This is a genomic window from Chryseobacterium tructae, from assembly GCF_030409875.1.
Lineage (GTDB): Bacteria > Bacteroidota > Bacteroidia > Flavobacteriales > Weeksellaceae > Chryseobacterium > Chryseobacterium tructae.
Map to the genome: position 1 here is coordinate 2,710,559 of NZ_JAUFQR010000001.1, position 57,671 is coordinate 2,768,229.

The following is a 57,671-nucleotide window of genomic DNA, read 5'->3' on the forward strand; positions in this document are numbered from 1 at the left end:
TTCCTTATTTTGAAAAAGAAATAGCTCCCTTGTTGAAGAAAGGTGAGAATGTATTGATTGTTGCCCATGGAAATAGCCTCCGTGCTCTCATTATGTATCTGGAACACTTATCTCCGGAAGAAATTCTGGAAAGAGAAATTGCAACAGGAATCCCTATTATTTATATTTTTGATGAGCACTTTCATGTAAGCCGAAGAGAAGAATAATGCCAACAAAATGGAATAAAAAATCTTATATACAGTACCTTAAATTTTAAAATCAACATATTGAATTCTTACTTGTGTTTATAGCGACTAAAGAAATTACCATTCAAAATGAAGCTTTTACGTTGACCAATCAGCGTGCCCTATTTCTGAAAAAGGAAAAGGCTTTAATCCTTTCTGATCTTCATGTTGGAAAAACAGCTCACTTTCGTAAGAATGGGATTGCACTGGCCAACCATATTATGAAAAGTGATCTGGAAAGACTATCTGCATTAATTGAATATTTTCAGCCAGAAAAATTTATTGTAGTTGGTGACTTACTCCATGCTGGCGACAATTCTGATGTGGACGAATTTTGTAAATGGAGGAATCAATATCCCAGTTTACAATTTTATCTCATCGAAGGCAATCATGACCGAATTTCAGAAACGTTAGAGAAAAAACTTTGTCTGGATTTTAAAGCTTCTATATTGGAAATAGGAGAATTTACTTTCATTCATGATTTTGATAAGGCTAAAGGCGGTTTTCAGATTACCGGACATATTCATCCCGGTATTGTATTAAATTCTGCCGTGAAAAGGATCAGGCTTCCCTGTTTTGCTTTAAGTGACGATCAATTATTGTTACCCGCTTTTAGTGAGTTTACAGGATTGGATACTAAAAACCTCCCCGTAAAAAGTAAGTTTTTTATATTTACAGACGCTGAGATTTATGAGGTTTAATTTACAACACCAGCTCCAAAACCTTTTTTAGTACTTAGAGGAAAGAGTCATATTCGGGGAAAAATAATCAAGAATAAATACTTTTTTAACGTTGAAAATTTCGCAACAATTATGAGAATGAAAATTAGACTATTATAGAATATGATAGTAAGCATTGGATTTACATGGAGAAAATAAATAACTATACAGAATTTTTGTGATTTCTTTTTTGCTTACACAGGCACCTCTTTATTAATCTAAAAAATCAGAAATTCATAAAAATTTGAAATATATAGTAAAATATTACCTGTTAAGTCGTATTTTTAGCCCTTAATGTAAAAAAATTACCATGAAAAAACTAGTTATTTTAGCGGCAAGTACGGCTCTCCTATTTACACTTAGCTCATGCTCTTCTGAACGAGATGAAAATGTTACTCCGAAAGATACCGCCATGAAAATTGATGCGAATTTAAGTAGACAAGAGCTAAAAATAGATTCCACTAAAATAGAATCATCCACTTCTAAACCTACACCACCCATTCAAGGTGACAATCCAGACGAGACCATTGATCCAACAAAACCAGACAGACCAAGATAGTAAAGTTATATCATTAGCTTAGTCAAATCAACTTGTTGCTTCCTTAAAAATAAAGCAGCATAATCATAAAACTTTGCGTCAAATTAAAAAATAAAAGGGCAGATCAATAATCTGCCTTTATATTTTTAATAATTGTCCTGCTAGTATATAAATTATCAACGTATAATTATAGGCTAATTGTCTTCCTCATTCAACCACACCACTTTCTGTACAGACGAATGTTCCTGGCCTATAATCTCACGGTAAAGTTCCGGTCTTCTTGCTTTTAGATATCGGTATCCGCCAGCCTGAGTAAGCTTCTCTGGAGTAATAACAGCTGATTCAAAACGATCTTCAAACGAATGGCATTCTGCAATAATATCTCCGAAAGGATCAATAATCATAGAGCATCCATTTTTAAGCTGATCATCATCCATTCCGATGGGATTTGCAAAAACAATATAAGCACCATTATCATAAGCCCTTGCCGGAAGCCATTTCATCAGCCAGTCTCTACCTTTCATTCCATTAAATTCCAGGCGTAAAGAAGTAGGATCTTCTACCCTTTTTTCCCATAGTTGAGAATCTACAAAACCAGCTCCAGGTCTTGTTGAAGGCGTACACATAGTAACATGAGGCATGAAAATAATATCAGCACCCAGAAGTTTGGTTGCTCTCACATTTTCAATAATATTGTTGTCATAGCAGATCAGAATTCCACATTTCCATCCCAGAATTTCAAATACACAGTATTCATTACCAGGCAGAAGATGAGGGTTGATAAAAGGATGCAGTTTTCTGTATTTAGCTTTTAAACCCGTGTGATCTACACATACATAAGCTTTGAATAGATTATTATTTTCATCTTTTTCAAAAAGGCCAGCCAAAATTACAATATCATGTTGTTTTGCAATGTTTTGTAGTCTTTTAATACTTTCGCCCTCGGGAATACGTTCTGCAATGTCCAGAAGTTGATCCTTAGACAGATTTCGGGCAAAAGTATATCCTGTAATGGAGCATTCGTGAAAAGCGATAACATCAGAGCCTTGTGAAGAAGCCTGCTGAGCAAGCTTTTCTATTACAGAGAGATTATACTCTTTATCTCCACTTTTGTTTTCAAATTGTGCGGTTGAAATTTTAATATTCATTGTTTTTTTCAGCAAATCTATGACAGCCTGCTAAAGAAAAATTGTATAAAACCGACATGAAAATTACAGTTCAATAAAGTTAACGGCCATTTTATTTTCTGTTTTTGCATATTGTCCAGGAGTAAGCCCTACATTTTTTTTGAATTCCCTGATCAGATGCGATTGATCGGAAAACCCTGCATGATAAGAAAGTAGAGTCATATTATCCTCCATGATCCCTTTATTAATAAGGCTTAAAAAGTAATGAAGACGGATGATATTGCTATATTTTTTAGGAGAAATACCCATATAGTTTTCAAACTTCCTTTCCAGATGCCTTTCAGAATATCCCGTAAACTTTTCCAGGTCTCTTGAAAGTACCGTTCCTTTATTTTGAAGAATATATTGCTGAACCGCTGCTATGAATTGATAATCAGAACCAATTTCTTCAGAAAGAAACTGAGTGAAGAAAATATTCAAATCTTTAATTATGGTATGCGGATCTGATTGGTAAAAAAGTTTGTCCTGGAATGGAGTAAGCTTCTCTTTTAAGATATCTTCAGCAGAAATAATCTGATTTTTAGCCTCTTTCGCAGAAGTTTTCAGAAGAATATTTAAAAAGTAAGGCTGAAAAACCACTGCTATAAAGGAAAACCTTCCCTTTGTATAAAAGTCTTTATAACTATTCAAAGTCCCATAAAAAAAAGAAGTTGGCATATTTGCCTCAGAAACATGAGAATGTAAACTCATACTTGCAGATAAAATCAATCCGGTACTGCCATCAGTAAATAATCTGACATTCTTGATCTCTTCTGTATTGTTTTCCAAAAAGATATAATGCCGGATAAAAGGTGTCAGATGTTTAGGTGGTGAAATCTGCATATTCAAATGTACGGAATTTTTCCCCACAGATACCTCAGATTTTCACAGTTTTTCATCTGTTTCTTATTGGCCACGGATGCACGAATAAAAAATCATTTGTGCATCCGTGGTGATTAAAATAAGTGTAGACTTTAATAAATAGTTTCAGTAGTTTTTCATTATTCTTATTCTCTTAAAAATCTTAATGGTTCAAAACAGCATTCAATTTCATCTCTGATGAAATCCTTGCGCCTTACTAAGCATCATGCAGGAAAAAGACTTGCGCCTTTGCGTTTTCCAACAAATTACATAAAAACTTAACGGAGGTACCACGTTTTCCGCCTATTTGGTCAGGTATTTGAATATTTTATTACAATTCATTCTATTTCTGTAGAATTTTTTACTATTCAACCAACCACTTAAAATATAATAATATGTCAACACAAAACCTTACCCACCTGGAAGCGATCAAAAAGATCAAAGAATTATCTGAAAATGCCAAAATATGTATGTTCTGTACAGAATTGGAAACCGTTCCGGTCAATTCAAGACCGATGACTTTACAGGAAACTGACGATAGCGGAAACCTTTGGTTTATCAGTAGTGGAACCAGCAACAAGAATTTTGAAATAAAAGAAGACCGAAGAGTACAGTTGTTTTTTATGAATAATAAAGAGGCTCAATATCTTTCAGTATATGGAAAAGCTTCTGTCTATAAAGATAAAGCCACTATAGAAGAAAAATGGTCTCCCCTTGCAAAAGCATGGTTCGATGGAAAAGATGATCCCAATGTTACAATTATCCGTGTAGAACCAAAAGAAACTTATTACTGGGATACCAAAGCGGGAAAACTAGTGAGTCTCTTTAGCTTTGTTGCATCAGCAATAACCGGCCATAAAACTAATAATGCTGACGGTGTAGAAGGAAATGCTATCATTTAAAAATTAAAAAAACGGCTCAAGAAATTGAGCCGTTGATACAAAATTTATAGTACTAATTTTTCACATCTTCTATAGATGCTCCAAAGTTAATATGAAGAACGTTACCGTTAGGGGTTACTAAAGCAGGGACAGATTTTACACCTGCTTCTTCTGCGTCTTTAATTTTACTTTTTTCATTACCCAGATGGATGATTTCAACATTTTCCAACCCTATAAGGCTGACGATATCATGTTCTGCACTGATGCATACAGGACATCCTGCATGATAAAAAATGGATTTTTTCATAAGATGGTATTAATTAATAAGGGTTTGAATAATATTTTTTAATTCTTCAGTTTCTTTTTCATGCAAAGGTTTTAAAGGACTTCTCAGATTTCCGCCATCTTCGCCCAGAATATTCAGACCTGATTTCACGGCTCTTGGTAATCCTTTGTTGACAATGAATTTTAAAAGATCAAACTGCTGATAGAAGATAGTTTTTGCTTTCTCTAAATTCCCTTCTTCAACTGCATTGTAAAGACTGATTGTAAGTTCAGGAATAAGATTGGGAGCTGCGGTACACCAGCCCCTTGCTCCGGCAGAAAATGCAGCCAAAGCCAAAGGGTTTGAACCATTATAAAAAGCTACCTCTTCTCCCAATTCTCTTCTCAGATAATGCATTCTCTGAATATCTCCTGTACTTTCTTTAATCATGGTTACATTAGGAATTTCAAGCAGCCTTTTCAAGAGAGATGGTGACATATCTACTCCACTCGTTGCCGGATTATTGTAAGCCATAATCGGAATGGAAATTTTACGTGCTACAGCATCATAATGGGCCACAATTTCGTCATCGGTAAGCTTCCAATAGCTCATAGGAATGATCATCACAGCATCTGCTCCTGCTTTCTCTGCAAATTGGGCATGATGAATCGTTTTCTCTGTGGTAAGATTGGAAACCCCTACAAGAGTTGGGATTCTTCCTTTTACTTGTTGTAATGTAGCTTCAGTAACCTCTTCTTTTTCTTCATCAGACAGATAAGGCATTACCCCTGTACTTCCCAAAGGAGCAATACCGTGGCTTCCAGAAGTGATCAGCCTCTCTACCAAATGTTTGAAAAGAGGAATGTCTACTTTTTCATTCTCATCAAAAGGGGTTATGGGATAGGATATAATTCCTTTAAATGGTACATTTTTCATGTTTTGTTGGTTTAAAAATTTATAATAATTTTCAGCAAAATTGTAAACCATTAAGTGCGATTTAAATTGAAGTACAATTTCACTTTGAAAAAACAATCATATCCATGATCAATAAATCGTCAGAAATGGTCTCTTAATGGTTTACATTATTAGTATTAAAGGTCTCTACCCTCTTCTTCTCTCAAGGCAACCCCTAAATTCTGTAACTGAGGAGCATTTTCACAGGCGATATATTTAGCGGATTCCGTATCACTTAGATTTTGGTGTTTATGCCATGCCCATGATGGAATATAAACAGCATCTCCGGCTTCCCAATGCACTTTTTCTCCTTCTACTTCTGTCCATCCTTTTCCTTCAATGACGAATAAGACTGTTTCGTAGGTATGACGGTGTTTATTGGTTTGTTGGCCTGGCAGCAATCCGCCAATCGTCATGCTTACATTCTTGCTGGGAAGATCTACAAAGAAAACCGGATGCTTTCTCTCTGTTGAGAATTGATTGTGCTCACCCGCATTTTCTACATTTTTATGAAGCAAATGGCTTGGTCTTACATACTTTGGTCTTGCATACGTTTCGTGAAAGTCTTTTGAACTGAACTGTGTTTTGTCCATGATTTCTAAAATTTAATAGTTCTGTGCTTAATTGCATGACAAAATTATTTTATATTTGGACTGTTTAAATGATTCAGTTTTTATATAAATAGATAGTCCAGATGCTAAGACCTTGGAAATTAGAATTCGAAATTGACAAAAAGCTTGATAAGGCAGTGTATTTACAAATAGCAGATACTATTATTACAGATGTCCGTTCAGGGAGATTAAAGCCTGGTGATGCCCTTCCCGGAAGCCGAAACCTGGCAGCTATGCTGAAAATCAATAGAAATACGGTAGTAGAAGCTTATCAGGTACTTCTTAACGAAGAATGGGTAATTTCTAAGGAAAGAAAAGGGATTTTCGTATCGGATCAGCTTCCTACTTTGCACAAAAACAGAACGGATAAGATGTCAGATACTTTGAATCTCCCCGTGATGACTCGCGGTACTCTGATTAATTTTGATGATGGCCATCCAGACAGTAAAATAGCTCCTGTTAATGAGCTGGCAAGAGCCTACCGACAAATTTTCGGGATAAAAGCAAAGTGGCAAATGATGGGATATGGTGATGAGCATGGAGATATAGAATTCCGAAAAATGATTTCTCAGATGCTAAACCACCAAAGAGGCATGCAGATCCATGAAAATGAAATTTCCATTACAAGAGGAAGTCAGATGGCTATGTTTTTAACAGCTCAGAGTCTTTTAACCTCAGGAGATTGCATTATTGTTGAAGATCCCGGCTACCAACCAGCATGGCAGGCTTTTGAATATGCTGGAGCTCAGCTTCTCCCTGTTGCTGTGGATGAAGAAGGAATCAATATACAGGCTATTGAAGTACTTTTATCTGAACATACAAATATCAAAGCGATTTACATTACTCCTCACAGGCAGTATCCAACGATGGTTACCTTAAGCTTATCAAGACGGTTAAGATTGATTGAGCTTGCGAATCAACATGATATAACCATTATTGAAGATGATTATGATAATGAATTTCATTTGGTTACCGTCCTATTCTGCCCATTTCCAGCTTTCCGGAGCTTAACAATTATGTATACATCGGAACACTGAGTAAAGTGGTTGCGCCAGCATTAAGAATTGGATATTTGGCCACTAAAAATCAGGATTTGTTACAAAAGATCGGCAGTTTAAGAAAGATTATTGATGTACATGGTGACGTTATCATGGAACAGGCCGTGTTGCAGCTTATTAAAGAAGGAGCGGTGAAAAAACATATCAGAAAAGCGACAGCTCATTATAAAAACAAAAGAGATTTTGTCTACAACCTTTTGAATCAATACATGAAAGAAATTGCTCATTTTACCTTACCTGAAGGAGGGTTAGCTTTTTGGATTGTTCCAAAAGTGACATTAGATTGGGATAAGGTAGCCTTAGCATTATTGGAGAAAAACATTAAGATCATTCACCCAAAGCAATACAGTCGGAAACATGTCAACGGTTTTAGGCTAAGCTATGGTTCAGTCTCAGAAGAACAACTGGAACAAAGCATACAAATCATTGCTGCAGTTTTTCATCAACTTTCCGAATAAAGTTCTCGCAGATTCCGCAAATAACGCAGATCTTACTGCTCCCTATCAGCAATAACCTGTTGAGAAGAATCTGCTAAATCAGCAAGATCTGCGAGACAAAAAAAATAGCGCAACATAATCTGTTTGCGCTATAATTTATCTGCTAATTATCCACATAGTATGTGAAGTCCGTGAGATCTGTGGCAAAATAACTACTCCACTTCAAAAACAGCCTGAATTTCAACCGAAGAATTTACCGGAATAGAAGAAGCTCCAAATGTTGCTCTTGCATGTTTTCCTTTATCTCCAAAAACCTCAGCGGTAAGATCAGAAGCTATATTCATCAGAGCTGCATGTTGGGTATAATCATCTTTTGTATTGAAAATCCCAGTAAGCTGCACACATTGTTTCACTTTCCCCAGATCACCACCTACAGCTTCATTAAGTACAGATAAAACATTCAGCATGGTCACTTTGGTAGCATCCTTTACCTGTTGCTCATTAACATCTACTCCTAATTTTCCGGGATTAAATATTTTCCCATCCTTTAAAGCAACCTGATTAATGAAAACAAGATTTCCGGAACGTACAAAAGGCTGATAATTTCCGGCTGGTTTAGGGACTTGCGGAAGGACAATATTCTTTTGTTTTAAAATTTCATTAAAATTCTGGCGATTTTCAACGACGGAAACTGTTTTTTTCGGACGGGTATCTTTCAATGCTAATGATACTTTAGCAAAATTTCTTCCCTGAAGTTCAGCCAAAGATCTTTCCCCTTTTGTGGGACGTTCAACATCCTTTAGAGAAGCCATAGTGGTAATTCCCAGTACAGTATTGCCCTGCGGAATCGCTTTGTTAAGTTCTTCAGTTCCGCGAATACCATTAGATACCAGAATCATCCCATGTACGGCAAGGCTATTCCAGAAAGCCTGAAGAGCCAATTCTTTTCCTGCGCCACTTCCTGCAGACATGAAAACCGTTGCAGGAACTCCTTCTAAACCATGATTCGTCCAAAGTTGAACCGTTTTAGATAAAAATTCACTCATCCCTGTACTAATATTTCCGAAGTAAACAGGAGACCCGAAAGCAATCCCATCATAATTCGTAAGTTCATCTACTGTCGCAACAGGCAGGTTTTTAAGGTTAGGATTTTGCGATGATTTAACTAATTTAATATAAGAAGTAGCATTGTTTTCACTCTCAATGCCTTTAGCAATTTCCTTGGCCAGTTCATAAGTTCCTCCATTATCTGAATGGATAAGAACCAGTATTTTAACTTTATTCTGTGCCATAATCTGTGTGGTGTTAAATAGTAAAATTAAAATAAAAAAAGAACATATTTTTTTCATTCTGAACAGGATATAAATTAATAGTACAAAATTAATATTGGCGTTTTTATTAAATTTGCCAAAAAATATATTTAAAACGACAATATGAAATGTGGACTGATAGAAAAAACACAAAGCCAATTTGTAGACTCCATTGAAAAAGAAGCCTATGTATGGTGTGAAAAAGACTGGAAGCATGATGATTATGAGCATGTTCATAACCGGGCTCAACTTACTTTTGTGGAAGACGGTTATCAGTATTTTCATATTGATCAGAAAACTTATCTTGTCCCCCAGCATCATGTCATTTGGATTCCTTCCGGAAAAGCACATAAAATTACCTCTGAAGCGAAAACAGTTAATCTGATGGTATTTTTATTTAAATCAGTATTCGAGGAAGACTTTTATCAGAATGTTCATGTATTTGCCGTCCCTTCAGTTTTAAAAGAAATGCTCCTTTACGCTTCAAAATGGAATCAGTCTCTGGATGAGAATGAAGAACAGGATATTTTCTTTAAAGCGATTCTGAAGAGTCTTCCCAACTTCTGTAAAGAGAGTAATGGCCTGGAGATTCCTATTCCTAAAGATATAAGACTAATTCCTGTCTGCAATGATATCAATTCCAATTTTAAATATAATCTGGATATTGATTCTTTAGCTGCTAAAGCACAGATGTCTGTACGCAGCCTTCAACGGAATTTTAAAAATGAAACAGGAATTACACTCCAAAAGTATTTACAGCTGACCAGAATCTTAAAAAGTATTGAGCTTATCGATATGAAGCAGTATACTTTGAGCGAAGTTGCTTACAAAGTTGGTTACCAGAGTTTATCCGCATTTACTTCGTCGTATTTTGCCGTGATGAAAGCAAAACCTAAAGTGTATAAAAATTAAAGAATGATTGCTATTTTAAGATTAAAAACTGGTTCAGCTCGCTTTTAAAACATCCTAAAATAAATTCTGTATAATAAAGTTGAGCATTTAAAGCTTGAGTTTTGGGGTGCAATTCCAATTTTTTGGTAAGAACAATTTCTCCTTTATATGAAAATGAAAAATAAGCAAATATTTTATAGGAAGAATTACGGATTGGGGTACAATAGCCTGTTGTGGAAATAGACCAGTCAGATTCAAAAAGATGAGCTACATGTAATGCCATGGTTTCTGCAATATTCTCTGAAACACTGTCATACTCCTCTGCTTCATGTATATTTACCTTTAATAATCTTACTTTTTCAGGTAAAGCATAGGTGGTTATTCCTCCTTTATAAAATAAAGAAGCATTGGGCATCTGTGAAAAAGCCAGTTGTAAGCATCCTGAGGTAACACTTTCGGCAACTGAAATTGTTTCACCTGTTGTTATCAGAGACTGGCTTATATACTCAAGAAGGTTTTGTTGAAATTCCATAACATTTTATTTTGAAGAAAATTAATTGATCATCCGTTATTCGGATAGTTTACAATGGTCAACATAAGCTTTCTCTATTTGTCTTTTATAAAATCGACTAGCAAAAATTTATAATTTCAAATTAACCAAAAGCCAAAGCATACTTTTATTCTTTATTTAATACTGTAGGGTTGACAGGTTAAATATACACTCAAATAACTCACTTTCTTATGAGTTGAATCATATTTTAAGATTAATATAAAATTTTTCGATCTTTAAAACTCACAGAACCTTCCTTCTCCATCTTTTTTAAGGTACGAATTACTGTTTCTACACGTAATCCCGTAAGATTGGCAAGCTGTTGCCTTGTAAATTCTACCGTAAAGCATTGAGAGCAATCGCCATCATGATAGCTTTTAAGATAATTTAGCAGTCCTTTCAGACGCAGTATTGGATTTTGAGCAGATAAACTTTGCATCATGATCAATTTATAATAAACCTGTTGAGAAAAGCAGGCATTCATTTCCAGGGAAAGATCCGGATGTTTCTTAATCATTTCTATAAAATTACCTTTAGGCAGTCTTATAATTTCAGAAACCTCCAGACATACTGCATTCATCGGATAAGGATAATTATGATCCAAAAAAAGAAGCGGATCTCCGAAGCTTTGATTTTTACCCAAGATATTATGAATAAATTCTTTTCCGTCTTCATTATAATTATTAAGCTTTACTTTTCCTTTAATGATTTGAAAATAATATTGTGCGTGATCTCCTTCTTTAAAAATCATCTCCCGTTTTTTATACATTTTAACTTCTCCTCCAAACGAGCGAAGAAGATGTTCATCAATATTCATACAGCTTATTGTTCTCATTTTCATCTAATTTTAATAAAAAAATATAACTCTTTTTTTAATACAAAATTTTACGATTTTCAATTTTTAGGATCTTATCTCTTTCCATATGTTTAATGGTTCTTATGGCAGTTTCTACACAAAGCCCTGTAAGACTGGCCATCTGCTGCCTGGTCAATGGAATCATAAAAGAATATGGACTTTCATCATCCTGAAAACTTTTAAGATAGTCCATCAAGCCTTTTAATCTGATTGAAGGGTTTTGAGAGGAAATATTAAGCATCATAACAAATTTATAATAAAGACGTTGTGATAAAAAGCTAGTTACTTCCATACATAACTTGGGAGACTGATTTAACAATTTGAAAAAAGCAGACTTATGAAGCCGTAAAATACTGCAATCAGTAATGGCTTCTGCATTCATAGGGTATGGCTTCTCTATAAAAAGAATAGATTCTCCACAGCTCTGCCCTTTTGATAAAAAATTTTGAATAAATTCTTTTCCCTCTTCATTATAATTATTCAACTTTACTTCTCCTGAAATGATCTGATAATAATAATTAGGAGTATCGCCCTCACAGAAAATATTTTCTGTAGGTTTATAGTCTCTTATTTCGGCTCCCGCTGATTGTAAAATATTTTCGTCAATAACCATAATAACTCTTTTTTAGATATTGTTTTTCTTCTTCTTAAGCCTTAGTAAAAAATAATTATTGGGAAAGCTGTAAACATATGCAAATACTAAGCCTTTGATATTGGATAAAATGTTAAATAAGGTTAATAATATTATTTAATATTTAAAACATTTATATTATTACTAAATATTTCTTATTTATTTAAATACTTTTTAATATAACGAAATTAAAATATGTTAAATCGTATAAAGACAATAAAACCCGTTTTCTTATTTATGAAAACGGGTTTTTAAATCTATTATGAGAAGTTTGATTTTTGACTATTTTGCAAACTTTTTAGTTCCTACGACACACAGAATGACTCCAACAGTTATTCCTAACATGCCCATACTTACCTGCTCGTGAAGAAGGTATGCTGCCAGAGCAAGTCCGAAAAACGGTTGCAACAGCTGAAGTTGTCCTACAGTGGTAATTCCGCCCTGCGCTAATCCTTTATACCAGAAAATAAATCCGATAAACATACTAAACAAAGAAATATACCCTAACCCAAACCAGCCTTTAAAGCTTATCGCTTCCAAATTGGATGGGAAATAGACAAAAAATAGGGGAAGCATAACCGGTAAAGATAAAACAAGAGCCCATGAGATCACCTGCCATCCACCTAATGTTTTAGAAAGTTTTGCTCCCTCTGCATATCCCATTCCACACAGTATAATAGCCACAAGCATCAGAACATCACCAATTGGAGAAGCAGAAATTCCCTGGGAAAAAGCATAGCCAATCACTAAGAGACTTCCAATCACTGAAAATATCCAGAATACAGGATGTGGCCTTTCTCCCCCACGAAATACTCCAAAAATAGCTGTAGCTAAAGGGAGCATTCCCAAAAATACAATAGAATGAGCAGAGGTAATATATTGCAATGCTAATGATGAAAGTAAAGGGAAACCTATAACACAGCCTATAGCAACAAGAGCTAATGGAAATAACTGATTTTTAGCAGGTCGTTTTTCTTTATATATTAATAGAACTGAAAGAGCAAGAATTCCGGCAATTACAGCACGTGCAATGGTTGCAAATATGGGGTTCATTTCCATAACAGCAAGTTTGGTAGCAGGCATAGAACCACTAAAAAGCAATACTCCTATGAAACCGTTGATCCAGCCATTTAGAGCCTGGTCTTTAGATATTGTTTCTGTCATCATTTTGATAAGCTTTAATTATTATAGCAAATTTAAAAAGGATAATTCGACAAACACAGTATCAGTTTTGTATATTTGCATGAGCACAGTTTAAGAAAATGAGTAAAGAATTTTTATATACAGAAATAGCAGACGGTATTGCCACCCAGATCAAAAATGGAGTGTTAAAAGCAGGAGATAAACTGCCTTCCGTAAGAATGTTATGTAGTGAACATCAGGTGAGCATGAATACTGCAAAGCGTGTTTTTCTTGAGTTAGAATCACAATCACTTGTAGAATCGAAGCCACAGTCCGGATATTTTGTAAGCCAGTTACTATCTGTAAAACTTCCGTTGCCTGAGGTAAGCCGTCCTTCTTTGATTGCCAATAATGATGAACCTGATGAACTGATCAGTAAGGTGTATGAAAATATGGGAAAAAAAGATATTACTTTTTTCTCAATTGGAATTCCATCCGGAGACCTTCTTCCACAGGCTAAACTGAAAAAAGAGATTGTAAATGCCATCAGAGAACTCAAAGAAGGAGGAACAGAATATGAAGAGCTGCAGGGAAACCTTAAGTTGAGAAGAATGATCGCGGTTCGTTCATTACAATGGGGCGGAAACCTTCACGAAAATGATGTAATTACGACAAACGGAGGTATGAACGCCTTATCTTTCTGTTTAATGGCTTTAGGAAAACCCGGGGATACCATTGCCATTGAAAGCCCTTGTTATCCGGGAATTCTTCAGCTTGCCAACGGACTGGGACTAAAAGTCTTGGAACTTCCTACCCATCCTACTACCGGAATAGAGATTGATGCTCTCAAAAAATCAATTCCAAAGATCGATATATGCCTGTTGATTCCTAATTTCAATTCACCTCTGGGAAGCTGTATGCCTGATGAGAATAAGAAAGAAATTGTACGAATCCTTTCAGAAAATAATATTCCTTTGATTGAAGATGATGTATATGGAGATCTTTATTTTGGTTCCGTTCGCCCAAAGTGTTGCAAGTCTTTTGATAAAGACGGAAGTGTACTGTATTGTAATTCTATTTCAAAAACACTGGCTCCCGGATATCGTGTAGGCTGGATTGCGCCTGGAAAATATAAAGATAAGATATTAAAACTTAAACTTTTACATTCAACCTCTTCTATTTCAATTGTGAATGAAGCTGTTGCTAATTTTCTAAAGTCAGGAAGGTATGAAAAACATCTTCAGCAGCTTAGAAAAACATTACAAAGCAATTATCAGAATTATGTACAAACCATCGCGGAATATTTTCCGGAAGGAACTAAAACCAGCCGTCCACAGGGTGGGTTATCATTATGGGTAGAATTTGATAAGAAAATCCGTACAACAGAACTTTATGATCTTGCGATTAAGCAGAATATAAGTATTGCCCCCGGAAGAATGTTTACTTTTCAAGAACAGTTTGAAAACTGTATGAGGCTTTGCTTTGGACTTCCATGGTCTGAAGATACACAGGCAAAACTTAGACAAGTAGGACAAATGGCCAAAAGAATTTATGTAAAGTAAGGAAGCGAGAAGCTGGAAGTTATTGAAGCGTGAAGGATATCTAAGTATATTCTCATTGATAATTATAATGAAAATACTACAACAATAGCTGTTAAGGTCATTTTATACTCAATATAACTTCCAGCCTCCGTCTTCCAGCTTCCAGCCCTCTATTTATTTATTTATTTATTATCCGGAACAAAGTTTTTTCTTGCCAGTTCTTTTCTTACACGGCTTAAACTTTCAGGAGTAATACCAAGATATGAAGCAATCATCCATTGAGGAACTCTGAGAAGCAAATCCGGATACATTTTAATAAACTTCATGTATCTTTCTTCTGCGGTCTCTCCTAATAAAGAATTGATCCTGTTTTGAAGACTTCTGATATGTTTCTGAAGAAGAAAATCACTACGCTCAATACTATTCGGAAACTGTTCTACCAGTTTATTGAAAAAATCAGGATGCAGAAACAGCACTTCGGAATCTTCTACCGCTTCTATGTAATAATTGGATTTTTCATTGAAATAAAGACTGCTTCGGTCGGAAATCAACCAGCTTTCAGGAGCAAACTGTATAATATGCTCTTTTCCATTCTTATCAATGGAATACATTTTCAAAAGTCCTTTCTCTACAAAGAATATATGTCTGCATATTTCACCATATTGAAGAAGAAACTGGTTTTTGGGAATCTTTTTTACTTCATAATGCAGGCTGCAGGTGTTTACACTTTGAAGGGGAACGTTTAAAACTTTGGCTAAATAATTATTAATATTCTTCATTATACGATCTGGCTTAAAGAAATGTCCTGGTGCGAAGCACTGTTAACGGGCTTTCCGTTTTCTATAACAATCAGCTGCGGACTTTCATGTCTTATCCCAAAATCCTCAGCAATTTTATTTGAAAGAGGGCGGTGAGCCAACAGGTCAAGGTAATATACTTCTACCTCTTTATCTGCGCCTTCCACTTCCTTTTCAAAGTTTCTCAATACAGTCTTGCTGATAAAACAGCTCGTTGAATGCTTGAATATCGCTATTCTATGCTGATAAGAAGCCTCAATGGCCTTTGCCAGGTCTTCCTCAGATGTTATTTTCTTCCAGAAAGGTTTTTGGTCAGAGGATTGATTACTTCCGCCGAATATTTTTTCAAAAAAACTCATACATTAAATTGTTTTAAATGATGATCAAGATGTTTGTATTCTAAAAATCCCCAATCTTTTTCAGTCATATTTCCGAATAATCTGTGGCTTTCCGGAAGTTTTTTGTTTGTACAAGCTTCCCGGAATTCAGCCAATGTTTTCAGAAGATTGGTTTTAGATTCATCAAAATCACAATCAAAATTAACGATTAGTTTTTGAAAAGTAGGCATGTTTCTCGGAATTCCGTTATTGAAAACATACATTTCCAATTTTGTAATGGTTCCAATAGCCTCAAAAATAAAATTAATACGGGGAAGTTCTATTTTTCGCAAGGCAACCTGAAGAACTAGATCACAATGCGTTAGCATCTGGCAAACGTCCATTTTTCCCCATTTTCTTTGGCTGTTTGCAGATAATCCGGAAATTCTGTCTATAATTTCCTGATAATATATTGAATTATTAAGGTGCTTTTTTACCAACCTTTTTCTTTCTTCAGGTTCTCAATATGGGCAAAATGATGATTACAATGCCAGGCGTATAAGGCAAGACTATCCCTTAAATTATAATCCTTATTGTGCTCAGGATGATGAAAAGTTCTTTCAAATTGTTTATTTGTAAGACTTTTCAGCAGTGTAGTCCAACGCTGGTGTGTTCCTTTAATCATTCTCATAGCTGGTTTTATAGGCATATGAATGCTATCCTGAAGCTCAGCCCATTTGGCTTCATCATAAGGTTTAATCGTTGGGGTATCTTCAGTAAGTGTTAGTTTAAAACGAATAAAACTGTTGACATGGCTGTCTGCAAGATGATTAACGAGCTGTCTAACCGTCCATCCCCCATCCCTGTAAAGGGTATCAAGCTGTTCATCCGTAAAATGTTCAATGAGGTTCTTAAGCCTACCAGGAAAGTCTTTAATCACTTTGATATAGGTATCCAAAGTTATATCACAGATATTCTCTGGTGCTTCAAACTGTCCTATCGGAAATTTTTATTCTCAAGATCAATCATTGTTCAGGGTTTTAACTTTTAATTATTGTCGATTTGTCCGGTTATTGATTTTTTGGGCAAACCTTTATCTAGTTCTGTAAATTTATCAAAAATCAAGAAATGTAAACATGAAAAAAATGTTAATTGTAATAATGATTAAGATGAAAAATAAAAACGCTTCAATTCTATACGATTGAAGCGTTTCTTTATTTAGATGTATATTCTAGTAACCATGCAGATCAATGCCTTCTGTTCTTTCTAAAGTTACTTTTTTACCCATTTTCTTTTGAATCACTCTGAAATGCTGCAGTTCATCATCCGTCAGAATGTTAATAGCAATCCCCTTTTCGTTGGCACGGCCTGTTCTACCAATACGGTGAATGTAATCTAAAGGAGAACGCGGCAATTCGTAATTAATCACACAAGGTAAATAATCGATATGAATTCCACGGCCAATTAAATCTGTAGCCACCAAAATCTGAGCTCCATTGGATTTAAATTCTTCTAAATTATTTCTTCGGGCACCTTGGGATTTTTGACTGTGAATAGCAACCGCTTTGATTTTATTCTTTTTAAGTTTTTCAACTAAATTATCTGCAGCTCTCGTAGACGAAACAAATATCAATGCTTTTTCAACCTTCTTTTCTTTAATTAAATATCTTAAAAAGGGTCCTTTATCTTCCGGAGCAACGTGATACGCAAACTGTTCGATATTATCAATTTCAACTTCTTCTTTTTTAATTTCAACAATCGTAGGATTAATCGAAAGACGTTCTTTCATTTCAGCAACTTTATCATTCAGAGTCGCTGAGAATAAAATGGTTTGCTTTACTACAGGCATGAGAGCAAAAAGCTTATTCATTTCTTCGCCAAAGCCTAACTGAAACATCTTATCTGCTTCATCGATGACCAAATGTTGAATTTCTGAAATACTCAGTGCATTATGATCAATCAAATCTAATAAACGTCCGGGAGTTGCTATAAGAACTTCTACTCCAAACATTCCTTTCATCTGGGGATTGATAGAAACCCCTCCATAAACAGCCATTGTACGAATTTCACGTTTAGATTTTCAGTAAAAGCTCTGAAAACTTCATCAATTTGAATGGCTAATTCACGCGTAGGAACCAATATTAAAACCTGAATATTACGACCTTTCTTAGCTTCTGTATTTTGTAATTTTTCTAAAATTGGCATTACAAAACAAGCTGTTTTTCCGGAACCTGTCTGTGCAATTCCCATCAGGTCTTTCCCTTGTAAAATAACAGGTACAGCCTGTTCCTGAATCGGAAAAGGTTTTAAATACCCTAATTTCTTAACAGAACGAATAATATTGTGTGATAATCCTAGTGATTCAAATGACATAAAAACTATTTATTTGCTGCAAAGATACGCTAAAAGGCTGGATGATGGGAGTCATAATACTCCTTTTAAAGGTGACAGTTAGTAGTTGTAGCACTAAAAGTAACTTCCCGCCTTCTTCTTCCAGATCCCTCCTTCAACTTTTTATTGCCGATTTGTCCGAAAATTTGTTTTTGGAAAAGTTTTTGCCAATTAGTTTTTATAAATTTATCAAAAATTCGAGAAATCAAAATATGAAAAAAGCATTAATAATAGTCGATGTACAGAATGATTTTTGTGAAGGCGGAGCATTGGCAGTACCGGGAGCTAATGAAATTATTCCTTATATCAACATTCTGATGGAGGAAAATGAATATGATCAAATCGTTTTAACACAAGACTGGCATCCGGCAGGACATAAAAGCTTTGCAAGCAGCAATGGACGTGAAGTGGGAGAAAGCATCATTCTAAATGGCGTTCCTCAATTCATGTGGCCAGATCACTGTGTACAAGGAACTTTCGGTGCTGAATTCCATAAAGACTTAAATCAAAGTAAAGTAACCCACATTATACAAAAAGGTAAAAATATTGAAATCGATAGCTATAGCGGCTTCCAAGACAACAACCATTTTATGAAAACTGGTTTAGACGATTTCTTGAAATACCATGATATTCAATTGGTAGAGATTGTAGGATTGGCAATGGATTATTGTGTAAAATTCACAGCTCAGGATGCTGTAGCTAATGGATATATTACCTGTCTTCATTTCAACGGAACCCGCGCTGTAAATGTAAAACCGAATAATGGAAAGGATGCCATCTATGAGATGCTTGAAAAAGGAGTAACTGTATTGGGATAACATAATAATGATATACTAAAATGTATCAAAAATAAAACAGTATCATCATTGGTACTGTTTTATTTTTTTAATATTACTTTCCACTCAGTATAGTTAATTCTGATAGAAAATCTTTAGGTTCAATATTTCCAATAGCAAATTCATGTTCCAACAATTTGATATTTTCTGTCTTGGTATAAGGTCGATTATAGATGGTTGTTAATATACTTTCTTCATCATTATCGGGTTCAGGAAGATGCCTTAAATCCCGAAAGGTCTTATAATATCTAATCCCTAATACTCTTTGTGACAGCGCATTGAAATGTATGTTATCAGCATTAGCCGTCAGTCCTTTGGCAGTAACGAAATAACAATTTGAGTGAGTTTTGGCAAAGTCTTCCAATGCTTGATTCATTAAAGGAAATGAGGTGAAATATTGTCCAAAGATCCCTTTGGAGAGAAAATCTCCTAGACCTCCTATAATAAGAGGAACTTTGGGAATATTTAATTCCTGGTGTAATGTTTCTATGATTACAGAAAATTTTTCACCGTATCTCTCGGCTTTCTCCGGTGAACAGTCGTTTTCCCCTTGATGCCATAAAATACCTGAAAGCTGGCTGGTTCGTTGTGCAAGTTTGGCTTGTGATACAGCATTTTCAAATAAAGCGCCTCCTACAGCCCAATCATCAAGGCTGGTTCCTCCATCAGCACATGGAATTAATCCTATCTCTTCTTCTGGGTTGTCGAGTCTCCAGGAGGCTGCAAATGAAGCTGCAAGGCCTACACCAGCACTGGGACGATCAAAATTAATAGGCTCGGACATGATTTTGCCATAATCCGTTTCTTTGCATTTTTAATATGTTCATCATAGATAGGCGGAACTTCTGTACGATAACCGCGACCAGCCATATTTGACTGACCTATCATTAAAAAAAAGGAATGTATCATTTCTTATTGATTTGTATGCCAATACTTCTACTGAATGAAGACCAGGCTAATTTTTTTCACTTCATTTTTGAGCAATGTCTCCAGATCTGAACGCAGTAATTGTCGCTGTGATCACACTGGTAAAAAAAGAATTCTTATCCACGGTATTGGAAACTGACGATCTATCACCTGCTGTTTTTTTGTAATTCAATAATGGCATCAAATAATTGATCTCTTCTTTCCAAATAGGCTGCACTTTGTCTACTCTCATAAGTTGTTGAAGATTTACCACTGTCATTTAGCTTAATGAGGAAAGCATATTTTGTTCCGCTGTCAATTCCTGCATATAATAAATGCTCGAGTTGTACTAAAGGATCTTCTGAGCTGTTACAAGCTTTAATAGCTGCCAATTCCCATGCCTCCATCATATTCTTATTGCATACTTCCAATAATTCATTTCGGCTTTTAAAATATCGATGAATTGTTCTTCTATTAATACCACAACTTACCGCAATGTCCTCGAATGTAGCTGAAAAATTCTCGTTTAATACGGATATTGCCGCATCAATAATTTTTTGTTGAGTGCTCATAATTCTTATATCGACTCAAAATTACGACAAATGTCTCATTTTTGAGACATTTGTTTTAAAATTATATAAAATTTCAAATAAATGGAAGGTCTGCTTGTACCATGAAATACAATTTTCACTCAATTACATATACGAAAAAGCGCAGGAATTAATTCCTGCGCTTCTATTCTTTAAGCTTAAAATTGATGATTTAAATAAGAAGCCAGAATCTAAATTAAATTCATAGCTTATCCTTATTTTAAAGCATTTTAAGGTTGTTTACTTCCAGTTCTGAAAGAATTCTCCAGTGTCCTCTTTTGATGTTCTTCTTCGTTAATCCGGCAAACATTACTCTGTCTAAAGATTCTACCTCGTATCCTAATCTTTGGAAAATTCTTCTGATAACACGGTTCCAACCGATGTGGATCTCAATTCCAATTTCATTTTTCGGTTTTCCTTCAATGTATGAAATCTGATCAACTACTGCTACTCCTTCATCAAGACGGATTCCTTCTGCAATAAGACGTAAATCTTCACCTGTTAATTTCTTGTCTAATGTTACATGATAGATTTTCTTAGCATCAAAAGATGGATGCGTCAGCTTTTTAGTCATGTGTCCGTCATTAGTCAATAAGATAACTCCTGTAGTGGAACGGTCTAATCTTCCAACCGGGAACAATCTATAAGGCGAAGCATTTGCTACAAGATCCATTACTGTTTTTCTTGCTTTATCATCCTTCGTTGTAGAAATATACCCTTTTGGTTTGTTCAGAAGTACATATACAGGTTTTTCCGGTGTAATACTTTGTCCATCAAAAACAACTCTGTCAGTTTTCTGTACCTGGTACCCCATTTCAGTGATTGCTTTTCCGTTTACCTCTACAAGCCCTTGAGTGATAAGTTCATCAGCCTCTCTTCTGCTGCAGATTCCGGAATTAGCAATATACTTATTAAGACGGATGCTGTCTTTATGAATGTCTTTATCAATCTTGTTCAGTCTTCTTTTCTGTACAAAAGATCTTGTTTTGTCATCATTTCTATCCTCTCCATTAGCAGAAGGTCTTCTACCATATTTTAGGCTACCTCTTTCATACTTATCTCTTGTGTCAAAACTTTTACCACCTCTCTTGGGTTTTCCAAAAGATTTTCTTTCATAGCTTTCGCTTTTATTCGTGATATAAGCTCTACTTTCAGATTTTGACTCAGAATCATCACTTGAGCTATTAAAACTCCCAGTATTTTTCTTAAACGGTTTCTTTTCAAATCTTGAGTTGGATCCTGAATGTTCGGGGCCTTTTCTATCTCCGTCTTTAGAGAAAGGTTTTTTAAAAGGTTTTGATCCTGAAGAATTTCCAGATCTGGAAGCACGAGAATCATCAGAACTTTTCTTGGTTGAAATTCTTGGTCTCTTTGGTCTGTCTGAATTATTATTATCTCTGCTCATTCTAAAAATTTCTGCAAAGATAGTAATTTAGTTACGAGTTAAAAATTAAGAATCATAACTTTGCAGAATAGTTTACATTTTAACCTTACATATTTTCAAAGATGATAACAATATTAAACGATAATTTTTCGCAACTCAACGACTTTCTTCATGGGAAAACGTTCAGTAAAATTTTTATTTTAGTGGATGAAAATACGCATGAATATTGTCTTCCTGTTCTTTTAGGCAATATGGAGACAGATCTTGGGTTTGAAATTCTGGAGATTGAAGCAGGAGAAGAAATGAAGAATATCCAGACTGCGAATCAGCTTTGGGAAATTCTTACCGAAATGCAGGCAGACCGAAAAGCATTAGTCATTAATCTTGGCGGTGGCGTTATAACAGATATGGGAGGTTTTGTAGCATCTACCTATAAAAGAGGAATTCAGTTCATTAATATCCCTACTACCCTATTATCCATGTGTGATGCCTCTATTGGTGGCAAAACAGGGATAGATTTGATGCACTATAAAAATATGGTAGGAACATTTGCATTCCCTGAACAGATATTTATTTACCCTCAATTTTTAAAAACATTACCCTTTAAAGAATTAAGAAGTGGATTTGCCGAAATGTTGAAACATGGTCTGATTGCTGATAAAGCCCATTGGAAGCAGCTGATTCAGATTCATAAGCTTGAGGTGGAATCAGTAACCCCTTATATCCAGAATTCTATGGATATCAAACAGGATGTTGTAGAAAAAGATTTCCATGAAAGTAATATCAGAAAAACCTTGAATTTTGGACATACAATAGGCCATGCTGTGGAAAGTCTTTGTTTACAACAGGGAAATCCTATTCTTCACGGTGAAGCTGTTGCTATGGGAATGATTAGTGAAACTCATCTGGCCTTTCTTGAAAACCTTATTTCAGAAGAAGATTCAACAATGATTATTGAAAACATCCAACGTTACTATCCTTATTTAGACATCAGTGATTTTAAAGATGAAGATATTACCGCTTTATTATTGAATGATAAAAAGAACGTGGACAGTAAAATTAATTTTTCTCTACTTACTGGAATCGGGTCATGTAATTATGATCACCAATGCAGTCAAAAAAATATACTGGAAGCCATTCATTTTTATAGAAAATTGAATGATCTTTAAATTGTTTTTTCTTTGGTGTAAAGAATGATAATAGAATATTACTAATTTGTAAAAAAAATAAAGCACCTAATTAAGGTGCTTTATTTTTAAAATCTATTGTATAAGTTCAATGGGATTATTATCATGTATTTTTCTTTCTTTTATTTTAACATCCAAATCCTTTAGAAATTTTTGTTTTTCTTCACTGGTTTTAAAAATTATATCGCCAGTAAATGCCTTTTCTCTATACCTTTCTAAGTCACTTTTTTTAGAAATTTTTTCAAATTCATTTAAAGTAATTTGTTTTGACTCTTTATAAGTAGTATCATTTAAAATATCGTAATTAGATTTCTTTTTCTCCACTGATATAATTTCAAATGAATGAGTGTTTGTTTTATCATAGACTTTTAAAATAAGTCCTGGTAAGCCATGAAATTTATATGGACCATCTTGAAAAGAAATTTCCGTGGTAAACCATGCCGTCCATTCTCTTCCTCCAAAATGGGCTGTGGCTTTCTGTGTATTATACTCTCCAATCTTTTGTTTATCAGATAAAATTTTCCAATTTATTTTTCTTTCATCCTTAACTTTTAAGACAGGGTTAGGCATATGGTTAGGCGTATAAAAATACATAATACCATCACCTTTTTTTTCTACCACATATTTTATTTTCATTGAAATATCTGGGAATGACATTATTCCTTTCTCTGATTGCGCAGTCATAGTAGAATCAGATATTATATGTTTTAAGCCAGTGAAAATTGATTTGTTATCTTTTTCAAGGTCTAAAACCACAATTTCTTCGGAGATATCATCTTTTCTCAAAGTATCAGATACAAATTTGTAATTATAGGTAAATCTAATATTTTGAGAATAATATATGCAAGGTAAAAAAAAACAAAAAAGAAGTAAACTTTTCATTTATTAAAAATTTAAAAGGGCTACTTTGAAAAGTACCCCTTAATTTATTTAACAACTTTGTAAAGTTGTGCCGGCATCAACACAGGTTAAATTATTTGAGTCCCCATAGACACCTGTACTACAACCACTAAAATTACAACAGCACCATCTGCCTGGATCTCTAAACCCTCCTGTTACTGATTTTAAATTTTCTCTTGAAATTTTTTTAAGATTTTTCATAATAAGTGTTTTAAAATTGTCTGATAAATATAAATATTTTTTTTAATCACTATTGAGGGAAACTGTAATTACTAAAAATTTATTGTTATGTAGAATACACGCAAGGTGAAAAAGAGTTTTAGCTTCATAATATTCTTTAATTTTATTCAAACGCTTTTCAACGGAGCTTAAACTATTCGGATTAATGCTCCTTTCTTTTAGCTTTCAGCAATCTCAGGTTGATTTAATCCTTCCCGTAGATACTTAATAATTCTTTTTTCATGATATGATGGGTGCCTGACTCATAATCAGGTGATCCCTGGTTTGAGCCCAGGTTGGACTACACAAAAGAGGCTATCTCACTTTTAAGACAGCCTCTTTCCATTATTAATAATCAGAATTATTTTTATTTCGAGAAGGAAGATTCGAGTTGTTTTAGACGCTCTTCAAAAATAGATTGTTTATGTTGCATTTCTATATGCGAATTTTTTAATGCTTCATTTTCTTTTTCTAATGCCTCTACCTTTTTCGCCAGTTCCTGAGTTGCAGAGATATTCAACATAGATAAGGCGTCATAGTCTACCGTCCTCAGATCAGACACTTCAGTTCCATAAACAAATAGTCTTCCTTTAAGGTTTTTATTTGTTAAATTAACAGTAATACTGTTAGGCGTGCTTGCCTGTATCTCCAAAATAACTTCTCCTGTTTCATCATATATTTTAAGAAATTTGTCCTCTTTAGCAATAACAATGGGCTTTTCAAAAATAAGAACTCCATCATTTTGTTTTGCCAACTGATAGATATTGGGAATAAAAGTTTTTACACTACTTCTACTCACGGCTTGCGGATACACTGCCTCTACCTCCTGAGCAATTACCTTTTTAAATTTCTGCTTACCATATACCGATTCATCTTTCATAAAATAATTAGTAATACCAAGCTTTTTTAAGAGTTCCAAATCATTTGCTCCGTCTGACTTTCCTACGATACTTTTAATTCTTTTATCTGAGAAGAGAGAAGTTTGGGCTACACTCAATTTTCCTACGGATATAATATTCCCATCTGCATAAATAGAAGTGTTAGTATTGAAAGTACCCATATCATTGGTGTAATTAGAATAAGTAGTTAATGTTCCATCAACAGAGCCTGATTCAGGACTTATTCCATAATACGTGAGGCTTGAGACCGCCAAAGGCCATCCTGTAGTTTTTAACCTGATATCCAGTGGAAATTTTGGAGTATTTGTTCCAATACCAATATTTCCGTTCTGATCAATATTGATTCTTCTGTTCCCATCGCCATCAGCAATGATGACATTATTCGACAGCGAAGCCGGCAAACCACTTACATTAGCTCCAATTATGGTATTTGATTTTCCGGAAACAAGCCCAGCCGCCGCCCGGAAGCCTATAAAAGTATTATAATTATTTATCGAATTTAAATTATATCCTGCAGATCCGCCAATCGCGGTATTCCCTCTCCCACCAGGAATCATTCGAAAAGAGTCACCTCCAATTCCTATATTGTCATCTCCAGAAATAAGCTCACGAAGAGAACTGGCGCCGATCCCAACATTGCCTATGGTGCTTTTAGCTGAATAAAGTGAAAAATAGCCGTTTGCCACATTATTATTCCCGTCCAGATTTGAATATAAAGCACGATATCCATACCCGGTATTTGTATTCCTGATTTGTTATTGCTCAGCACTTCTGATCCTATGGCAGTATTCATACTTCCTATAGTATTTGAAATTAAATTATTCACCCCTACTGCAGTATTGTTAAGTCCTGTTGTATTAGCGGTCAGGCTATTAACCCCAAAGATGGTATTCGTAGTGTTTAAAACACCGGATACAATATTATTTCTTTTAAAAATAACATCTACATTATCAGAAGTCCCTATAAAATTAATTCCGTTTACCATCCCCGAATTCCCTGTCAGGCTCCATCCAGTCATCACAATGGGGGTTAAATCATCCAGTACTTTCGTCCATCGTCCAGCACTTGCACTCCAATAATAATATCCTGGAACAACATCGTTTACTGCAGTAGTGTTATAAATCATTAAAGATTGGACAGGTGATGGTACTGTAGTAGTATCAGAACTTCCAGTTAATGCGATCCTAGGGATTAATATTCCTTTATTTGAACCCGTAACGTCTAGTACTGAGGATGGATTAGGTGTTGCTGTATTGATCCCGATCTGAGCTTGCAAGTTGTTTTCAAAAAAAAGAATAAGCAGCAGCAATGTGCATTTTTTCATGTTGTAAAGGTTAATGAATTCTTACAAAATTCAATGAGCCGTTTTGTAAGAGTATCAGGTTATCATCTTATTAGAAATACAAAATTAGTAAAGCAAAATGGTTTGTTAATGCACATTTGCAGAAATTTGAATTTATACAATTGTCTTTCAGTAAGATTGTAATTGGAAAGAAAGTAAATCCAAAAGGCATCCCTGAATCTATTAATTCTTATCAAATTTAAATGATTCGTAGAAAAATTATGATTATAAAGTCCTTTTAAAATTCAATTTTTAGCAAGATTATCAATTTAGCATCATTCTAAACAAACGTTTAATTAATTATATAAAATATTAATAATCAAATATTTAAATTTTATTAAAACACTAAAAAAATTGCTTTTTCGCAGATTTTAATCAGTAAAAAAAAATTTTGGCAAGCAATTTGAAAGATCTCCAGCGTTCTACAGAAATGTGAACAGGTAGTAAAATTTAAAATTAAGAAAGAGTAAAAATTAAAAATTTAAAGTTATGAAAAAGTTAATTTTAGGATTAGCAGTAACTGCAAGCACGTTAGCGTTCGCTCAAACAACTTCTTCTAGTCCGGTGTCATTTGGTGTAAAAGGAGGAATGAACGTTTCTTCACTTTCAAAAAATAACGGGCTGGATGATCAAAAATCTAAAATAGGATTTAATGCAGGTGTATTTGCTAACATTCCGGTTGCCACTTCATTCAGTATTCAACCAGAGGTATTATATTCACAATATGGTAATAAATCAGATTATACTTTAGCAGGAACTAAATATTCGGCTTCTACTAAACTAGATTATATTACAGTACCGGTAATGTTCCAGTATAATGCCCTTCCTAATCTTTATCTAGAAGCTGGACCAGAATTCGGATTCATGGTAAGTGCTAAGAATAAATTCAAATGAATCTTCAGGACAATCTTCTACAACAGATAACTTCAAAGATAATTTGAATACATTCAATTTTGGTATCGGTTTAGGAGCTGGATATTACTTCACTCCTAATTTAGGAATTACAGCAAGATATGTAGCAGGTTTAACAGATATTGCTAAAGACAGACCTAGTGGATCTGATGCAGTAAGAAATAATGTATTCCAGGTAGGATTAGCTTATAAATTTAAATAAGCTTCTTAAACATTCAGTAACAAATTTTATATTCAATAAAAAGATCAGATTAGTTTTTAATCTGGTCTTTTTTATTGCACTTCATAAATTATGTTAACAAAACAATACACTTTTTCAATGTTTTTGTTTTAGGAAAATCACATCAACGTCCTGTTATAAAGACAAATATGTATATTTTCTTTTTTTGGCACGCAATTTGATTGTAAAGAAACTGTTAAACAAAACTTAAAAACTATTAAATAAAAACTTATGAAAAAGATTCTTTTAGGCCTAGCATTAGTAGCAGGTACTTTCTCTTTCGCACAAAAAACTTCTAGCAATACAGCATCATCTTCTCCAGTTAGATTTGGATTAAAAGCTGGTCTTAACATTTCTACTCTTTCAGGAGATGGAATGAAGTCTAAAGCAGGTTTCTATGGTGGAGTATTCGCTAACATTCCTGTAGCTCAAGATTTCAGCGTTCAGCCTGAAGTTCTATACAGCGGTATGGGAGCAAAAGATAACTATGATAGCAATACTAAACTTAATTTAGATTATATCGCTGTACCAGTAATGTTCCAGTACAACGCACTTCCTAACCTTTATTTAGAAGCAGGTCCTCAATTCAGTTTCCTTATAAACTCAAAATTGAAAGACAGTAACAGATCTTATGATATGAAAGATTATACTAAAGGATTTGATTTTGCTCTTGGTCTTGGTGCAGGATATTACTTCACTCCAAACATTGGTGTTAACGTAAGATATGTTGCAGGATTAACTGATATCGCTAAAGATAGACCTAGTGGTGCTGACTCTTCTAAAAACGGAGCGTTCCAAGTTGGATTATCTTATAAATTCTAAGCTTATCCTTAGGTTTAAAAACAAATTAAAACCGGATTATGTATTTAATCCGGTTTTTTTATATCTCAATTTATATTCAACATTTTTGGCAAGGAATTTGCGTATAATGTAATAATATTTTTTACTTTATGTTTTTTTAATTCCTGGAGTAAGATAAGATTCATATAAAAATAGATAATGGAAATGCAAAAATGAGGTATTTTCATTCTAGATAAAATACATTTTGATTTCAATAGAAAAAGTCAGGTTTACTTGTTTAAACCTGACTTTTTCGCTTTTATATGACTTTTATCATTTTTCTTCACTTTGGCGGGAGTTTTGATGCCGTCTGGGGGTTAATTAAATTATAATCATGAAGAAATTATTCGTAGGGTTGGCTTTCGCAGGAAGCCTTTTTATCAATGCGCAGGAAAAAACTAAATCATCTTCTCCAATTACTTTCGGAGTAAAAGCAGGAATCAATGCAACTACTATTTCTAGAACCAACGATACATATTCAGAGGGCTATTATGATAATGATCAGAAAATGAAAGCAGGTTTTAATGCTGGAGTATTTGTAAATATACCGGTAGCAGAAAAATTTAGTGTTCAGCCTGAGCTTCTTTTCAGCCAATTAGGTTCAAAATCAGAAGTAAGGTATAGAAATTCCAATGGAAAATTTACAAGTACAGTAGAGGCAAGCGACAAAGTGAACTTAAATTATATTGTTCTTCCTCTTATGGTGCAATATAATATTCTTCCTCAGCTTTATGTAGAGGCAGGTCCTGAGTTTGGATTGCTGTTAGGAGGAAAATCAAAAAGTGATGTTACCATTACTAACGGATCTGAAAATTTTACATCTTCTCAAAGTGATAAATACTCAGACAAAATAAATATGGATCGTTTTAACAAATTCAATTTCGGAATAGGTATTGGTGCAGGATATTATTTTACGCCACAATTTGGAGTAACTGCCAGATTTATTGCCGGAGTTACAGATGTACTGAAGAGCGATTATGTGGATTTCAAATCAAGAAACAATGCTTTTCAGGTAGGAGTAGCTTATAAATTCAAATAAGAATTTATTATTTTTCGATGTACTGGCCAGATGTTTTTATCATCTGGCTTTTTATTTTGGCTATATACATCTGTGTGATTTTTTTTAAGTAAATTTTAATAATTAGCAGATCTTTCCTTATGTGATAAAATTAACATAAAATTTATCATAAATATTCCATATGTGTTGAAATATTTTATATAAAACATGACTTCATGGGTCTTTTTTTCAATTAAGAAATCCTTTAAAAAGTCCTGTATATCTAGGTTTTTTGAGTTTGGCAAGCATTTTGCAAAATAAATCGCGAATGGTTGAAAGATCATTACAAGTAGTAAAAAATTAAAAAATTAAATTATGAATAAGTTATTTTTAGGACTAGCATTAACTGCTGGTACATTAGCCTTCGCTCAAGAAACAACAACGACAACAACAACTGTAAATACATCACCTCTTAAAAAAGATGTACAACCGATCAGATTTGGTATTAAAGCAGGAGGAAACTCAGCTTATTTCAGTGCTCAAAAATTCGGAATGAACAGTCAGAAATTAGGTTTCCATGCTGGTGCTTTTGTGAACATTCCAATCTCTAAGCAATTCAGCATTCAGCCAGAGGTTTTATATAACCAAATGGGGGCAAGAGATGTAATTTCTTCTGAAACTATTTATGATAAAACTACAAAAATTCAAGACAAAGTAACGATGAACTATATCTCAGTTCCTTTGATGGTTCAGATGAGACCAATGGAGAAATTCTATGTAGAAGCAGGTCCTGAATTCAGTTATTTCATCAACGGAAAGATGAAGGGTGATGTAACAACTACAACGACTACAGGTGGAGTAACAACTACTGTAAGCCAATCACACTCTGAAGATATTAACAAGGATGAGATCAATAAATTTAACTTTGGTCTAGCTCTTGGTTTAGGTTATGATATCACTAATAATATCGGAATCAATGCAAGATATACGAACAGTTTAACAAAGATCGATAAAATGAGTACAGCTGCTGAAAACAACAACAGAGTATTTCAATTAGGTCTGAACTATAAGTTCTAATATATACGAACCAATTTTTTAACTCCAGATGCATGTAAGTGCATTGTATAAAATAGCCGGAAGAATTTCTTCCGGCTATTTATTTTAATAATGATAGATTATTATTGTAATTTTTATAATCTCTATCTTTTTCCAGCCTTTTGAGGATCTGTCTTATTCAAATATTCTTGGATCATCACTGATAACACCATCTATACCCATACTTTTTAACTCTTGTAACCTTTCTTTAGTATTGACAGTCCATGGTATAACTTTCATTCCTAATGAATGACATTCTTGTACAAGTTCTGCAGTAACAAGTCTGTGATCGGGGCTATAAATAGTAGGTGTAAAGCTTAGAAATTTCATATCACCCGCTACTCCATTCAAATGATTCGGATATGCTCTAAATTTCTCTACAGGAATATTTTTAAAATAATACTGTTGTTGTGCTAATTTTTTATCATCTACCTTTTCTACAAGTAAAGCCGTCATTATTTTAGGATATTCTTTATGGATGATCTCCAGAGTTCTTGGATCAAAAGACTGAATGATAACCCTATCCTGAATTCCCTTTTTCACGATAATCTTCATCATCAGATCTACAAATTCTTTAGGTTCCGGATGGAAGATATTATCAGAGAAAGGGCGTGTCTTGGTTTCTATATTATAATAAGGTAAAGGCCTTTTTAATTCACGAGAATACGATTCACAAGCATCTATAATATCAGAGAAAAGAGGTTTATGAACCTTCATTTTCTTTTGATCCGGATAATTGTCCAGTTTCTTTAATCCTACATCAAATGTCTTAATTTGAGCATAAGGCATTTCATACATTTTATAGTAAAATCCGGAATCCTTTGGAATAGAGGTTCCATCAGGTTTGGTAACTAATTCTGGAGAAAGGAAAGAATCATGAGAAAGAATTACTTTTTTGTCCTTTGTAATAGCCAGATCCATTTCCAGAGTCGTGACATTCATTTTTAAGGCATTTTTCATAGCTGGAATTGTGTTCTCCGGATACAAGGATTTTCCGCCGCGATGTGCTTGATTATCGAAAGATTGGGCAGTATAAAGTTGGGTAAATGCCAAAAACAGACCCGTGAAAAGTACATTTTTCATTCTTCAATATTTAATTCTATAAAATTAAATATTGCATATATACTGTATGTTGTTAGAATATTAAACTTATGCTATATTTAATCATTATTCTAGAAACAGGTCATAGATCTGCGAAGTTCTTTCCCTATTTTTCATTTAGATTCGCAATGGAAGAAAGTTTACGGGCAGTTGCCGCAACTTTATCACCACGCTTTAATGCTACTTCCGTCCAGACACGTCCAAAACCTCCGGATGAACCTATGATAAACCAAACTTTCTTTTTATTTTCTATTGTTGTTATAAAATGTATTTTTATTAAGAAATTAACTCACTATTAAAAACGTATTTATCACCTCTTTTACTTTAAAAATCTTATAGTCAATTAAATTTTGCCCGAAATTCCAAGGGGCCTTGTTTTGTTTTTGCTTTAAACAATCTGCTGAAAGATTGGGGATGCTCAAAGCCTAATTCATAGGCAATCTCTGAAACTGAAAGTGTTGTTGATGAAAGTTTTTCTTTTGCTTTATCAATCAGTTTTTGATGGATAAATTGTTGTGCATTTTGCCCAAGTAGTGAACGCAATAAATCACTCAGGTAACTTGGCGAAATGTTCACTTGTTCTGCAAGTTGTTGAACTGTTGGAATTCCTTGGATGATCATTTTTTCATCGTCGAAATATTCATTTAGAATTCTTTCCAATTTCTGGAAAACAGTATTGTTTACGGCTTTTCTTGTTATGAATTGTCGTTTGTAAAATCGGTTTGTGTAGGTCAATAATAAATCGATTTGTGCAATAACTACATCCTGGCTGAAATCGTCAATCCGGCTATTCAATTCTTCTTCAATGATGTTAAAAACGGAAATTATCGTTTCTTTTTCTTTCTCTGAAAGATGTAGGGACTCATTCAATTCATAAGAAAAAAAGCTGTATTGTTTAATTTTTTTTGCCAATGGATACCCAAGAAAAAAATCAGGATGAATAAACAATCCAAGACCTGTGTGATCGTCAGAGTCATTATCACTTGTCGCTTTAAGCTGATTGGGTGCACTGAAACATAGTCCACCTTCATCAAAATCGTAATAAGATTGTCCATATTTAAATTTACCGCTGATATTGGGCTTGTAAGCTATTTTATAAAAATTTAAAATAAATGGTGATGGCAAATTTTCTGGTGGGATAGCATTGCTATCATTTCTGATCAAACTAATCAAAGGATGCAAAGGTTTTGGCAAGCCTAAGATCCTATGTAACTCTGATAAAGATTTAAACCTATGCAAATTATTTTCTTCTTTTTTCATTCCTTTAAAATAATATCATAATAAATATTGGATTATTTAAATAAAAGACCAATCCATTTTGAGGGAGAAAACTATTTACTTTCTATTTTTCCTAAAGCACTTTGAATAGTTTTCAATTTTTTCACTGCTTCTTCCCAGCTTCTATTCTCAGGATTAAATGTAGAATGAAGATATGCTGTCGTCATTTCCTGAATTATTGCTACACGTTCAGGATCTTCATCTGTTGTTTCCTCGGCATCGTAGCCAGTTATACCACCAAGCATGTGTTCCCCATCAAATAGCGTGAGCAAAGTTTTTTCGCCGGGACTTCTAAAGTATGCATCGGTATAATATTCTGCACCACGAGAACTGATAGGCGAAATATCTTTTCCACCTGTAATAACAAATGCAGGAGGATTCATTTTTGTATATCGGAAAGAATTTACAATGTCTACTTTCCCCCAAGGTGCTGGCATTTCTTTGTCTCCTTCACCACTCACGGCTAATAAGATGGCGGTTTTTACTCTATTGTCAGGCAAATAGATTTCGTTGCCGTTGTCATGGGTATAACTTGCTCCTAAAAGCATCGCCGCAGTAAGACCTCCCCCGGAATGTCCTGCTGCTGCAATATTTTCACGATTCATTCTTCCTTTAAGTGTGGGAACAGCATTTTCAATAAAATCCAATTGATCCAAGATAGTTTTCATATCTTCCACCCGGGATTCTGCGTATATTGGATAACCTGGTGTGTCCACACTAAGTTTCAACGTTTTTGAACTTAAATGGGTAGGCTTGATCACTACAAAACCTTGCGAAGCCCAATAATCTGAAAGTGGGCCTCCGCCTTTATAGGAAGAGAGGAAATTGGAGTATCCACCACCGTGAGAAAAAAGAATAATCGGTAGATTATCACCTGAAAGGGGTGCTGTTACACATATTTCCATATCCACAATACGGTTTGGCACCTTTAGAACTATCGGACTTACTGAAATAATTTGATTTTGAACTGACATCATATTTTGTTTTAAATTATTGGTACAAAGGTCGAACCAAATAAATTTTGAAATATAACCTAATTGAGGATTGTCATAACTAAAATGAGGAAATTACTTTATTTCATTAAAACCAGCTCGAAATTCACTTAACCTTTTCTCAAACTCTTTTTAAAAGAAATGAAAAAATAAATCAAGATTTTAAATCTTAAATATCTAAAGACTACCCATCTTTTTTACCCAATAAAAAAAGATTCCCTGTAAATGTTTCTGAAGCAACCAACAACTTGGATCAGAATTACAAATATATCAATACCACAAAAAAAGCCAGACATTTATTGCCTGGCTCTCTATTTTATGTAAGAAATATTAATTAAATAATTCTACCTCTTCTCCTTTCCCTACCGGATATTCTTCTGTGAAGCATCCGAAGCAGTGATTAGAAGATCCTAAAATCTCTTTCAGGTTGTCTATGCTTAAAAACTCTAAAGAATCTACTCCTAAATAGTTTCGAAGTTCTTCTGTAGACATATTTGCGGAAATTAAATCATCTTTTGACGGAGTATCAATTCCCAGATAACATGGAGCAATAATTGGCGGAGAAACACTTCTGAAGTGAATCTCTTTTACGCCTGCATCTTTCAGAATTTTAACCAATCTCTTAGAAGTTGTTCCACGAACGATAGAGTCATCAATAATTACGACCCTCTTATCTTTCATTTCTGAAATAATCGGGTTCAGCTTAAGGTTCACTACCCTTTCTCTCATTTCCTGTGTAGGGACAATGAAACTTCTCCCAATGTATCTGTTTTTAATCAAAACAGGACGGAAAGGTATTCCTGAAGCTTTTGAGAATCCAATGGCAGCAGGAACTCCGGAATCCGGAACTCCGATTACCAAGTCGGCGTCTACAGGAGACTGCTCCCAGATCTTTTCTCCAGACTTTTCTCTGATCTCATACACATTGATGTTTTCTAAGGTAGAATCAGGTCTTGCGAAATAGATATACTCAAAAGAACAGATTCTTTGTTTTCCTTTGGCTTCATCCATCATATAAGAATGAAGTTTTCCAGGCTCATTTTCGTTGGTGTAAATAATCTCCCCAGGAAGAATATCACGTACATATTGAGCTCCTACAGCATCTAATGCTACAGATTCGGAAGCCACTACATAAGAGTTCTCATTAATAGCTCCTAAACTAATGGACGGATACCATTAAAGTCTCTGAAAGCAAAGAATTTGTTTCTGGTCATTCCTACTACGGAATAAGCTCCTTCAATTTTCTCCATGGTAGCTTTGATGGCTCCACGAAGTCCTAAATCAAGGTTTTTCTGGATTAACCTTAAGATCACCTCAGAATCAGAAGTTGCTCTGAAAACTACGCCTTCAGCTTCTAATTCCGCTTTTAATTCTTTCGCATTGGTAAGGTTACCGTTGTGCGCTATAGAAAGTATAATCTGGTCATATTCGTTTTTCGCGAAAAATGGCTGGAAGTTATATTTCTTTTTATCTCCTGCAGTGGTATAACGGGTATGACCGATTGCAGAATTTCCCATAAAAGTTTCAGGTTCCTGAATGTCTTTATAAACGTCTAAAACCAATCCTTCATCTTTCATGTTGGTGATTCTTCCGTCTTTTAAAACGGAAATACCACAAGCTTCCTGGCCTCTGTGCTGTAATGCAAAAAGCCCGAACTGAGAAAGAGAAAACGTATCCAGATCATCATCCGAATAGAGTCCGAAGATTCCACATTCCTCATTAGGAGCATCTAATCTTTCCTCCTCCTGAGTTCTGAAAAGGTTTCTTCCGTAAACCTGGTTTTCAAACTGTTTTAAATATTCACTTTTATGAATGTCTAAACTTTTCATTTCTATTTTTTCTAATTATAGATCTTAGAAGTCAGATTTCAGATCTCAGACCAAAAGCTAACTTCAAATTTTAATTTTGTTTTAACTAACAAAGTATTTTCAGTACCAGCATCTGATATCTGAAATCTGGTGTCTGAAATCTTATTTTACTAGAAGATTTTTAAGACGGTTGTAGATCTCTACATAAGCCTCAGTTACTTCTCCTAAATCTCTTCTGAATCTGTCTTTGTCAAGTTTCTTCATCGTATCTTTATCCCAAAGTCTGCAAGTATCAGGAGAAATTTCGTCTGCAAGGATGATTTCCCCTGAAGAAGTTTTTCCTAATTCGATTTTGAAATCGACAAGGATGATGTTGATTTTGTCAAACAGCTCAATAAGGATATCATTGATGTCTGAAGATAATTCATACATTTCATCAAGCTCTTCGTAAGTAGCTGCACCTAAGAAAACAGCGTGGTGATCGTTGATAAGCGGATCTCCCAACTCATCTTTTTTATAACAAATATCGAAGATAGTTACCGGAGACTTGATTCCTTCTTCCACTCCTAATCTTTGTGCCATACTTCCTGCAGAATAGTTTCTTACGACCATTTCCAAAGGAATGATAGACACTCTTTTTACCAATTGCTCTCTTTCGTCTAATTTTTTGATGAAATGAGTTTTGATCCCTTTTTCATTTAAATATTCAAAAATAAGAGTAGTAATGGCGTTGTTCATTTCCCCTTTCAGGTCAACCTGGCCTTTCTTTTGAGCGTTAAATGCTGTAGCATCGTCTTTGAAACGTACTACTACTTCATCAGGATTATCGGTAGCAAATACTTGTTTCGCTTTACCCTCATACAACATTTCTTTCTTTTGACTCATAATTTTACTTTCTAAATTGTAGTTAGATTTATTTATTGATTTATTTTATTATTATTCCTGTTAAGACAGCCAGACCAAAACTTAGTAATGTACCAATTAATACATATTCTGTAAGTTTTCTCTGTTTTGCCTGTGCAAGGTCGCTGAATCTGAAAACAGATTTGGCAGCTACCATGAAACCTACGCCTTCCCAATGATTCACCATAATAAAGGTAAACACCAGCAGACGTTCTAAAATTCCGATATATTTTCCGGCACTTGTTAAAGATTCGGTTTGAATAGTGTTAGGTCCATCCGGAGCAGGTGTCCAGGATGATAAAAGAAGTTTAATAAAAATAGAAGCAGGCGTTGTCAAAAATAAAGCTGCCATTACTATTTTTAAAAATTCCTGATTGTGTAAAAAGCTGAATTGAAATTCACCAAAATAAAAAGAAACTCCTGCAATCACTAAAATATGCAGCAACTGATCGATGAAGAACCATGCTTTTTTTGTTTTTATAGTCTGGAAACTAAGTTTAGCGGCGTCAATAATAAAATGGGTAATCCCCACTAAAACAGCTACCCACCAAAGCTGAAGATCCCAAAGAAAAACAAGGCTTAAAGCCGTGTGAATCAGAATATGAAAGTATAAATATTTACTTTTTAGTTTATAGTGCTCCTTATCAGCAACCCATGAATTTGGCTGAAGTGTAAAATCTCCGAGTAGATGTGCCAATATGAGTTTGATAAAGATCATGCTTATAGTTCTGAAATTTTCTTTCTGAAATACTGATTGGTTTCCACGATGAGCTCATAGTTGGCTCGTTTCAGTCTCTGGCTTATAGAAGACTGTGATATAGCAAATCTTTTAGCAAGATCTTCCTGAGTAATATCCTGATTCATGATCATCTCATGAATGATTTCTGAGGTAGCCATCGTCCAGTTATCAAAATCTTTGGACGACCATTTCAATAAAATATTGAGATCCCTGTCTACAGAATCACTTGAAGTTTTAATAGCAACGGTATGCCCGTCACTCTTCAAATCGTTCAGAAGTCTTCCGGAATTTACATAAGCAGTCCCATTAGATTCAGTGATTTTTTCGGAAGAGAAACTTTCCTCACCAATGCCTATGGCCATTCTTACATCCAGATTTTCCTGACTTTTAATAAGGGATTTTATGGCTAGAAAGTGCCAAAAAACAGAGTCTATACTACATTTGAACTGAAACTCATCTCCCCTGTAGATTTCCCATGTGCCGGGAGCGCTTCCCCAGGTTTCGAGAAGATTTTTAAGCTTGGTAATCCAAACTTCAGTGTCTGCATGTTGTGAATTTATAATATCACCGGTAATGACCGCTATCATACTGCAAATATAAGCATAATTACTTATAAATAAAAAATATAAGCACAAACACTTATAGATATTGATTATTAGCGAATCTGCTTATATCAATTATATAGTAAACATAAGGCTTTTAAGACTTTAAGTGAAATTAAAAAATTAGAGAAAGACAAAATAAATTGAAAAATTTTCATGAGAAGTTGAATATTAACTCAACTTTTTTACTGTTTTTTTATTTGAGAAGCTGTTTCCTGCTATCCGCTCATACTCCTCGCTCCCCTCTTCTCCCATTGCTTGCTGTGGGGTAACCGCTACTATGGTAAGTTTACATTACTTAAAATACTTGAGTAAATTAGTGTAAAAATTAAACCTAAAGAGTAAAAGCAGCAGGATTAAGGCAGACGCTTCTCAGATACTAGATATCGCCCCTGATTTTATCCCCCTGCTGCTGTTTTCTTCTAAATCCGGATAGAACATTGTTTGGTAATAACTTTTTACCATGATGGATCAGAAGAAAAACCTCTTTAATAAAGTCATTGCTTATGTCAAAAAAATATCAAAAAAAAAGTTATCGGTGTTGATGTTGGCGCTAAAATTTTTTTAGCGCTAAGCTTTATTAATGAACAAAAATCAAGAATGTGTTTTTCAATATAGAAAAATAACCAGCGTTCGATTCTTTCTTTTTATAAGAAAAAAATATCATCCCAAGAGTATAGCCTTGTTATTGAAGCAACCGGGAATTTCAGCAGCCGTATTCTTCATTTATCCTTGAGCCATCGATTAGAAGTAAGTCTGATCAATTGTATGTCTGTAAAGCATTTTGCAAGAATGAAAAATATAATCAGTAAAACAGATGCGGAAGATGCCAGATTAATCAGGCTTTATGGAGAGATGTTCAGCCCCGCTCTTTATGTACCCAAAAAGCATGGAGATAGAATATCTGGATCAGGAGATCAAAACTTCTGACTGATCTCGAAGAGGAGAAGCGACGTTATGCTGCAAGACTTAAAGCATTACGCTACCATTCACAAATTAATCCAGATACTGAGAAGCATTATGAAAGAAAGCTTAAGCATTTGGATAAAGAAATCAAAGAAGTAGAAAAGCGCCTTCCCCAACTTCAGGATAAAGACTTTAAGAAAACTAAAGAACTTATACAGTCCGTTTCCGGAATTGGAGAAAAAAAAACCTCTTTACAATTGATGACGGCTACTTCAGGATTTTAAAAAAATTTTTAATTCAGCACAATCATTAGTTAAGTATTTTTGGTTTAGCTCCTAGAATATATCAATCTGGAAAAAAAAATCGTATTCTCCTGGAAAAATGTCGCACTTCCAAGACTCATATACGAAGTTTATTGTATGTGTGTTCATGGACGGCGATTAAAACACAATCCCCCATTGTAAAGAACTTTATTTAAGGTTGTTAGCTAAAGGAAAACCTAAAAAAGTAGCACTCATCGCTGTATGCAATAAACTTTTAAGAATATGCTTTGGAGTAGTTAAAAACAAAGTCCCTTATAATTCTGATTATATAAAAGATAAAATTTTAACTTAAATAATTTGCAAATTAACATAGAACATCAGGGCTATTATCCTTGCTGTGATTTCAAACCCTGGCAGGATTAAGACCACGATCTCTAAAAAAATAAAACCTAACAGGTTTCAAAAACCTGTTAGGTTGGGTATCATTACAATATCAGTTATTCTTTTACTATTTTTTTATAAACTGCTGAGTATGATCATCCAGTCTTAAAATATAGGTTCCTGTAGGAATTCCCTGTACAGAAATATCTTTCTTATTTCTGAACGGGTCTTTCTCTGTGAGAATCACTTTTCCTGAAAAATCAATGATCTGAGCCGTTTTTATCTTTTCAATTTCCCCATTTACAAAAAGACGATCATATACCGGATTTGGATATATTCCTAATTTTTTATCCTTGGATGCAATAAGTTCTGTTGTAGATAATGTTCCAAGGTTTTGACAATAATTGGATGGATAGGAGTCCCATTCTCCAACACTAAATGTACTGTTAGGCTGATTGATTATACTTTTTCTATATAATGAAACATTACCATTGCTATTGGATACGTATTTTGTACCAATTGCATCTACAGTAATCGTTTTATTATAAGCGAGTTCTACATAATTCTCTCCTTTAAAATTCATAGGATCAGATGCCGTTACAAATTTAGCCTGATCATTAGAATAGCATGATAAATTAGCTTTAGGGTTCAGGATTACAAAGATTTCATTATTCCCAATTTTACCCTCCAACTCATAAGTATCTGCATTATAAATAGCTCCTGAAGTATTATTCTTAAGCTGAATATTAATACGGTAATTATTTAAGTTGACCTCATGTCCTGTTTTATTTACAATTTCCAGTGCATTATTCTTAATAGTATTAGCTACGTTATTGGTTCCTGATATATACTTTGTGATCATAAGATCGGGAGCATATGAGTCTGAAGCAATAGTAGTAGCTGTAGCAGTATTACTGAATGGAGATTCCAGATATCCCTTATCAAAAGCTTTTACGGTGAATGTATAAGTAGTAGATGGGGTTAAGTGATCTATGGTTACAGAAGTTCCCTTAGTAGTGGCAATAGGCGTTGCTGAATCATTCATATACACTCTGTATCCTAAATATCAGTATCAGACGAAGCAGACCAATTCAGGTTGACAAAATAAGCATTTTGTTGTGTTGAAACCAGAGAACCCGGAGCCGCAGGAGCAATATTATCCGGAGTTTCAGACCAGATCATATCAATCCATTCGGGGTGATCAATGAATGGATTTCTATTTTTCTGTATGGCGTATATTGCATTATTTCTATCAATTTCTCTCTGTGAAACAGGATCCATTGCACTCCATTGCTTAAGCATTGCAATATAAGGAAGATCAATTGCTCTTTCTTCCGTCCCATCAAGCGGACATTGATCTGTAGCTGGTGTTATTGTTGCAGATGTACTGTATGCTGTATTAAAAGAGCCTAATTTACCTTCATATCTTACCGCAAAATACAATAAAGTTCTCGCAACATCTCCTTTGAATTCATCAATAGGCTCATACACTCTTCCTGCATAAGGATAATTAGGGATTGCAGCCTTAGATATTTTCGAAGTGTTGGTGAAAGTATAATAATTAGTAGTCCCTGCTATACCATAAGGATAGTTGTTTCTTAACTGATTGATTCTCGCATCTGCCGGAATAATAAAATTCAGATCTGAATACATAGGATAATCACTAATCTTAGAACTTGTACTGAATGTGCTTTGAGGCATCATATGCTCTCTGTTATACCCTAGCCCTTCAGCATTGGCACCAGATACCATTTGATTAGATTTATATTCATAAGCATCTGGTCCTGACGGAATTTCTGAATAAATATCTAAAAGATATTCTGTGTTGGAAGCATCGTGATCATAATATTTATCAAGATCGGTCTGATTATAAAGATTCGGAAGATCATCATAGTGCCAGTTGACCATTTTCTCTGAAATAATATCATGAATCTTAGATTTCAGGGCATAGCCAGTTAATCCGGCTGTTCCGTTATAATATCCGGCAGGAGCCTGCGCAGAAATATAAGAAGAAATCAAAATAATAGGAAGTAGAATTTTTTTCATGCCTTAAAAATTGGACGGCTAAATTAGTAAAATAAAGAATGTAAAAGTTTGAATATTTTATTAAGAATATATTAATTTTCGGAATATAAAAAATTGGAAATTAAAATATTGACATGATATATATTATGGATGTGATAATTTTTTTTAGCATTCCGTCAATTTGGTTATCTTTGGGAACTAACTATTATCAATATGAATACAGAGACAATTGACAACATCAAAATGATAGCGGAGACAGCTAGAGAATTTGCAGAAAAGAATATCCGACCGAATATTATGGAGTGGGATGAGAGCCAGACTTTTCCAAAAGATTTATTCCATCAATTAGGAGAAATGGGCTTTATGGGAATTGTAGTTCCTGAGCAATACGGAGGATCCGGTTTAGGCTATCACGAATATGTTACTATCCTGGATGAAATTTCTCAGGTAGACCCGTCTATTGGTCTTTCTTTAGCAGCACACAACTCTCTTTGTACAAATCATATTTATGAGTTTGGAAATGAAGAACAGAGACACAAATGGCTTCCTCAGTTAGCTTCCGGGAAATAATCGGAGCATGGGGATTAACGGAGCATAACACTGGTTCAGATTCAGGAGGGATGTCTACCACTGCTGTGAAAGATGGTGATGAGTGGATCATCAGCGGAGCTAAAAACTTTATTACTCATGCTATTTCAGGTGATATTGCTGTAGTAATGACCAGAACAGGTGAAAAAGGAGCTAAAAACAACTCTACAGCTTTTGTTTTAGAAAAAGGAATGCCTGGATTTACTTCAGGGAAAAAAGAAAATAAATTAGGAATGCGTGCTTCTGAAACCGCAGAATTAATTTTTGATAACGTACGTGTACCAGACTCTCACCGTTTAGGTGAAGTAGGTGAAGGATTCAAGCAAGCGATGAAAATCCTTGACGGAGGTAGAATTTCTATTGCAGCATTAAGTTTAGGAACTGCCAGAGGAGCTTATAAAGCTGCTTTAAAATATGCTAAAGAAAGACATCAATTTGGAAAATCAATCTCTGAATTCCAGGCGATCAACTTCATGCTTGCTGATATGGCTACCGAAATTGATGCTGCAGAACTTTTGATTCAAAGAGCGGCAACATTGAAAAATGCTAAGCAAAAAATGACAAAAGAAGGAGCTATGGCAAAATTATATGCTTCTGAAGCTTGTGTAAGAATTGCTAATAATGGTGTTCAGATCTTCGGAGGTTACGGATATACAAAAGACTTCCCTGCTGAAAAATTCTACAGAGATTCTAAGCTTTGTACAATTGGGGAAGGAACTTCTGAAATCCAGAGACTGGTGATCGGAAGAGATATTACAAAATAAATTTAACCCTCATACAAATGATTAAACAGGCCCTTTTAGGTGAATTTTTGCATGAAGCAGAAAACACCAGAAAAATTTTAAAAGCAATCCCTGATAGCGCTTTAGACTGGAAACCATCTGAAAAAAACTGGACAACCGGTCAGCTCGCCTCTCATATTGCAGAAGTGTACAACTGGTACGACCCTACCTTTAATCAGGACGTCTTTGACATGGGAAAATATCAGTACGATAAAGGTGATATTTCTAAAGCCGAAAATATTGTAGCAAAATTTGAAGAAAATGTAGCTAGGGCACAGAAAGTTTTGGAAGAGTCTGATGAAAATACTTATTTCAATGAATGGAAAATGGAAATGAATGGCCATGCTATTTTTCCTGCTTCTCCAAGAGTTCAGGTGGTAAGAGGTTTTCTTTATAATCATTTATACCATCACAGAGGTGAATTGGTTGTTTATTTAAGATCAACCGGAAATAAAGTTCCAGGGCTTTATGGTCCAACTGCTGATGATATGAGATAAACGATAATTATTTTAATAAAAAAATGAATGACATACGTGATTTGCGTATGTCATTTTTTCATTTTGAGACATTATTATTTTAGGTATATTCAATGTATCACATAATATATTAAATGGATAATCTAAAATTTTCTTAAAAATTTTTGTTTTTCGTAATATAATTTTTATTAATTTCGATATACCATAATAAAAACAAATATTTAATATGAAAAGACAATTAACCCTGCTTGGGATGCTTCTTGTTACAGGAGTTTCCTTCGCACAGACTGACCGTCTTTGGTCTCAGGAAGTTTCAAAAACAGCTTCACAGCCTTTTGAAAACAAAACAAGCATCCGAAATCCAAAACTATTCAATCTGAATATCAACGGATTAAAGAATGCCCTGGCTAAAGCTCCAAAGAGACTCGCAGTCGGCGAAAAATCAGAAGTCATCATTTCTTTTCCGAATTCCGATGGCAGAATGGAAACCTTTAAAGTAAAAGAAAATTCCAACTTCACTCCCGAATTAGCTGCCAAATACCCAGACATTAAATCTTATGTAGGCCAGGGACTTGAAGATCCTAACTCAACAGTCTATTTCAGCGTTTCTTCATTAGGACTATCATCCATGGAAATCTATGGCGATAAATCAGCAGTCTTCATTGAACCTTATTCAAAAGATCTTTCTACGTATGTTGTTTACAAAAAATCTGACAAAACCGATGATCTTAACAAGTTTGAATGTACCGTAATTGATGTTGCTAAAAAAGGTGTATCCAACGCAGGTGTTGCAGCAAGACCTAACGCTGACGATGCCAAATTAAGAACATTCAGATTAGCATTATCTTGTACAGGAGAATACACTACTTATTTTGGGGGAACAAAAGCCCAGGCTTTGGCCGCTATGAATAACACAATGACTCGTGTAAACGGTGTTTTTGAAAAAGATTTCGCTGCGAGAATGGTTCTTATTGCGAACAATGATGCTGTAATTTATACCAATGCTTCCACAGATCCTTATTCAGCAGCATCCGGAATGAACAGCTGGAATTCCCAACTACAAAGTACACTGACTTCTGTTATTGGAGAAGCTAATTATGATATCGGCCACTTATTCGGAGCTACCGGTGGGGGTGGAAACGCAGGCTGTATCGGCTGTATCTGTACCAATGGTTCAAAAGGTAGCGGTTATACTTCTCCTGCAGATGCTATCCCATCAGGAGATAATTTTGATATCGATTATGTAGCTCATGAAATGGGGCATCAGTTCGGTGGAAATCATACATTCTCTATGAATAATGAAGGTACCGGAGCTAATATGGAGCCTGGTTCAGGATCAACAATCATGGGATATGCCGGAATTACCAGCCAGGATGTTCAGCCACACTCTGACGCATTTTTCCATGCTATAAGCATCCAGCAGATCACCAATAATATTAAAGCTAAAACTTGTTCTGTAAATACCAACACAGGAAATTCTATTCCAACAGCGAATGCAGGCTTAGATTATACGATTCCAAAAGGTACTCCATTTGTGCTGACCGGGACCGGAACGGATACAGATGGCGATTCTTTAACGTATGTGTGGGAACAAATGGATAATGCTTCCTCTTCCCAAACAGGAGCAAGTTCTGCGGCAAGCGCTACAAAAGCTTCAGGGCCTAATTTTAGATCATGGACACCTACAACTGTTCCTACTAGATACTTCCCAAGAATGGCTTCTATCCTAGCCGGATCGACGACTACAGCAGGCTCAGAAATTACAGTAGAAGCACTTTCTTCTGTAGCACGAACATTAAATTTCAGATTCACTGTTCGTGACAACAGAGCCGGAGGTTCAGGAAACAATTCGGACGATGCAGTTATTACAGTAAATAGTACTGCAGGACCATTTGCTGTTACTTCTCAAAATTCAGCAACTACTTATTCAGGTGGAAGTTCACAAACTGTAACCTGGGATGTAGCGGGAACTACTGCCAATGGAGTAAATACTGCTAATGTGGATATTCTTTGGTCTACAGACAGCGGAAATACCTGGACTACCCTATTATCAGGAACTCCTAATGATGGTTCACAAGCCGTAACAATTCCTAATGTTTCTACTACTACAGGAAGAATTATGGTAAAAGGCTCCAATCATATTTTCTTTGATGTAAACAATGCTAATATTTCTGTAAACGCAGGATCAGGAACACCTGATACAGTTGCACCTACTGCACCTACCCTTGCTGCTTCAGGAACAACTTCTACAAGTACCAACCTTTCATGGTCTGGAGCTACAGATAATGTAGGCGTTACAGGATATGATTTATATATGAATGCTTCCCTGATTGGTTCTACGGCCTCCACAAGTTATACGGTAACAAGTTTAACGCCATCTACTACCTATAGCTTCTCTGTGAAAGCAAAAGATGCCGCAGGTAATGCTTCATCATCAAGTAATACTGTGAATGTTACAACACTTGCTGGTGGAGGAACTGTTACTTACTGTTCTGCTTCAGCGTCTAACACTGCTGATGAAAGAATTGGTAAAGTAACTTTCGGAACCATCAATAATACTTCAACAGGAACAGCGGGTTATGAAAACTTTACTTCTGTTTCTACCAATGTAACGAGAGGAAGTTCTTATGCATTATCTATCACTCCTACTTGGACTTCTACGAAGTACAATGAAGCTTACGCGGTGTATATTGATTATAACGGAAACGGAAGCTTTGCAGACAGTGGCGAACTGGTTTGGTCTAAAGCAGGTTCTACAACAAGTCCGGTTACAGGATCAGTTACTATTCCATCAACAGCAGTTCTTGGTTCTACAAGAATGAGAGTTATGATGAAATACAGCACGATTCCTACTTCATCTTGTGAAGCGTATACTTATGGACAAGTTGAAGATTATACCGTAAATATTGTTTCTTCAGGAAGAGGAGAACTTTCGAATACGAAAGATTTGATGACAGATATTAAACTATACCCTAATCCGGTAAAAGATATCATGTACATCTCCAATACAGTATCTGAAGACTATAAAATTTTCGACATGAGCGGAAAAGTAGTTGACTCAGGAAAGCTTCAAAGAGGTTCAGTGAATGTAAGTAACCTCATTAAAGGAGCTTATATGATCCAAATTGGAGAAGTCTCTAAACGATTTGTTAAAAACTAATCACCCAAAAATTTAAACGATGTGAAACTGCCCTGTAAATGGGCAGTTTTTTTATGTATTTATAGTCAGAGACTTGTGTTCTTTATTTTTAATTATTCTAAAAAAGAATAATAATTACTAATATTTTTCCCTAATTTTGAACCATACAAAAAAATTCACGGCAACATGAAAAAACAATTATTAATGATGGGGATGCTGGTGTTATCTGGCGTTTCTTCTGCGCAAACGGATCGTTTATGGTCCAGAAGATCTCAGGAAGACTCTGCTTCTGTTCATGAGAATATGAAAAATATTAATAATCCAAGAATTTTTCATCTGGATATTAATGGTTTAAAAAATGCACTGGCAAGAACGCCCAAAAGAGCAACAGAAAAATCGCAGGTTATTATTTCCCTACCTAATTCATCAGGAACAATGGCGAGATTCAGAGTAACAGAAAATTCAAATTTTGATCCTGAGTTAGCTGCTAAATATCCAGATATTAAATCATATATTGGCCAGGGGTTAGAAGATCAATCTTCAACAGTGTATTTCAGTATTTCTTCTTTAGGCCTATCTTCTATGGAAATCTATGGTGATAAATCAGCGGTCTTTATTGAACCTTACACTAAAGATCTTTCCAAATATGCTGTTTACAAAAGATCTGATAAAAAAAACGAGCTGAATGATTTTGAATGTAAAGTTTTGGAGTCTGCACAGAAAGGAACTTCTCATACCATTGCTGCTAAAAATGCTGATGATGCTATTTTAAGAACATATAGACTTGCATTGTCTTGTACAGGTGAATATGCAACTTATTTTGGAGGAACCAAAGCTGATGCTTTAGCGGCCATGAATAATACACTGACCCGTGTGAATGGTATCTTTGAAAATGATTTTGCAGCGAGAATGGTTCTGATTCCAAATAATGATGCTATTATTTATACCAACGCCAATACTGATCCCTTTTCACCATCCAATAAAATGAACAAATGGAATTTTGAACTTATGAATGACTTAAGTTCAAAAATAGGAAATGCAAATTTTGATATTGGTCATTTATTTGGCGCTACTGGAGGAGGTGGAAATGCCGGATGTATTGGTTGTATATGCAGTGATGATATGTCTACCTATAATTACATGGGAACTACTTATCCTGAAAATTACAAAGGAAGCGGCTACACATCCCCTTCTAACGGCATTCCTTCAGGTGATACTTTTGATATTGATTTTGTAGCTCATGAAATGGGGCATCAGTTTGGAGGAAACCATACATTTTCATATACTACACAGACTGGGCTGCAGCCTGTAGAACCAGGTTCCGGTTCTACCATTATGGGGTATGCGGGAGTTTCCCCTTATAATGTACAATCAAATTCAAATCCGTTTTTTCATGCCCGAAGTATTGAACAGATAACCAATACCATTAAAGCAACAACCTGTTCTGTAAATACTCCTACAGGAAATTCAATTCCCACAGCGAATGCGGGAGCAGATTATACAATTCCTAAAAATACACCATTTGTACTAACAGGTTCAGGAATAGATGCTGATGGAGATTCACTTACCTATATCTGGGAACAGATGGATAACGGAACATCTTCCCAAACAGGAAGTAATTCTGTAGCTACAGCTACTAAAACCGCGGGACCTACATTCAGATCATGGACACCCACAACTTCATCTGTAAGGTATTTCCCTCAAATGGCAAGTATTCTAAAAGGAGCAACAGAAACCCAAGGTGAAGAAATAAGAGTTGAAGCCTTATCTTCCGTATCAAGAGATCTGAACTTCAGATTTACGGTTAGAGATAATAGATTAGGAGGAGCAGGAAACAATTCTGATGACACAAAAATTACCGTTAATGCTCTGGCAGGTCCATTTCTTATTACATCTCAGAACAATGCTGTATCGTATGTGGGAGGAACTTCACAAACAGTAACCTGGGATGTGGCTGGAACAACTTCTAATAATATCAATACTGCCAACGTGGATATTCTTTGGTCTACAGATAACGGAGAGACCTGGACTACTCTATTGGCTGCTACTCCTAATGATGGTTCGGAGGCTGTAGCGATCCCTAATATTGCCACCAATTCAGGAAGAATTATGGTGAAAGGTAGTAATCATATCTTTTTTGATGTGAATAATGCTAATATTTCTGTAACTACCAACCAGTTATCCACTGCAGAAACCCAATTAAAAGGTTCAACAGAAATAAAATTATTCCCCAACCCTGTAAAAGATATTTTAACACTTTCCAATACACAATCAGAAAGATATAAAATCTATGATATGTCCGGCAAACTAGCCATTGAAGGCAATCTTCAAAACGGAACAGTGAATGTAAGCAGTTTGATAAAAGGAAATTATATTATTCAGATTGATAAATTTTCAAAAATGTTCATCAAGAAATAGTATATTAAAAATACATTAAATAGAATAAGCTACCTCATTTTTGACGTAGCTTATTTTATATCAGATTATTAAAGTTATAATTTTGTGGCAACGAAAATCTTCATCGGCCAATTAAGATTAAATGTTCCATCTTCTTGTTTTTGAACGCCCAATAATTCATGCGCTGCATTCAGGCAATCTTCTGGAGTGGTTGAAACCATTGCATGGAACTTATAGATAAAATCCCCAATCTCTTCTTTTTTTTTAAACTTCCATTGTAACGGTAGATCATAGATTTCTGGGTTTGAAAAGCCATTTAGTGCGCAAAGCGTTTCTGTAAAGCCATCACTCCAAAACGCAACTTCATGTCCTGTCGCACAATGTTTAGCAACATGTTTATCAAAATAATCAGCTAACTTGGTTGATGACCATACATCCCCAATGACCAATCTCCCATTTTTTTTCAGGATGCGGGAAAAATTACCAAAAGCTTTTGTTTTGTCAAAGCAATGATGTAATGCTCCAAAGCTCCAAACAGCATCAATTTTTTCTTCTGCAAGCGAAATATGATCTGCTCCCTCCTGTAGAACTTCAATATTTTTTTTCTTCAATTCTTTAATTCCATTAAGTTGATCGTCTGATGGATCAGAAACAATAAGTCTCCCTGCAGGCAACATATCTGCCAATATTCCTGAAAAGAATCCACTCCCAGCTCCTGCTTCCAAAATAACTTCATGAGATTGGGGAGCAAGATACTTTTTCATTACATGAATATCACTTTCTCGTGCGTTAGGATAATCGTTAAGAGCTTGTTTATACATTTGCGATCTTAATCCATTAAATAAGATTTGATTTTCTTTCATAATATTTTTGTTGGTGCGTATGATTAATTTTAAATAAAAAATTAGTCATAATTATTTATGTTTAACAAAAATAATTTTATAACCTTAAAAAATATTACATAATTCCCACCATAAACCATATATGTTGAAAATATACTATAAATTCATTTTTTTAACTTAAATTTATCGCTCAATACCTGTACCGTTACCAGTTTGTATTTAAAGGAAGCTTTCCATAGCTTTTCTTGTGATAGATCATTCTATTCTTTTGATTCCTTTTTCCTTCATCTTAGAAGACAAGGTTCATTATATTAAAATCAAATATTTTTTGATAAAGAAAACATCTGTACAGTTGAAAAAGATATTCTATTCCATATAAGCATTGCTATTGGCCTGCATTCCTGATAATACCTATTTAAATTTTTACATAATTTAATTTTTTTATATGAAACATTTATTTAAGTACATCTTATTTGTGGCCATGACATCTTTTTCTATGGCTTGTAGCTCTGATGACAGAGAAGAGGAAATCATTATCCAGCCAAGTCCGGTAAAAATAGTATTTTACAAGAGTGCTGATGATTTTGCCACTACTTATGATTCTGACAACAAAGTAAGCCAGCCGATTAGAATCCAGGCATTTGATCTTTACAAATTGGGAAAATGGAAAGAATTAGAAGCTCTTTTTCAGGCTAATAATTTGAATGGTGGTTGGCCACCGGCAAACGGAGGCTATAATATTGTAGATGATGTTGCAATACAAGCAGGGCAAAAATACGACCGCTATAGTGGTGCTGTTGGAACTTACAATGGAACAGGAAATCCAACACTAGGTGGAAACTTTACGAGCCCGATTATTAATGGTTATGTGTATACTTTCACTGAAAGAGCTTTAAATCAGCCTGAAAATAAATATGATTTTTATTATCAAATAGATGTCCTTAACGCGCTTCCTTTCAAGTCTCAAACGGCAGATATTATCCCTTGGTTCAACCAAACCGGAAACGGAAAACAGGCCATGTGGAAAATTCCTATCGATATTAATACCGGTTTTCCAAAAACATGGAATAAATTAGCAGAAGAAGGGTATATAAAAATTACCATTAAGAAAAGTCCGAGCGGAAAATACAATAACCTTGTAGGAACCGTTATCCAGTAATCAATTAAACTCAGATGTATTCAATATCAAAAAAAATAAACATTGGTAAAAAAGCTTCACTTCAGAAAGACCGATTTATCAATAACGAAACACTTCCGGCGGCAAGTGCTCAATTTACCTGCTGTGAATGTGGTCATGAAAATACAGTGGAAATATCTCCTTATCAATCGGGATTTCCTATTTTTCAAATTTACCATGAAAACAAAGTATTATCAAAACCTGAACTTCTTAAGAACGGAATGGTTACCGAAACTTCACAGAGAATGCAGTATTACGGAGAATTAACAATCAATGATCTGCCAACTTTATATTTCGGAACCCGCTGTACATCATGCTCAACTCCTTATTTTTGTGTGTTTGGGTATGGCGAAAAGCAACCGGGATTAGAAGTTTTACAGATTTCGGGAATCTGGGAGTATCAAGAGCAGGAATAATTGAAATTGAATACAATCAATAGATCTTAAACTAAAACCACAGCTTTAGAGTTGTGGTTTTTTATGCAAATACTCACAAAACCTGTAAATTTAAATGGTAAAGTTTGGAACCAGAGATCTAAAAAAGTGTCTGTAAAAAGTTGACGCCATTTGTAAATTTTAAAATGGACATTATCAACAAACCACAACTTAATGAAGGTTATTTTACATTCTACATTTCACCATTAGCAAATCGTTTTCTATCTTTGCGATAAATAAAAAAATTCATGGATAAAATTGATAGTTTGAACCAAGTAGCAGAATTCCATACTACTTTCAAAGCCCCTATTCTAGACACCCCACAAATACCTTCCCCAGAAAGATGCAATCTTAGAGTAGAACTTCTACAGGAAGAACTTAATGAATTAAAGCAAGCGATCGCTGATAATAATATTGTAGAAATTGCAGATGCTCTTTGTGATTTACAATACGTTTTGAGTGGTGCTGTACTGGAATTCGGTCTTGGCAACAAATTTGTAGAGCTATTCAACGAAGTTCAGCGTTCCAATATGTCGAAAGCATGTGATAACGAAGAGCAGGCTAACGAAACCGTTGAATTCTATAAAGAAAAAGACGTGGAATCTTTCTATGAGAAATCTGGTGAAAAGTTCAATGTGTACAGAAAAGCGGACCACAAAGTATTAAAAAATAAATACTATTCTCCTGCTGATCTGAAGTCAATTATTGAAAAATAAAATATGAAAAAATTTATTACAAATATTGTTGCCGTTTCAAGTTTATTTTTAGCTACTCAACAGCTTAGTGCTCAAAAAGTAGTGGTTAACCGCGAAGTCACCACTGAAAAAGATGGAAAAATGCTTCTGGGACATCAGTTGAAAGAGCAGTTTTCAAAAGCACCTTATGCCGATTGGTATGTAAAGGAACATGATGAATATGCTCTGGATCAAAAAGCGATCAGTGAACTGAGAAAGGAAAGATTAGGTTCTTATGATATCATCGTTTTTATGGGAACCTGGTGTGAAGATAGTCACAGAGATTTTCCAAGGTTGATGAAAATATTGGAAGAGGCAAATTTTCCTGAAAGTAAACTGACTATTATTGCTGTTAACCGCAAAAAAGAATCTCCTACGGGAGACGAATCTCTTTATAACATCCAGAAAGTGCCTACTATTATTCTGAAGAGATATGGAAAAGAAGTAGGAAGAATAGTAGAAATGCCTACCAGTGGTTATATTGAAAGAGATTTAGCTGAAATTCTGAAAAAGAACGACTCATCTGTAATTAAAGAAATTTTCAAATAGATTTGAGAAATTATAAAACAATTTTATCGTTTGCAGCAGGTGCCGGCGTTATGGTACTTCTGTTTTTTGGACTTAAATCCTGTCTGAATCTTGGAAAAAAAACGGAAAAGTCAGATTATTATATTCTGACTAACCAGATCTCCAAAATGAATAAGATGGTGGTGATAGAACAAAACAGTTCTTCTATGCAGAAAACCAAGATGGGCTATGAGTTTATGGGTAAAGAAGTTTCAAGTAACAGTATCATTACTTTTACAAAAACCAATGCCCAGGTTTCTTATGACCTGAATAAAATGAAGATTGATGTAGATTCCATTAATAAAAAGCTGGTGATCACAGAGCTTCCGGATGCAGATATAAAAATTATACCTAGTGTTGAGATCCAATCGATGGATGATTCCTTTTTTAATAGAATTTCTGAAAAGGATATTAAAAATGTAACAGCAAAAGCTAAGGAAACGGCTGTTAAATCTATTGATCAGAACCAATTGAGATCTGAAGGGCGTAAACAATTAATGGAAAACCTTGATAATATTTTTGTTTTGGCAAAGGCTTTGAATTATACTATAGAAGATAAGACCGGAAAGATCGGTGTTCTTGGACTCTAAAAATAATTCAGCAATGGACTCAAAAGGAAATAATAAGAAAAAGGAATCTGCGAATACTGCAGAGACCCAAAAGCAAAATCAGGATTTCCAGAATATTCCTGCTTCATCGAGAAAGGTTAATCCTCCCGATATTGATAAAGAAGACATTCAAAAGGCTTCCAAAAACAAATCAGGAAAAACGGATAATACAAAAGAGTAAAATGATTCTTTAAAGAATCATTTAAAATAGTTCAGAAATAAAAAATGAAAGGTTCGGTCTCTTTGAGACCGAACCTTTCTACTAACTATCTATCTAAGTGATCTATAATATACCTACACAATGGTAGATTTTCCAATTTTTACATTCTCAAAATTATAATATGATTTTTCAGAATACCTGATATGATCTGCAATAAAGCTTCCTACTTCACTTGTAGAATAATATTGCTTTGTATTAAGATCTATCGTAACATATTTATTTTCAATAGCATGCTCTACAGACTGTCGCAATTTGCTGGCTGCAGGCTCCAATCCAAGGTGATCCAACATCATGGCCACACTCAAAATAGAGGCGATAGGATTAGCGATTCCCTTTCCTTTTGCCTGTGGGTATGAACCATGAATAGGTTCAAACAATGCATTATTATCTCCTACTGATGCGGAAGGAAGCAATCCGATAGACCCTCCGATTACACTGGCTTCATCAGAAATAATATCTCCAAACATATTCTCAGTTAATATAACATCAAACTGTTTTGGATTAAGGATCAACTGCATGGCTGCATTATCTACAAACATATAATCAAGTTGTACATCAGAATATTCTAAAGCGATCTCCTGACAAATTTTCCTCCATAATCTGGACGTATCCAATACGTTGGCTTTGTCAATTAAGGTCAGCTTTTTATTTCTTTTTTGGGCTTCCTGAAATGCCATGTGAGCAATTGGAAGAATATCTTCTCTGCTGTATTTGCAAACGTCATAAGCGTAAGCTCCTTCAGGATCGGTAAATTTTTCCCCAAAGTAAATTCCACTTACCAATTCTCTGAAAATCTGAATATCTGCTCCTTCTATGATTTCTCTTTTCAGTGGGCTTTTTTCAATCAGTGAAGCATATGTTTTCAAAGGGCGGATATTGGCAAATAAGCCTAACTCTTTACGAAGTTTCAATAGTCCTTGTTCTGGTCTTACCTTAGCTTCAGGATTATTGTCAAATGCAGGATCACCTATTGCTCCGAAAAGCACAGCATCCGATTCCTTACATATCTTCAATGTTTCCTCAGGTAGCGGATTTCCTGTTTTAAAAATAGCTTCAGCACCAATTAATCCATAGTCAAAATGGAATTTATATTGAAAAGCTTCCGCGATAACATCCAATATTTTAATACTCTCCCCAATGATTTCGGGGCCTATTCCATCTCCTGGAAGAACTGCAATTTTAAAATAATTGTTGCTCATTTGTTGTCTGTGTTTTTAGTTCAAATTCTGTGATCGCCTGTTTTTTGCTGATTAGAAAATCAATATCGTCATAGCCATTCAAAAGGCATATTTTTTTATAAGAATCAATTTCAAAAGTTTCAGTAGTATCTTTAAAACTGATAGATTGTAATTCTACATCAATGGCAATTTCATTGTTCGGACTTTCATTAATTCCCTCTAAAATCTCTTTTAAAAATTCTTCAGAAACTTTTACAGGAAGAAGCCCGTTATTTAAAGCATTTCCTTTAAAAATATCAGCAAAATAGCTAGAAACAATGACTTTGAATCCGTAATCTGTTAATGCCCAGGCAGCATGTTCACGGCTGCTTCCACATCCAAAATTATTTCCTGCCACTAAGATTTCACCACTAAATTTAGGGTTGTTCAAAACAAAGTCAGGATTAGGCTCATGGGTATGGATATTAAACCTCCAATCTCTGAATAGATTTTCTCCAAACCCTTTTCTATCTATACTTTTTAAAAATCTTGCCGGAATAATCTGATCCGTATCTATATTTTCTGCCGGCAATGGAACTGCACGGGATTTTATAATAACTAATTTTTGCATGTGTTGTTTTAATTTAAACTTTCAAAAGCTGAAATTCTACCTTCTATAGCAGCTTTTGCTGCTGTAAGCGGGCTTGCCAGAATAGTTCTTGAACCTTGCCCCTGTCTTCCTTCAAAATTTCTGTTGGAAGTGGAAACACAATATTCTCCTTCCGGAATTTTATCATCATTCATCGCCAGACAAGCTGAACATCCAGGCTGACGGATCTGGAATCCTGCCTCATTAAAGATTTTATCCAATCCTTCTTCATAGATCTGTTTTACTACCTGTTGCGAACCTGGAACGATCAATGCTTTTACCGCTTCAGATTTGCTTTTGCCTTTGATATACTGAGCAGCAGAACGGAAATCTTCAATCCGTGCATTGGTGCAACTTCCTATAAATACATAATTAACTTTTATACTGGATGGTGTTTGTCCAGCCTCCAATCCCATATACTGTAAAGCTTTTGCTTCGGATTCGCTTTGTGGTGCTGGAATGGTTTCGTGAATAGAAATTCCCATGCCGGGGTTGGTTCCATAAGTAATCATGGGATAAATGTCTGCTGCATTAAAGCTCAGTTCCTTATCAAAAACAGCACCTTCATCGGTTTTAAGGGTATCCCAATACGCTATTTTTTCATTCCACTCTTCACCTGTAGGCGCAAATTTCCTTCCTTTAACATATTCAAAAGTCGTTTTATCAGGAGCAATCATTCCACCTCTGGCACCCATTTCAATACTCATATTGCAAACGGTCATCCGACCTTCCATAGACATTTCTTCGAACACATTTCCTGCATATTCACAGAAGTACCCTGTTCCGCCATCAGTTCCTATTTTTGAAATGATGTAAAGAATAACATCTTTAGATTGAACATTCTCGTTAAGCTTACCGTTTACAGTAATTCTCATCGATTTAGGTTTGTTCAACAACAGACACTGACTGGCAAAGCCTGAGCTACCTGACTCGTTCCGATTCCAAAGGCAATACTACCAAATGCTCCATGCGTTGAAGTATGACTGTCTCCGCACACAATACTCATTCCCGGCTGCGTTATTCCAAGTTCAGGAGCGATAATGTGTACAATTCCCTGATACTGATGCCCCAGTCCGAATAGTTCAATATTATTTTTCTCACAATTTTCTGTCAACTGTTGAACCTGGTTTCTTGATAATTCATCGCGAATGGGTTCTTCCTGATGAAGTGTTGGAACGTTATGATCGGCTGTTGCTACAATTTGTTCCGGTCTGAATATCTCCAGATTTCTGGATTCAAGCTCTGCAAAAGCCTGCGGACTGGTTACTTCATGGATCAGGTGCTTGTCAATATAGATGATTTGTGGTCCGTCAGGAACAGTATCTACTACATGAGCATCCCAAACTTTATCAAAAAGTGTTTTTTTATCGTTGTTCATTTTTACTTTTATCTTGAATTAAATCAAACCTTATCCTATTTTTCTGCTGCAAGTTTCCATGATCAAAGCAAGGTCTTCATTTCCTATTTCCTTCTTTAGATCCGCTATCTTTAAAAATTCCTGATATAGGTAATCCAGTTCTTCCTTGGTAACATCATGACCAATATGCTTAAAACGATAAGCTAACGCCGAGCGTCCGCTTCTTGCTGTAAGAATGATAGAAGAAGCATTGACACCTACTTCTGCCGGATCAATGATCTCATATGTTTCTCTGTTTTTGATCACTCCATCCTGGTGAATTCCTGAACTGTGCGCAAATGCATTCGCTCCTACAATTGCTTTATTGGGCTGTACAGACATTCCCATCAGATCAGAGACCATATTGCTCATTTCATTCAACATTCTGGAATTAACATCAGTATGCAGATTTAAATGCTTGTGTTGTTTCAGGATCATCACCACTTCTTCTAAAGCCGTATTTCCTGCTCTTTCTCCCAGTCCATTGATTGTACATTCTATCTGACGAGCTCCATTGATGGCTCCGGAAATAGAATTTGCAGTAGCTAATCCTAGATCATTATGACAATGACATGATAGAATTGCTTTCTCAATTCCTTTTACATTTTCTCTCAGGTATTTAATTTTCTGCCCATACTCTTCCGGTAAACAATAACCTGTGGTATCAGGAATATTCAGAACAGTAGCTCCTGCCTTGATTACGGCTTCACATACCTGCGCCAGATAGGCATTATCTGTTCTTCCGGCATCTTCGGCATAAAATTCTACATCTTCAACGTAGTTTTTAGCATATCTTACCGCTTCCGCAGCGCGTTCTATAATATTTTCTCTCGTTGAGTTAAATTTGTATCTGATATGAGAATCAGAAGTTCCGATCCCAGTATGTATTCTAGGTTTTTTGGCATATCTCAAAGCTTCTGCAGCAGTATCAATGTCTTTTTTGTTGGCTCTTGTCAGCCCGCAAACCTTAGCATTTTTCACAAGTTTTGAAATTTCAGAAACAGATTCAAAATCTCCAGGGCTAGAAATCGGGAATCCTGCTTCTATGATATCAACTCCC

The 57,671-nt window shown here is 34.9% G+C and carries 57 protein-coding genes and 6 pseudogenes (2 of these 63 running past the window's edge); 26 read left to right on the forward strand and 37 right to left on the reverse strand.

Translation table 11 applies throughout. The features are described from left to right. The 3 genes from QWZ06_RS13415 to QWZ06_RS13425 form a co-directional block, all read left to right on the forward strand. Positions 1-206 carry the final stretch of a 2,3-bisphosphoglycerate-dependent phosphoglycerate mutase gene (locus tag QWZ06_RS13415; RefSeq protein ID WP_290298688.1) on the forward strand. The gene continues 397 nt to the left of window position 1, outside the view, so the window shows 206 of its 603 coding nt (coding positions 398-603); its start codon lies off the left edge, out of view; it ends in the stop codon at positions 204-206. 74 nt (positions 207-280) lie between these two features. Continuing rightward, positions 281-925, forward strand: a complete 645-nt coding sequence (gene pdeM, locus QWZ06_RS13420; protein WP_290298690.1) for a ligase-associated DNA damage response endonuclease PdeM — start codon at positions 281-283, stop codon at positions 923-925. A gap of 328 nt (positions 926-1,253) precedes the next feature. Then, positions 1,254-1,502: a hypothetical protein gene (locus QWZ06_RS13425; RefSeq protein ID WP_290298691.1), complete on the forward strand. Its 249-nt coding sequence runs from the start codon at positions 1,254-1,256 to the stop codon at positions 1,500-1,502. 173 nt (positions 1,503-1,675) lie between these two features. On the opposite strand, the gene QWZ06_RS13430 is transcribed toward QWZ06_RS13425, so the two are convergent. Together QWZ06_RS13430 and QWZ06_RS13435 are read right to left on the reverse strand one after the other, a co-directional pair. Beyond that, positions 1,676-2,629, reverse strand: a complete 954-nt coding sequence (locus QWZ06_RS13430) for a nitrilase family protein (RefSeq protein WP_290298692.1) — start codon at positions 2,627-2,629, stop codon at positions 1,676-1,678. Between the two features lie 63 nt (positions 2,630-2,692). Continuing rightward, positions 2,693-3,517 carry a helix-turn-helix domain-containing protein gene (locus tag QWZ06_RS13435; protein ID WP_290298693.1) on the reverse strand — a complete coding sequence of 275 codons (825 nt, stop codon included), beginning with the start codon at positions 3,515-3,517 and terminating at the stop codon, positions 2,693-2,695. A gap of 386 nt (positions 3,518-3,903) precedes the next feature. Between QWZ06_RS13435 and QWZ06_RS13440 the strand changes: the two genes are divergently transcribed. Beyond that, positions 3,904-4,410: a pyridoxamine 5'-phosphate oxidase family protein gene (locus QWZ06_RS13440; protein WP_290298695.1), complete on the forward strand. Its 507-nt coding sequence runs from the start codon at positions 3,904-3,906 to the stop codon at positions 4,408-4,410. A gap of 52 nt (positions 4,411-4,462) precedes the next feature. Here QWZ06_RS13440 and QWZ06_RS13445 read toward each other — a convergent pair whose 3' ends face one another. The 3 genes from QWZ06_RS13445 to QWZ06_RS13455 all read right to left on the reverse strand — a co-directional run bounded on the left by QWZ06_RS13445 (position 4,463) and on the right by QWZ06_RS13455 (position 6,201). Further along, positions 4,463-4,696 carry a thioredoxin family protein gene (locus QWZ06_RS13445; RefSeq protein WP_290298698.1) on the reverse strand — a complete coding sequence of 78 codons (234 nt, stop codon included), beginning with the start codon at positions 4,694-4,696 and terminating at the stop codon, positions 4,463-4,465. Between the two features lie 9 nt (positions 4,697-4,705). Then, on the reverse strand, positions 4,706-5,590 hold the full coding sequence (locus QWZ06_RS13450; RefSeq protein ID WP_290298699.1) for a dihydrodipicolinate synthase family protein: 885 nt from the start codon (positions 5,588-5,590) through the stop codon (positions 4,706-4,708). 155 nt (positions 5,591-5,745) lie between these two features. After that, complete coding sequence (locus tag QWZ06_RS13455) at positions 5,746-6,201, reverse strand: cupin domain-containing protein (protein ID WP_290298701.1); 456 nt, start codon at positions 6,199-6,201, stop codon at positions 5,746-5,748. A gap of 101 nt (positions 6,202-6,302) precedes the next feature. Here QWZ06_RS13455 and pdxR point away from each other — a divergent pair. Next, positions 6,303-7,735, forward strand: a pseudogene (gene pdxR / locus QWZ06_RS13460) (MocR-like pyridoxine biosynthesis transcription factor PdxR). 191 nt (positions 7,736-7,926) lie between these two features. On the opposite strand, the gene QWZ06_RS13465 reads toward pdxR, so the two are convergent. Next, positions 7,927-9,006, reverse strand: a complete 1,080-nt coding sequence (locus QWZ06_RS13465; RefSeq protein ID WP_290298702.1) for an Atu1372/SO_1960 family protein — start codon at positions 9,004-9,006, stop codon at positions 7,927-7,929. 141 nt (positions 9,007-9,147) lie between these two features. On the opposite strand from QWZ06_RS13465, the gene QWZ06_RS13470 reads away from it, so the two are divergent. Next, entirely contained in the window at positions 9,148-9,936 is a 789-nt protein-coding gene (locus QWZ06_RS13470; RefSeq protein WP_290298703.1) for an AraC family transcriptional regulator, read from the forward strand. A gap of 10 nt (positions 9,937-9,946) precedes the next feature. Here QWZ06_RS13470 and QWZ06_RS13475 read toward each other — a convergent pair whose 3' ends face one another. The 4 genes from QWZ06_RS13475 to QWZ06_RS13490 form a co-directional block, all read right to left on the reverse strand. Next, on the reverse strand, positions 9,947-10,447 hold the full coding sequence (locus QWZ06_RS13475) for a CinA family protein (protein WP_290298704.1): 501 nt from the start codon (positions 10,445-10,447) through the stop codon (positions 9,947-9,949). A 232-nt stretch (positions 10,448-10,679) separates the two neighbouring features. Then, entirely contained in the window at positions 10,680-11,300 is a 621-nt protein-coding gene (locus QWZ06_RS13480; protein WP_290298705.1) for a Crp/Fnr family transcriptional regulator, read from the reverse strand. 37 nt (positions 11,301-11,337) lie between these two features. After that, on the reverse strand, positions 11,338-11,934 hold the full coding sequence (locus QWZ06_RS13485; RefSeq protein WP_290298706.1) for a Crp/Fnr family transcriptional regulator: 597 nt from the start codon (positions 11,932-11,934) through the stop codon (positions 11,338-11,340). Positions 11,935-12,234: 300 nt separating this feature from the next. Beyond that, positions 12,235-13,119, reverse strand: a complete 885-nt coding sequence (locus tag QWZ06_RS13490) for a DMT family transporter (protein WP_290298707.1) — start codon at positions 13,117-13,119, stop codon at positions 12,235-12,237. A 95-nt stretch (positions 13,120-13,214) separates the two neighbouring features. Here QWZ06_RS13490 and QWZ06_RS13495 point away from each other — a divergent pair, with 95 nt between their 5' ends. Beyond that, positions 13,215-14,636, forward strand: a complete 1,422-nt coding sequence (locus QWZ06_RS13495) for an aminotransferase-like domain-containing protein (RefSeq protein WP_290298709.1) — start codon at positions 13,215-13,217, stop codon at positions 14,634-14,636. Between the two features lie 161 nt (positions 14,637-14,797). Here the strand turns inward: QWZ06_RS13495 and QWZ06_RS13500 are convergent, their stop codons facing one another. The 6 genes from QWZ06_RS13500 to QWZ06_RS27875 form a co-directional block, all read right to left on the reverse strand. Further along, the gene (locus tag QWZ06_RS13500) at positions 14,798-15,394 is read right to left on the reverse strand and encodes a Crp/Fnr family transcriptional regulator (protein ID WP_066693650.1); all 597 of its coding nucleotides are present in this window, start codon (positions 15,392-15,394) and stop codon (positions 14,798-14,800) included. Then, complete coding sequence (ytxJ, locus tag QWZ06_RS13505; RefSeq protein WP_290298713.1) at positions 15,394-15,771, reverse strand: bacillithiol system redox-active protein YtxJ; 378 nt, start codon at positions 15,769-15,771, stop codon at positions 15,394-15,396. Before ytxJ ends, QWZ06_RS13500 begins: the two co-directional genes overlap by 1 nt. Further along, entirely contained in the window at positions 15,768-16,229 is a 462-nt protein-coding gene (locus QWZ06_RS13510) for a DUF1569 domain-containing protein (protein ID WP_290298714.1), read from the reverse strand. Before QWZ06_RS13510 ends, ytxJ begins: the two co-directional genes overlap by 4 nt. Continuing rightward, on the reverse strand, positions 16,223-16,687 hold the full coding sequence (locus tag QWZ06_RS13515) for a YfiT family bacillithiol transferase (protein WP_290298716.1): 465 nt from the start codon (positions 16,685-16,687) through the stop codon (positions 16,223-16,225). The genes QWZ06_RS13510 and QWZ06_RS13515 overlap by 7 nt, the downstream gene beginning before the upstream one ends. Positions 16,688-16,960: 273 nt before the next feature. Next, entirely contained in the window at positions 16,961-17,785 is an 825-nt protein-coding gene (locus QWZ06_RS13520; RefSeq protein ID WP_353959966.1) for a DEAD/DEAH box helicase, read from the reverse strand. Then, positions 17,746-18,102, reverse strand: a complete 357-nt coding sequence (locus QWZ06_RS27875) for a DEAD/DEAH box helicase (RefSeq protein WP_353959967.1) — start codon at positions 18,100-18,102, stop codon at positions 17,746-17,748. The genes QWZ06_RS13520 and QWZ06_RS27875 overlap by 40 nt, the downstream gene beginning before the upstream one ends. Before the next feature lie 230 nt (positions 18,103-18,332). Between QWZ06_RS27875 and pncA the strand changes: the two genes are divergently transcribed. Continuing rightward, positions 18,333-18,938, forward strand: a complete 606-nt coding sequence (pncA, locus tag QWZ06_RS13525) for a bifunctional nicotinamidase/pyrazinamidase (protein ID WP_290298718.1) — start codon at positions 18,333-18,335, stop codon at positions 18,936-18,938. 73 nt (positions 18,939-19,011) lie between these two features. On the opposite strand, the gene QWZ06_RS13530 is transcribed toward pncA, so the two are convergent. From QWZ06_RS13530 to QWZ06_RS13540, 3 genes are all read right to left on the reverse strand, one after another. Next, a complete protein-coding gene (locus QWZ06_RS13530) occupies positions 19,012-19,740 on the reverse strand; it encodes a sialate O-acetylesterase (RefSeq protein ID WP_290298720.1) in 729 nt (242 codons plus the stop codon). Positions 19,741-20,029: 289 nt separating this feature from the next. Further along, positions 20,030-20,434: a TetR/AcrR family transcriptional regulator gene (locus tag QWZ06_RS13535; protein WP_290298722.1), complete on the reverse strand. Its 405-nt coding sequence runs from the start codon at positions 20,432-20,434 to the stop codon at positions 20,030-20,032. Between the two features lie 238 nt (positions 20,435-20,672). Further along, positions 20,673-21,857 carry a pseudouridine synthase gene (locus QWZ06_RS13540; RefSeq protein ID WP_290298723.1) on the reverse strand — a complete coding sequence of 395 codons (1,185 nt, stop codon included), beginning with the start codon at positions 21,855-21,857 and terminating at the stop codon, positions 20,673-20,675. A 101-nt stretch (positions 21,858-21,958) separates the two neighbouring features. On the opposite strand from QWZ06_RS13540, the gene aroB reads away from it, so the two are divergent. Further along, positions 21,959-23,005, forward strand: coding sequence for a 3-dehydroquinate synthase (gene aroB, locus QWZ06_RS13545; protein WP_290298724.1), 1,047 nt, complete (start codon positions 21,959-21,961; stop codon positions 23,003-23,005). Positions 23,006-23,098: 93 nt separating this feature from the next. Here aroB and QWZ06_RS13550 read toward each other — a convergent pair whose 3' ends face one another. The 4 genes from QWZ06_RS13550 to QWZ06_RS13565 all read right to left on the reverse strand — a co-directional run bounded on the left by QWZ06_RS13550 (position 23,099) and on the right by QWZ06_RS13565 (position 26,365). After that, entirely contained in the window at positions 23,099-23,905 is an 807-nt protein-coding gene (locus QWZ06_RS13550) for a GLPGLI family protein (protein ID WP_290298725.1), read from the reverse strand. A 48-nt stretch (positions 23,906-23,953) separates the two neighbouring features. Continuing rightward, the gene (locus QWZ06_RS13555; RefSeq protein WP_290298727.1) at positions 23,954-24,124 is read right to left on the reverse strand and encodes a bacteriocin-like protein; all 171 of its coding nucleotides are present in this window, start codon (positions 24,122-24,124) and stop codon (positions 23,954-23,956) included. A 385-nt stretch (positions 24,125-24,509) separates the two neighbouring features. Beyond that, positions 24,510-25,727 carry a tail fiber domain-containing protein gene (locus QWZ06_RS13560; RefSeq protein ID WP_290298728.1) on the reverse strand — a complete coding sequence of 406 codons (1,218 nt, stop codon included), beginning with the start codon at positions 25,725-25,727 and terminating at the stop codon, positions 24,510-24,512. Then, entirely contained in the window at positions 25,682-26,365 is a 684-nt protein-coding gene (locus QWZ06_RS13565; RefSeq protein ID WP_290298730.1) for a phage tail-like protein, read from the reverse strand. The genes QWZ06_RS13560 and QWZ06_RS13565 overlap by 46 nt, the downstream gene beginning before the upstream one ends. Positions 26,366-26,872: 507 nt before the next feature. On the opposite strand from QWZ06_RS13565, the pseudogene QWZ06_RS13570 reads away from it, so the two are divergent. The 4 genes and pseudogenes from QWZ06_RS13570 (at position 26,873) to QWZ06_RS13585 (ending at position 30,429) form a co-directional block, all read left to right on the forward strand. Then, positions 26,873-27,497 (forward strand): annotated as a pseudogene (locus QWZ06_RS13570) (porin family protein). Positions 27,498-27,746: 249 nt separating this feature from the next. Next, a complete protein-coding gene (locus tag QWZ06_RS13575; RefSeq protein ID WP_290298731.1) occupies positions 27,747-28,337 on the forward strand; it encodes a porin family protein in 591 nt (196 codons plus the stop codon). 352 nt (positions 28,338-28,689) lie between these two features. Then, a complete protein-coding gene (locus tag QWZ06_RS13580; protein ID WP_290298732.1) occupies positions 28,690-29,394 on the forward strand; it encodes a porin family protein in 705 nt (234 codons plus the stop codon). Positions 29,395-29,727: 333 nt separating this feature from the next. Then, positions 29,728-30,429 (forward strand): porin family protein, encoded by a 702-nt coding sequence (locus QWZ06_RS13585; RefSeq protein WP_290298733.1) that lies wholly within the window; start codon positions 29,728-29,730, stop codon positions 30,427-30,429. Between the two features lie 153 nt (positions 30,430-30,582). Here the strand turns inward: QWZ06_RS13585 and QWZ06_RS13590 are convergent, their stop codons facing one another. The 7 genes and pseudogenes from QWZ06_RS13590 to QWZ06_RS13620 all read right to left on the reverse strand — a co-directional run bounded on the left by QWZ06_RS13590 (position 30,583) and on the right by QWZ06_RS13620 (position 37,855). Then, complete coding sequence (locus QWZ06_RS13590) at positions 30,583-31,530, reverse strand: glycerophosphodiester phosphodiesterase family protein (protein ID WP_290298735.1); 948 nt, start codon at positions 31,528-31,530, stop codon at positions 30,583-30,585. Positions 31,531-31,887: 357 nt separating this feature from the next. Next, entirely contained in the window at positions 31,888-32,808 is a 921-nt protein-coding gene (locus QWZ06_RS13595; RefSeq protein WP_290298736.1) for a helix-turn-helix domain-containing protein, read from the reverse strand. A 71-nt stretch (positions 32,809-32,879) separates the two neighbouring features. After that, a complete protein-coding gene (locus tag QWZ06_RS13600; RefSeq protein WP_290298738.1) occupies positions 32,880-33,803 on the reverse strand; it encodes an alpha/beta hydrolase family protein in 924 nt (307 codons plus the stop codon). A gap of 345 nt (positions 33,804-34,148) precedes the next feature. After that, positions 34,149-35,647: pseudogene (gene purF, locus QWZ06_RS13605) on the reverse strand (amidophosphoribosyltransferase). Between the two features lie 141 nt (positions 35,648-35,788). After that, entirely contained in the window at positions 35,789-36,511 is a 723-nt protein-coding gene (gene purC / locus QWZ06_RS13610) for a phosphoribosylaminoimidazolesuccinocarboxamide synthase (RefSeq protein WP_290298740.1), read from the reverse strand. 40 nt (positions 36,512-36,551) lie between these two features. After that, the gene (locus QWZ06_RS13615) at positions 36,552-37,247 is read right to left on the reverse strand and encodes a DUF3307 domain-containing protein (protein WP_290298742.1); all 696 of its coding nucleotides are present in this window, start codon (positions 37,245-37,247) and stop codon (positions 36,552-36,554) included. Positions 37,248-37,249: 2 nt separating this feature from the next. Then, positions 37,250-37,855: a SatD family protein gene (locus QWZ06_RS13620; protein WP_290298743.1), complete on the reverse strand. Its 606-nt coding sequence runs from the start codon at positions 37,853-37,855 to the stop codon at positions 37,250-37,252. Positions 37,856-38,503: 648 nt separating this feature from the next. Between QWZ06_RS13620 and QWZ06_RS13625 the strand changes: the two are divergent. The 3 genes and pseudogenes from QWZ06_RS13625 to QWZ06_RS27880 all read left to right on the forward strand — a co-directional run. Next, positions 38,504-38,800: pseudogene (locus QWZ06_RS13625) on the forward strand (IS110 family transposase); the annotation flags it as partial. Positions 38,801-38,910: 110 nt separating this feature from the next. After that, the gene (locus QWZ06_RS13630) at positions 38,911-39,060 is read left to right on the forward strand and encodes a hypothetical protein (RefSeq protein WP_290298745.1); all 150 of its coding nucleotides are present in this window, start codon (positions 38,911-38,913) and stop codon (positions 39,058-39,060) included. A gap of 35 nt (positions 39,061-39,095) precedes the next feature. After that, positions 39,096-39,254: a transposase gene (locus tag QWZ06_RS27880; protein WP_435384139.1), complete on the forward strand. Its 159-nt coding sequence runs from the start codon at positions 39,096-39,098 to the stop codon at positions 39,252-39,254. Between the two features lie 293 nt (positions 39,255-39,547). Here the strand turns inward: QWZ06_RS27880 and QWZ06_RS13635 are convergent, their stop codons facing one another. After that, complete coding sequence (locus tag QWZ06_RS13635) at positions 39,548-40,465, reverse strand: T9SS type A sorting domain-containing protein (protein ID WP_290298746.1); 918 nt, start codon at positions 40,463-40,465, stop codon at positions 39,548-39,550. A 14-nt stretch (positions 40,466-40,479) separates the two neighbouring features. Continuing rightward, the gene (locus QWZ06_RS13640; RefSeq protein ID WP_290298747.1) at positions 40,480-41,466 is read right to left on the reverse strand and encodes an endonuclease; all 987 of its coding nucleotides are present in this window, start codon (positions 41,464-41,466) and stop codon (positions 40,480-40,482) included. 192 nt (positions 41,467-41,658) lie between these two features. Here QWZ06_RS13640 and QWZ06_RS13645 point away from each other — a divergent pair. The 4 genes and pseudogenes from QWZ06_RS13645 (at position 41,659) to QWZ06_RS13660 (ending at position 48,848) form a co-directional block, all read left to right on the forward strand. Then, positions 41,659-42,797, forward strand: a pseudogene (locus QWZ06_RS13645) (acyl-CoA dehydrogenase family protein). Positions 42,798-42,814: 17 nt separating this feature from the next. Next, positions 42,815-43,312, forward strand: a complete 498-nt coding sequence (locus QWZ06_RS13650; RefSeq protein WP_290298748.1) for a DinB family protein — start codon at positions 42,815-42,817, stop codon at positions 43,310-43,312. Positions 43,313-43,517: 205 nt separating this feature from the next. Continuing rightward, positions 43,518-46,451, forward strand: coding sequence for a reprolysin-like metallopeptidase (locus QWZ06_RS13655; RefSeq protein ID WP_290298749.1), 2,934 nt, complete (start codon positions 43,518-43,520; stop codon positions 46,449-46,451). A 165-nt stretch (positions 46,452-46,616) separates the two neighbouring features. After that, positions 46,617-48,848, forward strand: a complete 2,232-nt coding sequence (locus tag QWZ06_RS13660) for a reprolysin-like metallopeptidase (protein ID WP_290298751.1) — start codon at positions 46,617-46,619, stop codon at positions 48,846-48,848. Between the two features lie 74 nt (positions 48,849-48,922). On the opposite strand, the gene QWZ06_RS13665 is transcribed toward QWZ06_RS13660, so the two are convergent. Beyond that, the gene (locus QWZ06_RS13665; RefSeq protein WP_290298753.1) at positions 48,923-49,690 is read right to left on the reverse strand and encodes a class I SAM-dependent methyltransferase; all 768 of its coding nucleotides are present in this window, start codon (positions 49,688-49,690) and stop codon (positions 48,923-48,925) included. 424 nt (positions 49,691-50,114) lie between these two features. Here QWZ06_RS13665 and QWZ06_RS13670 point away from each other — a divergent pair, with 424 nt between their 5' ends. The 6 genes from QWZ06_RS13670 (at position 50,115) to QWZ06_RS13695 (ending at position 53,370) form a co-directional block, all read left to right on the forward strand. After that, positions 50,115-50,828 carry a glycohydrolase toxin TNT-related protein gene (locus QWZ06_RS13670; protein WP_290298754.1) on the forward strand — a complete coding sequence of 238 codons (714 nt, stop codon included), beginning with the start codon at positions 50,115-50,117 and terminating at the stop codon, positions 50,826-50,828. 14 nt (positions 50,829-50,842) lie between these two features. Continuing rightward, on the forward strand, positions 50,843-51,262 hold the full coding sequence (locus QWZ06_RS13675; RefSeq protein WP_290298755.1) for a hypothetical protein: 420 nt from the start codon (positions 50,843-50,845) through the stop codon (positions 51,260-51,262). A 266-nt stretch (positions 51,263-51,528) separates the two neighbouring features. Then, the gene (locus tag QWZ06_RS13680; protein WP_045496588.1) at positions 51,529-51,996 is read left to right on the forward strand and encodes a pyrophosphohydrolase domain-containing protein; all 468 of its coding nucleotides are present in this window, start codon (positions 51,529-51,531) and stop codon (positions 51,994-51,996) included. A gap of 3 nt (positions 51,997-51,999) precedes the next feature. Continuing rightward, complete coding sequence (locus tag QWZ06_RS13685) at positions 52,000-52,563, forward strand: TlpA family protein disulfide reductase (protein ID WP_290298758.1); 564 nt, start codon at positions 52,000-52,002, stop codon at positions 52,561-52,563. 2 nt (positions 52,564-52,565) lie between these two features. Beyond that, positions 52,566-53,171, forward strand: a complete 606-nt coding sequence (locus QWZ06_RS13690) for a DUF4230 domain-containing protein (RefSeq protein WP_290298760.1) — start codon at positions 52,566-52,568, stop codon at positions 53,169-53,171. A 13-nt stretch (positions 53,172-53,184) separates the two neighbouring features. Further along, complete coding sequence (locus QWZ06_RS13695) at positions 53,185-53,370, forward strand: hypothetical protein (RefSeq protein WP_290298762.1); 186 nt, start codon at positions 53,185-53,187, stop codon at positions 53,368-53,370. Between the two features lie 113 nt (positions 53,371-53,483). Here the strand turns inward: QWZ06_RS13695 and leuB are convergent, their stop codons facing one another. The 4 genes and pseudogenes from leuB to QWZ06_RS13715 all read right to left on the reverse strand — a co-directional run. Then, entirely contained in the window at positions 53,484-54,608 is a 1,125-nt protein-coding gene (gene leuB / locus QWZ06_RS13700) for a 3-isopropylmalate dehydrogenase (RefSeq protein WP_290298763.1), read from the reverse strand. Next, the gene (gene leuD, locus QWZ06_RS13705) at positions 54,589-55,197 is read right to left on the reverse strand and encodes a 3-isopropylmalate dehydratase small subunit (RefSeq protein ID WP_290298764.1); all 609 of its coding nucleotides are present in this window, start codon (positions 55,195-55,197) and stop codon (positions 54,589-54,591) included. Before leuD ends, leuB begins: the two co-directional genes overlap by 20 nt. An 8-nt stretch (positions 55,198-55,205) precedes the next feature. Then, a pseudogene (gene leuC, locus QWZ06_RS13710) lies at positions 55,206-56,593 on the reverse strand (3-isopropylmalate dehydratase large subunit). Positions 56,594-56,623: 30 nt separating this feature from the next. Then, positions 56,624-57,671 carry the 3' portion of a 2-isopropylmalate synthase gene (locus tag QWZ06_RS13715; RefSeq protein ID WP_290298765.1) on the reverse strand. 116 nt of this gene lie beyond the right edge of the window, so only the last 1,048 of its 1,164 coding nucleotides appear in the window; its start codon lies off the right edge, out of view — the gene reads right to left on this strand; its stop codon occupies positions 56,624-56,626.

Coding starts and splice junctions, on each gene's coding strand:
- QWZ06_RS13425 (WP_290298691.1), top strand. CDS start 1,254: ATGAAAAAACTAGTTATTTTAGCGGCAAGTACGGCTCTCCTATTTACA.
- QWZ06_RS13430 (WP_290298692.1), bottom strand. CDS start 2,629: ATGAATATTAAAATTTCAACCGCACAATTTGAAAACAAAAGTGGAGAT.
- QWZ06_RS13440 (WP_290298695.1), top strand. CDS start 3,904: ATGTCAACACAAAACCTTACCCACCTGGAAGCGATCAAAAAGATCAAA.
- QWZ06_RS13445 (WP_290298698.1), bottom strand. CDS start 4,696: ATGAAAAAATCCATTTTTTATCATGCAGGATGTCCTGTATGCATCAGT.
- QWZ06_RS13450 (WP_290298699.1), bottom strand. CDS start 5,590: ATGAAAAATGTACCATTTAAAGGAATTATATCCTATCCCATAACCCCT.
- QWZ06_RS13455 (WP_290298701.1), bottom strand. CDS start 6,201: ATGGACAAAACACAGTTCAGTTCAAAAGACTTTCACGAAACGTATGCA.
- QWZ06_RS13465 (WP_290298702.1), bottom strand. CDS start 9,006: ATGGCACAGAATAAAGTTAAAATACTGGTTCTTATCCATTCAGATAAT.
- QWZ06_RS13470 (WP_290298703.1), top strand. CDS start 9,148: ATGAAATGTGGACTGATAGAAAAAACACAAAGCCAATTTGTAGACTCC.
- QWZ06_RS13475 (WP_290298704.1), bottom strand. CDS start 10,447: ATGGAATTTCAACAAAACCTTCTTGAGTATATAAGCCAGTCTCTGATA.
- QWZ06_RS13480 (WP_290298705.1), bottom strand. CDS start 11,300: ATGAGAACAATAAGCTGTATGAATATTGATGAACATCTTCTTCGCTCG.
- QWZ06_RS13485 (WP_290298706.1), bottom strand. CDS start 11,934: ATGGTTATTGACGAAAATATTTTACAATCAGCGGGAGCCGAAATAAGA.
- QWZ06_RS13490 (WP_290298707.1), bottom strand. CDS start 13,119: ATGATGACAGAAACAATATCTAAAGACCAGGCTCTAAATGGCTGGATC.
- QWZ06_RS13495 (WP_290298709.1), top strand. CDS start 13,215: ATGAGTAAAGAATTTTTATATACAGAAATAGCAGACGGTATTGCCACC.
- QWZ06_RS13500 (WP_066693650.1), bottom strand. CDS start 15,394: ATGAAGAATATTAATAATTATTTAGCCAAAGTTTTAAACGTTCCCCTT.
- ytxJ (WP_290298713.1), bottom strand. CDS start 15,771: ATGAGTTTTTTTGAAAAAATATTCGGCGGAAGTAATCAATCCTCTGAC.
- QWZ06_RS13520 (WP_353959966.1), bottom strand. CDS start 17,785: ATGGCTGTTTATGGAGGGGTTTCTATCAATCCCCAGATGAAAGGAATG.
- QWZ06_RS27875 (WP_353959967.1), bottom strand. CDS start 18,102: ATGTCATTTGAATCACTAGGATTATCACACAATATTATTCGTTCTGTT.
- pncA (WP_290298718.1), top strand. CDS start 18,333: ATGAAAAAAGCATTAATAATAGTCGATGTACAGAATGATTTTTGTGAA.
- QWZ06_RS13530 (WP_290298720.1), bottom strand. CDS start 19,740: ATGTCCGAGCCTATTAATTTTGATCGTCCCAGTGCTGGTGTAGGCCTT.
- QWZ06_RS13535 (WP_290298722.1), bottom strand. CDS start 20,434: ATGAGCACTCAACAAAAAATTATTGATGCGGCAATATCCGTATTAAAC.
- QWZ06_RS13540 (WP_290298723.1), bottom strand. CDS start 21,857: ATGAGCAGAGATAATAATAATTCAGACAGACCAAAGAGACCAAGAATT.
- aroB (WP_290298724.1), top strand. CDS start 21,959: ATGATAACAATATTAAACGATAATTTTTCGCAACTCAACGACTTTCTT.
- QWZ06_RS13550 (WP_290298725.1), bottom strand. CDS start 23,905: ATGAAAAGTTTACTTCTTTTTTGTTTTTTTTTACCTTGCATATATTAT.
- QWZ06_RS13555 (WP_290298727.1), bottom strand. CDS start 24,124: ATGAAAAATCTTAAAAAAATTTCAAGAGAAAATTTAAAATCAGTAACA.
- QWZ06_RS13565 (WP_290298730.1), bottom strand. CDS start 26,365: ATGAAAAAATGCACATTGCTGCTGCTTATTCTTTTTTTTGAAAACAAC.
- QWZ06_RS13575 (WP_290298731.1), top strand. CDS start 27,747: ATGAAAAAGATTCTTTTAGGCCTAGCATTAGTAGCAGGTACTTTCTCT.
- QWZ06_RS13580 (WP_290298732.1), top strand. CDS start 28,690: ATGAAGAAATTATTCGTAGGGTTGGCTTTCGCAGGAAGCCTTTTTATC.
- QWZ06_RS13585 (WP_290298733.1), top strand. CDS start 29,728: ATGAATAAGTTATTTTTAGGACTAGCATTAACTGCTGGTACATTAGCC.
- QWZ06_RS13590 (WP_290298735.1), bottom strand. CDS start 31,530: ATGAAAAATGTACTTTTCACGGGTCTGTTTTTGGCATTTACCCAACTT.
- QWZ06_RS13595 (WP_290298736.1), bottom strand. CDS start 32,808: ATGAAAAAAGAAGAAAATAATTTGCATAGGTTTAAATCTTTATCAGAG.
- QWZ06_RS13600 (WP_290298738.1), bottom strand. CDS start 33,803: ATGATGTCAGTTCAAAATCAAATTATTTCAGTAAGTCCGATAGTTCTA.
- purC (WP_290298740.1), bottom strand. CDS start 36,511: ATGAGTCAAAAGAAAGAAATGTTGTATGAGGGTAAAGCGAAACAAGTA.
- QWZ06_RS13615 (WP_290298742.1), bottom strand. CDS start 37,247: ATGATCTTTATCAAACTCATATTGGCACATCTACTCGGAGATTTTACA.
- QWZ06_RS13620 (WP_290298743.1), bottom strand. CDS start 37,855: ATGATAGCGGTCATTACCGGTGATATTATAAATTCACAACATGCAGAC.
- QWZ06_RS13635 (WP_290298746.1), bottom strand. CDS start 40,465: ATGAATGATTCAGCAACGCCTATTGCCACTACTAAGGGAACTTCTGTA.
- QWZ06_RS13640 (WP_290298747.1), bottom strand. CDS start 41,466: ATGAAAAAAATTCTACTTCCTATTATTTTGATTTCTTCTTATATTTCT.
- QWZ06_RS13650 (WP_290298748.1), top strand. CDS start 42,815: ATGATTAAACAGGCCCTTTTAGGTGAATTTTTGCATGAAGCAGAAAAC.
- QWZ06_RS13655 (WP_290298749.1), top strand. CDS start 43,518: ATGAAAAGACAATTAACCCTGCTTGGGATGCTTCTTGTTACAGGAGTT.
- QWZ06_RS13660 (WP_290298751.1), top strand. CDS start 46,617: ATGAAAAAACAATTATTAATGATGGGGATGCTGGTGTTATCTGGCGTT.
- QWZ06_RS13665 (WP_290298753.1), bottom strand. CDS start 49,690: ATGAAAGAAAATCAAATCTTATTTAATGGATTAAGATCGCAAATGTAT.
- QWZ06_RS13670 (WP_290298754.1), top strand. CDS start 50,115: ATGAAACATTTATTTAAGTACATCTTATTTGTGGCCATGACATCTTTT.
- QWZ06_RS13675 (WP_290298755.1), top strand. CDS start 50,843: ATGTATTCAATATCAAAAAAAATAAACATTGGTAAAAAAGCTTCACTT.
- QWZ06_RS13680 (WP_045496588.1), top strand. CDS start 51,529: ATGGATAAAATTGATAGTTTGAACCAAGTAGCAGAATTCCATACTACT.
- QWZ06_RS13685 (WP_290298758.1), top strand. CDS start 52,000: ATGAAAAAATTTATTACAAATATTGTTGCCGTTTCAAGTTTATTTTTA.
- QWZ06_RS13695 (WP_290298762.1), top strand. CDS start 53,185: ATGGACTCAAAAGGAAATAATAAGAAAAAGGAATCTGCGAATACTGCA.
- leuB (WP_290298763.1), bottom strand. CDS start 54,608: ATGAGCAACAATTATTTTAAAATTGCAGTTCTTCCAGGAGATGGAATA.
- leuD (WP_290298764.1), bottom strand. CDS start 55,197: ATGCAAAAATTAGTTATTATAAAATCCCGTGCAGTTCCATTGCCGGCA.